The organism is Streptomyces sp. NPDC092370 (assembly GCF_044755265.1).
Taxonomy (GTDB): domain Bacteria; phylum Actinomycetota; class Actinomycetes; order Streptomycetales; family Streptomycetaceae; genus Streptomyces.
Genome location: NZ_JBIVQO010000013.1, coordinates 1 through 57,671 on the forward strand (window position 1 = coordinate 1; position 57,671 = coordinate 57,671).

The window sequence follows — 57,671 nt, forward strand, 5'->3', positions numbered from 1 at the left end:
GCTGCACACCTACAATCACCACCGCGGACACACCGCGCTGAAAGGCCAACCACCCGCCAGCCGCGTCCCCAACCTCACGGGTCAGTACACCTAGCGGACCGCCGTACTCGACCAGAACGCGGTGCCGGCCGGACGGATCGAGCGCGCTGCACCGGCTTCCGGGCCGCGCGCCCTCACTCGAGCGGGTCGGCCGGGAGGGCCTGCTCCGTCCAGATGACCTTGCCGGTCGTCGTGTAGCGGGTCCCCCAGCGCTGGGCGAGCTGGGCCACGATCAGCAGTCCTCGCCCTCCCTCGTCGGTGGTCCGGGCATGGCGCAACCGTGGTGAGGTGCTGGCGCCGTCGGAGACCTCGCAGATCAGGACGCGGTCCCGGATCAGGCGCAGTTCGACCGGTCCGGTCGCGTGACGGATGGCGTTGGTGACCAGTTCGCTGACGATGAGTTCCGAGGTGAAGGTCAGGTCGGGCAGGCCCCACGCGTCCAGTTGCCGGCCGACGAGACCGCGGGCGTGGGCGACTGCGGCCGGATCGCCGGGCAGGTTCCAGGAGACGACCTGGTCCGGGGCCAGGACCCGGGTCCGGGCGAGAAGCAGGGCCACGTCGTCGGAGGGCGGGCCGGTCAGCAGGGCGTCCACCGTGCCCTGGCCGATCTCCTCCAGTGCCGGCCCGCGTGCCCCGAGGGCGTCGCCCAGCCGGTTGAGGCCTACGTCGATGTCCCGGTCGTAGGTCTCGATGAGGCCGTCCGTGTAGAGGGCGAGGAGAGTGCCCTCGGCCAGCTCCACTTCGGTGGACTCGAAGGGGAGGTAGCCGAGCCCCAGGGGTGGTCCGGCGGGCAGCTCGAGAACGCCGGCGGTGCCGTCGCAGCCGACGATCACGGGCGGGAGGTGCCCGGCCCTGGCCAGCGTGCACCGTCTGCTGACCGGGTCGTACACGGCGTACAGGCAGGTGGCCCCGAGGAACGCGGCGCCCGCGCTCTCGTCGCCGGCCGCCGCCGGACCCTTGCCGTCGTACGCGCCCAGATGGCCGATGACGAGATCGTCGAGATGGGCCAGCAGCTCGTCCGGAGGGAGGTCCAGGTCGGCGAGCGTACGCACGGCGGTGCGCAGACGGCCCATGGTCGCCGCCGCGTTCATGCCATGCCCGACAACGTCCCCGACGACCAGGGCGACCCGGGCCCCGGACAGCGGGATCACGTCGAACCAGTCACCGCCCACACCGCTGGGGGCGTCCGCGGGCAGGTACCAGGACGCCACTTCCAGCGCGGAGCCTCCGGCCAGTTCCTGCGGCAGCAGGTAGCGCTGCATGGAGCGGGCCGCGGTGCGTTCGCGGGTGAAGCGGCGTGCGTTGTCGACGGACACGGCGGCCCGGGACACGAGTTCTTCGGCGAGACGCACGTCGTCGTCCTCGAACGGGCCGGTGCGGTCGGTGCGCGCGAACGTCGCCACCCCGAGTGTGACGCCACGCGCCCGTACAGGCACCACCATCACCGAGCGGAAGCCGAAGTCGCGGAAGGTCGAGCCCAGCGACTCGTCCTCGGTCACCCAGGCGCTGGCCGAAAGGTCGAGGATCCGCTCCACCAGGGTCCGGCTCTCTTGCAGGCACCGGGTCACCGGCGACAAGGCAGCACGCCTGACCGTTTCCCCCACGGCCAGGCTCGCCTCCGGACAGCCCTCGCGCACCGACTGCTGGCCCGCGCGCCGGATGGCGGGTGCCATGCCCACCGGGCCCGGCGCCGGCTCCTCGCCCCTCATGACCGAGTCCAGCAGATCGACGGCGACGAACTCGGCGACGGAGGGCACCGCCTCGTCCGCCAGTTCCTGCGCTGTCCGGGTCACCTCCAGTGTGCTGCCGATCCGCGCACCGGCGTCGTTCAGCAGAGCCAGGCGTTCCTGGGCCCGCCACCGCTCGGTGACGTCGACGACCATGTAGGAGACGCCGACGGTGCGGCCTTTGCGGTCCTTCATGCCGAAGAAGGAGGCGGAGCAGGCGCGGATCCGGTCGGGGGCCAGGTGGCTGGGGGCGCGGTACTCGTGGTCGAGCACCGGTTCCCCGGTCTCCAGGACCTTGCGCATGCGTTCCTCGAAGGCTTCGGCCTCCGACTGCGGCAGCACCTCGCTCACCTGACGTCCCAGGCGTCGTTCGAGGGGGACGAGACGCTCCAGTGGTTCGTTCACCCAGACGTAGCGCAGGTCCGCGTCCAGGACGGCCATGCCGATGGGCGCGTCGGTGAGGAACGGCGTCACCATCAGCTGGCTCACGCCTCCGTTCGGCATCCGCCAGAAGGCGCGCTTGGGCGGCCGGCCGACGAAGCTGCCGAAGAGCAGTGCGGCGGCCGTGGCGACCAGGACGCCCGGCACCATCTCGTAGATGCCGGACTCCAGGGGGCCGAGGAGCGGGTTGATCTGGTCCCACCACAGGACCGTGCCCGCGCCCGACACGATTCCGGCCATGGCGCCGGCCCATGTCATGCGCGGCCAGTACAGGGAGAGGAGTACCACCGGGCCGAAGGCGGCTCCGAAGCCCGCCCAGGCCTCGCCGACGATGTCCAGCAGTCCGCCGCGCCTGAGCGCGATCACGTAGGCCACCAGGATCACCAGGACGACGGCGCATCGGCCGACCAGCACCAGTGTCCGATCCCCGGCCCGCCGGTGGAGGAACGCGCGGTAGAAGTCCTCGGTGAGGGCGGTGGACGACACGAGGAGCTGGCTGTCGGCGGTCGACATGATCGCGGCCAGGACGGCGATCAGGATCACGCCGGCGACCCAGGGAGTGAGCAGGGTCCGGGCCAGGGCGATGTACACCGTGTCCGGTGCACCGAGCGGGGCGCCCGGCTGGGCGATGCCGACCAGGCCGACGAGGGTGGCGCCGACGAGCACGACGGCGACCCAGACGGTGCCGATCCGGCGGGCCGCCGGGATCGCACGGGTACTGCGGATGCCCATGAAGCGGGCCAGGATGTGCGGCTGGCCGAAGTAGCCGAGACCCCAGGCGAGCAGCGAGACCGTGGCCACGGCTCCCAGTGACCCGCCAGCCGACCACTGACCGTCCGCGTAGCCGACTCTGGCTCCCATGTCCAGCAGCTCCGGGGTCTTCCGGTCGAGGGCGTCCTCCAGGGCCCCGAACCCGCCGAGCACCGTGATGCCGGTCAGGGGGAGCACGACCAGTGCGAGGAACATCAGGCTCCCCTGCATCACATGCGTCATGCTCACGGCGAGGAAGCCGCCCAGGCAGGCGTAGACGACGATCAGCAGGGCGGTCAGGCTCACCCCGAGGCCGAAGCGGATGTCGAAGACCTGCTCGAAAAGCAGTCCGCCGGCCACCAGACCACTGGCCACGTAGACGGTGAAGAACACCAGGGTGACGGCGGCCGACACCACTCGCAGCATCCGGGTGCGGTCCTCGAACCGCTCCTCCAGATAGGCCGACAGGCTCACGGCGTTCTCGGCACGTTCGGTGTAGGTGCGCAGCCGGGGGGCGACGAAGAGCCAGTTGAGGTAGGTGCCGATCACCAGGCCGACGGCGATCCAGCTGGCACCGAGGCCCGCCGCGTACACCGCTCCGGGCAAGGCGAGGAACAGCCAGCCCGACATGTCGCTGGCGCCCGCGGACAGGGCTGCGACGAAGGCGTTGAGTCTGCGACCGCCGAGGGCGAAGTCCGTGAAGGTGCGCGTGCGGGTGTACGCCCAGACACCGATCCCGATCATGGCGGCCACGTACACCAGGAACGTGGTCAGGATCGGCGCACTCACAGCGAACATGTGGTCCTCGCCCGCGAGGGTCATGGAAGGGGCATGGCCATCGGCACGCCTGGCATTTTGTCCTCCCTTCGGTACAAATGTACAGATCCGCGCTGTGAGGGGCCGCTGGGTGCGTCGGCCGTTCGTGGTCGGTACCGGGGCCGGACGGGGCGAGCGGTCAGGGGCAGGCGTAGGCGAAACGGGTGGTGACCGTGCGCTCGGCCGGGGACAGGATGCGCAGCTCGGCCCGGGCCGTGTGGTGCCCCGGTCCCTGGAAGGTCCACCGCAGATGCAGCCGTGCCCGTTTCTGTCCCCGGACCATCACTTCCTCCAGGACGCCCGAGGCGGTGCCGTCGCTGCGGATCCAGCGGTAGGACAGGGTGCCCGGGCGGCCGTTCGTGGTGACGAGGGCGACGATGGATGCGGTGCCGTCGCAGCCGAGTTCCGCCGGCCGGGCCGCGACCGTGGCCGCGCTGACCGTGAGAGGCGGTCCGAGCCGCTGCCAGGCGAGGAGCGCGAGGACGCAGAGCACGACGAGCACGGGCAGTGCGTGTCTGCGCGGCCGACGCCCGGGTGGGGGAGTCGGGGCGGCGGGAAGCATCCGGTGGGTGCCGTTAGCGACGGTGGCGGTCACGCCCGGGCCGAAGCGAAGCACGGTGCCCTCGACGCGGTCGGGCACCGGCCGATTCCGCGCCGCAGGTTCGACGAGGGTCTCGTCACGTTCGGGGCGCTCGATCCAGTGGCTGGCCAGCACAGTGGCGCTGTATGCGGCGTCGGCCGGGCTCGGCTCGCCCTCGTCACCGCCGGGCTGCTCATCGCCGGCGCGATCGGGGCGGGCGCCCTGCTGCGACAGCGCCGGGCCGCGGCACCGGTCGCTCGGGGCGCGGCTGCCGGCGGGCCGTAGGTCCCGGGTCGTGCCGGGGCCGCGGGTGGCGGCACCCCCTTCGGCTGCTGGTACGAGGACATCCGTTTGCTCGTCCACGGACCGCAGCGTCTGAGGCGGCCGGCGGACGGTGGGCAATACCTCGGTGGGCTCGCCGACGGATCGCGGTGTCTCGGTGGGCTCGCAGGCGGGCCAGGGAGCGTGGTCGTCGTCGTATGCGGTCACCGGAGGTCGCACCGCCTGGTGAGGAGCTGCTGTGAGGCGCCCCCGTCGGCGGCGGCCGGGGTCGTGGTGGCCTGGACCGCCCAGTAACAGTCCAGGGTCTGGAAGGCGTGGTCGACGGTGAGCGTGTACTGGGTGGCGCCGCTGCGTTCGAAGGTCTGGGACGCACCGTCCAAAGTGCCCAGCGGGCCCGCCGTGCGGCTCGTGAACCAGGAGACCGTGACCGAGACCGGGCCGGTGCCGTCCGTGGTGATCCCGATCGTGGCGGTGGCGGTCGTGGGACCTGTCTGCCGGAACGCCGACACCACCACGTCCTTGACGGCGGGTGCGGCAGGCGGGGCGGGGGTGGTGGTCGCAGGTGTCGCCGCGGTGGCCGGACCGCCGGGCGCGGTGGTCTCCTCGTCCCCGGAGGGCGTGGTGGGGGCCGGGGGTTCAGCGGAACCGGTGGCCGTCGGGGCCGAGGGGGACGGGGTGGGTGACGGCGAGGACCCGGCCGGCTCGGTGGGCGTGGTGGACGCCGACGGCGGCAAGGAGTCCGTGGGAGCGGGCGGAGCGGCCGGCCCTCGGCCGGGCTGAGGGCTGGTGGTGGCCAGAGCCTGGGCCGACCGCTGCGCGGCGGTCCCCGGGTCGAACGGGACACCGAGGGTCAGGAGGAGGGTACCGAGAGCCGCGACGGCGGCGGACACGAGCAGTCCCGGGCGTCCGGGCAGCCACGACTGCGCCGGGCCTCGTCCCGGCTGACGGCGCAGGACCGTGCGTGCCGTGTCCGTGGTGCTGCGGGGCCCCTCGCGGAACGAGGGCAGGAGCAGCGGCAGCAGGCATACCAGGGCGGCCAGCCGGCCCCGGCCGCGTTCCTCCCAGTCGGGGCCGTAGGCGGTTGAGGCGGCGGCTTCCAGTTCCGCGACGAGATCCTCGGCGCGGGCGGGCCGTTCCTCGGGGTTCTTGGCCAGACCCCGGCGCACCACGTCCCGCAGCGCCTCGGGGGCCTCATCGGCCGGCACGGGCGCGTCGACGTGCTGGAGCGCGAGCTCGGCCAGGTTGTCGCCCAGGTACGGCTTGTGGCCCGTCAGGCATTCGAAGAAGGTGGCGGTGGCCGCGTACACGTCGGCCGTGGGGGAGGCGGGCGCGCCGGTCCACTGCTCGGGGGCCATGTAGGAAGGGGTTCCGGCCACGCCCGAGCTGGTGCCCGCATCCACCGCGATGCCGAAGTCGACCAGCTTGGAGCATCCATCCGCTGTGACCAGGACGTTCTCCGGCTTGTAGTCGCGGTGGACGACGCCGATCCGGTGCGCGTCGGCCAGCCCGAGCAACGATCCCTTGAGGATGACGAGCGCGGCCTCGGGGTCCAGCGGGCCCTCCCGCTTCAGCAGCGCACGCAGCGAGACCCCGTCGACCAGCTCCATCACGATGGCGGCGCCGTCCGGGCTCTCCACGTACTCGTACAACCCGGCGACGTACGCGCTCTCCAGCCCGGCCAGCAGGCGCGCCTCCGCCCGGAAGTCGTGCACGAAACCCGGCCGGGTGCGCAGGGACTCGCTGAGGTACTTCACCGCGACCGGGATGCCGGTCTCCTCGTGGACGGCCAGGACGACCCGCCCGCTCGCCCCTTCCCCGAGTTCGAGCGACCCGGTGTATCCGGGCACTTCCCACGTGTGCATCGCCATCCCCCCTGGGCCGCCGTTCGGCGGCGGCCGGTCCCGCGCTCGAAGGCATATCTTTCGGCCACTGCGGTTGCGTGGCCAGAAGTATGCGCGAGGCGTACCCGGACCGTGACAGACCCGCCGGGTGAACGGGACGTTTCCCTTCGGGGCCCCTACTGCGCCGCTTCCGGCAGGCCGACGAGGAGCAGTGTCACGTCGTCGTCATGGGTGGCCGTGTCCGGGACGAGGGTTCCGAGCAGCCGGTCCGCGGCACGGTCCAGCGTCTCCGGGTCCGCCGGCACGTCCTTCAGTTCACTGCCGAGGGTGTGGGCGAGGACGTCGATCTGGGCCTCGATGTCGGTACCGGGGCGTTCGACCAGCCCGTCGGTGTAGAGCGCGAGTGTGCTGCCGGGCGGCAGCGGATGGCTGGCGTCCTCGAACGGCAGCGACATGCCGGACGAGTCGTTGACACCCAGCGGCACACCGACCGGGGCTCCCAGTCGGCAGACCGGCCCGCCGGGCGGCAGGGCGATGACGGGAAGGTGTCCTGCCGAGCACAGGGTGACCTCGTTCGCTTCCTGGTCGATCACGAGGTAGACGCACGTGACCAGTTGGTCGGCCAGGTCGCTCACGAACGCGTCCAGCCCGGTCATGAGCACACCGGGCGTGGCGCCCGTGCGGGCCAGGGCGTGGGAGGCGGCGCGCAACTGTCCCATGACGGCCGCGGCCTCCAGGCCCCGGCCCATCACGTCGCCGACGAGGACGCCTGTGCGGCGCCTGGCGAGGGGGATGACGTCGAACCAGTCGCCGCCGACGCCGGGGTCCTGGACGGACGCCAGGTACCGGTGGGCGCTGGGCAGGTACGTGAGGCGGGGCGGCTGTCCCATCAGGCTGTGCTGCAGGGTGTAGGCGATCCGGCGCTGTTGCTCGTAGCGCTCGGCACGTTCGGTCTCCGCCCGTCTGCGCTCGGTGATGTCCCGTACGGTCAGGAAGACGAGGGTCTCCTGCTCGGACTCGACACTGCTGACGCTCACCTCGACAGGGAACTCCGAGCCGTCGTCGCGCAGTCCGTACAGGTCCCGGTCCAGCACCACCGGCCTCGGATCGCGCAGGCGGAGGTAGGCGCCGAGGAGGGCGCCGTGCCGCCGTCGCCGCGCGACGGGCGCCAAGTGGACCACATCGGTGCCTACGAGGTCGCCCGGCGAACGGCCGAAGAGGCGCGTGACCTGCGGGTTGGCCATGACCACGGTGCCGTCGCCGTCCGTGATCAGGGTGGCGTCGGGCGCGGATTCCAGCAGCGCCCGGAACCGCCGGTGGGACCGTTGGGCCTCGCGCTGGGCCGCGACGCGGTCGGTGATGTCGGTGACCACACCGCAGACGGCGTAGGGACTGCCCGAGGTGTCGGTGAGCGGGAAGAGAGTGGAGAGGAACTCCCGCGCGCCGCCCGGCAGGGCGAGCAGTTCCTCGCGCTGCACCGGCTTGCCCTCCGCCAGCATGGCGAGGTCGGCGGCCCGCGCTCGCCGCCCCAGGTCGGACGGCATGACGTCCCGGTCCCGGCGGCCGAGGACCTGCTCCCGACGCAGGCCCAGGCTCTGCTCGAACGTCGTGTTGACCGCCAGGAAGCGCCCGTCGAGATCCTTGATGAACACCACCGCGGGCGTGTGATCCATGAAGGCCTGAAGTAGTTCGTTCTGGCGTACCTGCCACTCCAGCCGGGCGTGAGCCGCTTCCACCCGCCGGCCCACCGCCAGGGTCGTGAAGATCACCGCCGTGAACACGGCCACGTGAGTGCAGACGAGCAGAGCGGTACTCAGCCGTACCCCGAACACGCCCGCGTCCTCACCTGCCAAGACAGCCCAGCCCAGCAGCGGCGGCACCACCACCACCGTGACGAACAGCCACCGTCCCAGCGCGCCCGTCGTACCCGCGTTCCACAGCAGCCCCGCGGGGCCCTCGTCCGGGCGGGCCAGGAAGAGGGCGGCCCCCAGTAGCACCAGCGCGAGAGCGGTGTGCAGGGCCATGCCCGTGTAGGCGCCGAACCGCTCCAGTTCGGGCACCGCGTAGGCGGCCCCGTACAGCCGCAGCATGCCGAGGGCTCCGACGGCCAGGCCCGGGATCTGACTCGCCCAGGCGGGGACCCGCGGCACCCCGGCGCACAGGGTGGCCGCCCCCGCGAGCGTGAGCGCCGCGGCCGTGTTCGGCGCCATGCGTCCCGGCGCCCCCGTTCCCACCGCCGCGGTGGTGTCCTCGTAGAGCAACTCGTCGACGCCCAGGCTCGCCCCGGTCGCGTACTCCACGAGGGTCAGTACGCCGAGCACGGCGGCGAGAACCGCCGCCGCCCGGGCCGCGGCGAGGGTGCGCGGGCGGACCGCACCGCGGACGATCACCCACAGGGAGAAGCCGAGCGCCACGATCGCCACGGCGGTGTTGAACTTCATCGACACCGCGGCACCGGGCAGCACCTTCTTCAGCGCGTCGGTGTCGGAGATCCAACCGGCCAGGCTCACCAGCCCGAGCAGACCGCCCGTCAGGGCAGCGGCCCTGGCCGCGGTACGTACGGCGCCGAGAACAGGAGGGTGGAACGGCAGGCCGTCGACCCGCTCCGCGCGGCGCGCGCCAGACAGCCCCGGCGTCCGCTGCTCCCTCGTCACCGCATTCTCATCCCTGCCGGGAGACTGCCCGACCTTCATGGATCATCCTGAATAGTATTAAAAGGGTATAAGTGTGACGCGTTGCCGACCTTGTGAGGCGAGGCCTTCCCGCCCCCGGACAGCCCGTCCGATGTGCCCCCTGCCACGAACGCGGCGCCGCGGACTTGGATGCCGCCTCGGTTCTTCGTGGAACTCGGTATGGAGCTGGAGGGCAGGCCGGAGATCGAGGGCCCCGTCGCCGGCCAGTGCACCGACTCGACGGCGTCCACGGCGACATCGATGAGACAAACCCGAGAGTCGGAGATCCTTGGAGTCCGTGACGTTCTCGACGCACCAGCTCACGATTGAGTGCCTCAGCCGGCCGTGACCGCACTTCGGAGAGGATTTCGGCCGGTGCATCGGCGGTCCGTACTTGGTCCGAGGCGATCCTTCACGCGACCATGGTCGGGACCGATCGAGTCGTCGGCCGGTCTCCTGAGGCAGAGGGCACGTATGGACGTTCGGCAGCTGGAATACTTCCTCGCGATTGTTGATCGTGGCGGATTCAACCGTGCGGCCTCGGCTCTGTACGTGTCGCAGCCGTCGCTGTCGCAGGCCGTGCGGGCGCTGGAGCGTGATCTCGGCTCCGAGCTGTTCCATCGCATCGGGCGCAGGGCAGTCCTCACGGAGGCCGGAAGGGCCCTGATCGAGCCCGCCCGGGAAGCCGTGCGGAGTCTGGAGACGGCGCGGGCGAGTGTGGCGGCGGTGCGTGACCTGCGTGAGGGGCGTCTGGACGTGGCGTCGATGCCGTCGCAGGCGGTGGAACCGCTGACGACCTTGGTGAGTGCCTTCAGCCACCGGTATCCCGGCGTCTCGGTGGCCATCAACGCGGCGTTCACGTCGCGTGACGTGATCGACATGGTGCGCACGGGTGCCGTGGAGTTGGGGCTTCTGGCGTCCGCCGGTCCGGTCTCCGACAAGGAGGTCGTCTCGCATGCGCTGGGGCGGCAGCGTTTCGTGCTGGTGGTGCCGGCCGACGGCCCGTTCGTCGATCGGACGGCGGTGGAATGCCGGGAGCTCGCGGGACAGCGGCTGATCGTCGGGCAGCCGGGTACAGGGATGCGCGCCTACGTCGACGCGCTGCGGAAGCAGGGCATCGAGTTCACCGTCGCGGCCGAGACGGAGCACCGCGTGTCGCTCATGCCCCTGGTACTGGCCGGGGTCGGGCTCGCGGTGGTCACGGACTCCTGGCGGGACCTCGCCCGGCGACTGGGCACCCGCGTCCTGGACATCGAGCCGGAGACCACCCTGGACATCGCCCTCGTCGCCCGCCGCGGCATCCTGTCGCCCGCGGCCGCCGCATTCGTCGCATACACGACCTCGGCGTCCGACGGCTGATAGGCGCCCCTTATAAGGGAGATCCGTTCTGCGTCTTGGACGCGCCACGGGCCGCCGCGCTGCAATGGTCGGCATGACGACGAACCACCGCATTGCCCTGATCCCCGGCGACGGCATCGGCGCCGAGGTGCTGCCCCCGGCACAGCAGGTGCTCGATGTGCTCGGCCGCCGCCACGGCTTCAGCCTGTCCTACACGCCGTACGACTGGTCATGCGAGCGGTACCTGCGGGAGGGCGCCATGATGCCCGCCGACGGGATCGACCAGCTGCGCGAGGCGGACGCGATCCTGCTGGGCGCGGTGGGATACCCGGGGGTGCCCGACCATGTCTCGCTGTGGGGGCTGCTGATCCCGATCCGGCGCAGCTTCCGCCAGTACGTCAACCTCCGGCCCATCCGTGTCTTCGAGGGCATCGACAGTCCGGTGCGCGGCGCGCGGCCGGGCGAGGTCGATTTCGTCGTCGTGCGCGAGAACATGGAAGGCGAGTACAGCGAGGTCGGCGGCCGGCTCAACAGAGGCTTCCCGGACGAGATCGCCGTGCAGGAGGCCGTCTTCACCCGGGCCGGTGTCACGCGCGTGCTGGACTACGCCTTCGCGCTCGCCTCCCAGCGCGGCGGACGCCTGACCTCCGCGACCAAGTCGAACGGCATCGTGCACACCATGCCGTTCTGGGACCAGCTCGTCGCCGAGCGGGCCGCCTCGTTCCCGCAGGTCGCCTGGGGCCAGGAGCACATCGACGCGCTCGCGGCCAAGTTCGTCCTCGAACCAGGCCGCTTCGACGTCGTCGTCGCCTCCAACCTCTTCGGCGACATCCTCAGCGACCTCGCGGCCGCGGTCGCCGGATCCATCGGTATCGCCCCGGCGGCCAACCTCAACCCCGAACGGGACTTCCCCTCGATGTTCGAGCCGGTGCACGGCTCCGCGCCCGACATCGCGGGCCAGGGCATCGCCAACCCGCTGGGCGCGATCTGGTCCGCAGGCATGATGCTCGACCACCTCGGCCATCCCGCCGCGGCCAGGGACATCACGGACGCGATCGCCTCGGTCCTGGCCAAGACCGATACCCGCACCCGTGACCTGGGCGGAACCGCCACCACCGCCGAGTTCACCGACAAGCTGATCGAACTCCTCTGAGCCGTCTCCCCCTGCCTCAAGGGTGAAGCGAAGTATGGGTTGACCTGCAGGATTCCATGGCCGAAAGTGGCCGCCATTCCAGCGGGACCCGAACTGGAAGAAAGGAGCGAATCATGAGCATCCCGAAGCGCGTCGCCGTGATCGGTGCCGGCAGCATGGGCAGCCAGGTCATGTGGCGACTGGCCGCCCGCGGAGCCGAGGTCATCGGCTACGACAGGTACGCACCGGGTCACGACCGCGGCGCGGCCGGGGGCGAGAGCCGCATCTACCGAGCCGCCCACCTCGGCGAGCCCGGGTATGTTCCGCTGCTGCGGCTCGCGGACCGGATGTGGGAGCAGCTTCAGACGGAGACGGGCCGGTCGCTGAGACGCCGCAGCGGCAGCCTGGTGATGGGCGAGAGCGCCTCGCCGTCCATGCGCCTTCTCCTTTCCATCAGCGCCGTCGAGGGGCTGGATCACGAGGTGCTGGACCGGGAGGAACTCGCCCGCCGCTACCCGCAGCACCGGCTTTCGGACGGACACACCGCCGTCCTCGACCGGTTGGGCGCCGTCATCAGGCCGGAGGCGTCGATCCAGGCCGCCGCCGCCCGTGCCGAGCAGCTGGGCGCCCGGCTGCACCGCTACACCACGGTGCGCGAGCTCGTCCCCGCGACGGGCGGCGGGGTGAAGATCGTCACCGACCAGGGCACGGACCATGTGGACGCCGCCGTGGTGACCGTGGGGCCCTGGATCAACACACTGCTCCCGGACCTGCCACAGACCGTCGACGTCCGCCGGGTGGTCTGCTCCTGGCACCTGCCCACCCGCCACGACTGGTTCGCGGGCGGTGCCCCTCCCTTCGTGCGCGCCACGCCCCACGACTGCTTCGGAATCCCGTCGCCCGACGGCATCTCCGTCAAGCTCGGTCTCTCCTTCAAATACCACGCGGCGGTGCCCGAGCCCGAACGGCTCGACCGTACGGTCCGCCCCGAAGAAATCGGCATCTTCCGCGAGCTCATCGGTGAACTCATGCCGGATCTGAACCCCGACCCCATCAGGATGTCGGCCTACATGGAGGGCTACACCGAGTCCGGAAACCCGCTCGTCGGTCATCTCCCCGGCGAGGACGACATCATCGTCATGGCCGGTTTCTCCGGCAGCGGCTTCAAGCTCTCGCCCGCGATGGGCGAGATCGCCGCCGACCTGGCGCTCGACGGCACCACGGAGCACCCCGTCGACTTCCTCGCTCCGGCAGGAGTCGGCGCCACCTGACCCGGGGCGAGTGTCGACGACATCACCCCGCACCCCCACACCCCGCACCCCACTCCGACATCTCTGTCATGGGCATGTCCGATATCGGAGTTGCCCGCAGCCAGTTCCCCGCAGCAAGAAAGTGAGCACTCCCATGCCCATTCCCTCGTTCCAGTGGCGCCCCAAGTACGTCTCGTTCGACTGCTACGGCACGTTGATCGACTGGCCGATGAACCCCATCACGCGTGAGCTCGTCGGCGACCAGATCCCGGCCGAGCACTGGGACCAGTTCGTCAAGGAGTTCCGCGGCTACCGCTACGACTCGGTCTGCGGCGAGTACAAGCCCTACGAGCAGACACTGCAGGACGCCTTCGAGGGCGTCTGCCGCAAGTGGGGCATCAAGGCCGCCCCGGACGCCGGCAAGCGGCTCGGCGACGGCGTCCGCAGCTGGGGCCCGCGCGCCGATGTGCCGGAACCGCTGAAGAAGATGGGCGAGAACTACAAGCTGGTCATCCTGTCCAACGCGGACGACTCCTTCCTTCAGGAGAGCGTGCCCCGGCTCGGGGCGGACTTCCACGCGGTCCTCACCGCGGAGCAGGCCGGCTGCTACAAGCCCCGCTACGCCGCCTTCGAGTACATGCTCGACCAGCTCGACGCGTCCCCCGAGGACTTCGTGCACGTCTCCTCGCACACCCGCTACGACCTGCTGCCGATGCACGACATGGGCTTTCGCAACCTCGTCCTCCTGGACCGCGGCAGCGACCCGGTCACCCACGGCTACGACTACATCACCGTGAAGTCCCTGAACGAGCTCAACACCATGCTCGGCATCTGACGCCGACGCACAGCGTCCCGCACGGACAGTCCCGAGGACCTCCCACCCCACACCCCGGCGTTTTCCGTTCCCCCGGAGGGCACACGCACCTGGAGTGCGTGTGCCCGACCCCGGCCGAGCGGCGCGTCGCGGGAATCACGGCCGGCACCGAGGCGCTGCGGGCGGCGCTGGAGAACTCGATCCGGCCCGGTCACCGCCTCCACCCCGCACATCGGCTTCGAGGCGGTGACCGGCATCGCCAGGAGGCTCTCACCACCGGACGCGGGGCCCCGAACTCGCCCTGGAGTAGGGCCCCGCCGGTACGCTCGCCGGGCTGCTCCGTCCCGATGTCGTCGCGGGACCCGGGCATGGCCTGGTGTGACGTGATCAAGCGCGGCCTCGACTGACGCGCCCGCTCACTACTCGTAACAGGTCAGGAATTCGCCATGTCTCTACCCTCCCCTGCCCAGGCGCGGCCCGTCCCCGAGGCCGCAGTGCTGGAAGGGCTGCCTCCGGTACGCGAGGTGAGCGCCGCGGAAGTGGCCGCCCGCATATCCGGCGGCCCCCGTCTCGTCGTCCTCGACGACGACCCGACCGGCACCCAAACGGTCGCCGACGTGCCCGTCCTGACTTCCTGGACGGTGGATGACCTGCGCTGGGCGCTGCGCCAGGACAGCGCCGTCTTCTTCGTGCTCACCAACACCCGCAGTCTGTCCCCTGAGGAGGCGGCAGCCCGCAACCGCGAGGTGGTCCGCGCCCTGCGCGTGGCGGCGGCGGCCGAGGGCACCGGCTACGTCCTGGCCAGCCGGGGGGACTCGACACTGCGCGGCCACTACCCGCTGGAGACCGATGTCCTCGCCGAAGAACTGACCGAGCTGGACGGCGGAGCTCCGGACGGAGTGGTACTGGTCCCCGCCTACATCGAGGCGGGGCGGCTGACCGTCGGCTCACGCCATTGGATGCGGACGGCCGACGGGCTGCTGCCGGTCGGCGAGAGCGAGTTCGCCCGTGACGCGACCTTCGGTTACCGCAGCTCGTCGCTGCCCGAGTGGGTCGAGGAGAAGACGGGCGGGCGCGTGCCCGCGGACGAGGTCCTGCGCGTCACCCTCGACGACCTGCGCGGAGGCGGCCCGACGCACACCGCGCGGCTGCTGTCCTCGCTGCGCGGCGGACGCCCGGCCGTGGTCGACGCGATGTGCGACGACGACCTGCGGGTGCTCGCCCTGGCCCTCGCGGAGGCGGAGGAGAACGGCACGCGGCTGCTGTACCGGGTCGGGCCGTCCTTCGTCAGGGCCCGCGCCGGACAGGCGGCGCGAGCACCGCTCACACGGGCCGAACTGCGCCCGCTGCGCGGGGACGCACCGCACGGTCTCATCGTCGCAGGGTCCCATGTCGCGCTTACCACACGGCAGTTGGACCGGCTGCGGGAGCGAGGCGGGATCGCCGAGTACGAGCTGGACGTGACCCTCCTGCTCGACGAGGAGCGGCGTGACGCCCACATCGCCGAGGTCGCGGCCGCGGCAGCCGGCGCACTGGACTCGGCGGACGCCGTGATCCGCACCTCCCGCGTGCTGGTGACGGGTGCCGACGCGGACGACAGCCTGGCGATCTCCCGCCGGGTCTCCGCCGCGCTCGTGGAGGCCGTGCGCCAGATCAACGCCACCCGGCGGCCCGCTTTCGTCGTCGCCAAGGGCGGTATCACCTCCAGCGACACCGCCACCCACGGCCTTCAGATCCGCCGTGCCTGGGCCCGGGGCACGCTACTGCCGGGCATCGTCTCGCTCTGGGAGCCCGCGGACGGCCCCGCCGCCGGCATCCCCTACATCGTCTTCGCCGGGAACGTCGGGAGCACCGACGCGCTCGCCGACGCCCTCGACCTGCTGAGGATCGTCTGATGCTGCTGCACGGAACCGATGCCCTGAAACAGGCAGCGGCCGCCGGTCACGCCCTGCCCGGGTTCGTCGCCTACAACCTGGAGACGGTCCAGGGCATCACGGCCGCCGCCGAGGAAGCCGGACGGCCGGTCATCATCCAGGCGGGCTCCAGCCCTTTCAAGCACGCCGGGCGCGACGCCCTGATGCGGCTGGCCCTGGACGCGGCCGAACACTCCGCCGCCCGCCTCGGTGTGCACCTCGATCACAGCCGGGACCTGGACGAGATCATCGCCTGCCTGGAGGCGGGCTACACCTCCGTCATGGTCGACGGCTCCCATCTGCCGTTCGCCGAGAACATCGCATTGACGAAGGAGGCGGTCCGGCGGGCTCGTGACCACGGTGCCTGGGTGGAGGCCGAGCTCGGTGCCCTGCCGGGCGACGAGGACGTCTCCACCGACGCCGTCGCGCAGGCCGCGGCGATGACCGATCCACAGCAAGCGGCCGAATTCGTGGCCGCGACGGGTGTGGACGCACTCGCCGTCGCCGTCGGCAACGTCCACGGCTTCACCAAGCACCCGGTCCGCCTGGACCTGCAGCGGCTGGCCGCGATCCACGAGTCCGTACCGGTCCCGCTCGTCCTGCACGGCGCCAGCGGTCTGCCCGTCGAGGAACTGCACTGCGCCCTCGCCCGAGGCGTCGCCAAGGTCAACGTCAACGCCGAACTGCGCCGCGCCTGTCTGGAGGCCGTCCGCGTGACCCTCCCGTCCGCGCTGCCCGGCTCCGACGTCGTCTCCCTGTGGGCGGCGGGCCGCGACGCGGTCCGGAACGCCGCCCTGGAGGTCATCGGCCGCTTGAGCCCCATTGCCGAGGGGGAAAACGCGTGACCTGAACCCAGCCCGCTGGCCCCGACCCGCACACCACACCGACGGACACACGACCGCCTTACGCCCCCCGGCCGTGCGCGTTGCGCGCGGTTCGCACCGCTCCGTCTCGGACCGTGTGCCCTCCTCGGCACGCGGTCCGAGACCGCACCCTGTTGGAGACTCCATGTCCACCACTGCCTCGATCGCCGTTTTGCACACCAGCCTGCTGTTCGTCGACCCCGATTCGGTCATCAACGAGTACCTCACGGAACTCGCGCCGGACGCCAAGGTCCTGCACTTCGTCGACAGCGACGTGCTCGCAGCAGTGGTGCGCGACGGTGAGGTCTCATGTGCCAGCACGCAGCGCGTGGTGCACCTGGCCCAGGCCGCGGAGGCCGCGGGGGCCGACGTCATCTTCTCCGCCTGCTCCTCGGTCGGTCCGGCCATCGACGTGGCCCGACGCCTGGTCTCCGTCCCGATCGTCAAGATCGACGACGCGATGACCGCGTCAGCGGTCGAGACCGCGGACGCCGTCGGCGTCCTGGCGACGGTCCCCACGACGCTGCCGCCGACCCGTGCCCTCGTCGAGGAGAAGGCCCGGGCGGCCGGTCGCGACATCACCGTTCACGAGCGGCTCTGCGAGGGCGCCTTCTCGGTGCTGATGTCCGGTGACCGCGACCGTCACGACGCGATGGTGTTGGACGGGGCACGGGCGCTGGTCACCGAGGTCGACGCGATCGTGCTGGCGCAGGCGTCCATGGCACGGCTGGCTCCCGCGATCGCCGAAGCCGTCGGCAAGCCCGTGCTCTCCAGCCCGCGCAGCGGAGCGGAGGACGCGGTGCGTGTACTGCACGAGCAGACGGCCGAACCTGTACATGCCACAGAGACGGCCTAGGCGGACCTCATGACCGAGGACCTTCGGTCCGGGGCCCGGCGGGGTCTCGCGGGCCACCTGTGATCGGCGCGCTCGTAGGACGTCACCGGCTCGGCGATGATCCCGGTGCAGTCGCGGCGCTCGCCACGCAGAAGCACGTCATCAACCACTGACCCTGGCCGTCCCGGCCGGGAACACAGGAGCCGGCATGCCGAGGTTCGCAGCGAACCTGTCCATGATGTACACCGAGCACGATTTCCTCGACCGCTTCGCCGCGGCCTCGGCCGACGGCTTCCAGGCCGTCGAGTACCTCTTCCCCTACGCGTACGACGCCAGCGAGCTGCGCCGCCGGCTCGACGACCACGGCCTCAGACAGGTTCTCTTCAACGCGCCTGCCGGAGCGTGGGAGGCCGGAGAGCGCGGGATGGCGGCGCTGCCCGGACGGGAGGCGGAGATGCGTTCCGGGGTCGACCGGGCGCTGGAGTACGCGGCGGCGCTGGGCTGCCCGCGGGTGCACCTGATGGCGGGGCTGGTCCGGCCGGATGCGACACCGGTCGAGCGGGCCGGGCACCGCGACACCTACCTGACCAACCTGGCCTGGGCGGCGGAGCGGGCCACCGCGGTGAACGTCGACATCCTGATCGAGCCGATCAACGGCCGCGACATGCCCGGATACTTCCTGAGCGCCCAGGCCGAGGCCCACGCCGTGGTGCAGGAGGTGGGAGCAGCGAACCTCAAGGTGCAGCTCGACCTCTACCACTGCCAGATCGTCGAGGGCGACCTCACCACGGCCCTGCGCCGCGACCTGCCGTCCGGCCGGGTCGGTCATCTGCAGATAGCGGGCGTGCCCGACCGCAACGAACCCGACCGGGGTGAGCTCAACGTCCGCCACCTGTTCGACGCGGTCGACGAGCTGGGCTTCGACGGGTGGATCGGCTGCGAGTACAACCCCCGTGCCGGCACGAGCGCAGGCCTCCGCTGGCTGAGCGACTACCGGAGGCACCGACGGGACGGCGCATGAGGATCGTCATCGAGCGGACCCTGTTCTTGCGTCCCCCCCCCCGGGCCCGGCGGGCTCCTGGCGTTGCACGCGCCTGCTGCCGCGTCTTGGTCGGCGACCAGCCCGTCCACGGCATCCGGGCGGCCGCTCTCGACGGCACCGGCCCCCGCGCCGGACGTCGCCGCCGTGGTCACCCCACTACGTCGACCCAATGCGCCAGGTGCAGCCACACTGGCCGTACCGGCTGCTGGGCTGGTCTTACGGTGGCTTCGTCACCCACGCCCTGGCCCGCGCGCTCCGACGCGACGGCGAGCACGTCGAAGTCCCGCCATGCTCGACGCACCCCCAGCCGCACGGCACCGCCCACGACGCCGACGCGGCCCACGCCCGTGAGGCACGGGAGGTCACCCGGCTGATCGACCAGGGCATCATCGACCCTGTCCCGGACTTTCGATCTCGAGGAGATCGGCCTCGCCCACCAGCTCATCCATGACAGCCAGCACCCGGCCGGGAACATGGCCGCACGCGTGGGCGACCGCGGGTGATTCACACCCGGCCTGAGGGGTACCCACGGCGAGGAACAACGCACGTGCACTCCCGGGAGGTATCCATGGGCAAGCTGGGCGACATGATGAACAAGGCCAAGCAGATGGCCAAGGGCCACCCCGATCAGGCCGACAAGGGCGTCACGAGCGCCGAGCGCATGGTCGACGAGCGGACGGGCAACAAGTACGACGCCAAGACCGACAAGGCCGGGGACGCGGTGCGGCGTTCCTACCGGGACGGCGGTACGCCCGAACGCTGATCCGCCACCGTTTCCCGTCCCCGGCCCGCCGGGGACGGGAAACGCCTGTTCAGAGGCGGTCTCCGGCCCAGGGCGCAGCTGAACCCTCTCGCCCCGACAGGTCAGCGCGCGTGGGCGGGCTCCGTACGCAGACGCACCAGCAGGTCGTTCCCACAGGGGAACGCCCGCAGGTCCAGACTCCCCACCGGACCGGACCGGCCAGGCCTCCACCCTCCTCAACGCGTGAGCGCCTTCCACGCGGCTTCCTGCGCTGAGAACGGCCTCGTCACCGACCAGGAACCGCGCCCGCGCCGAGCGGGTCGCCTCGTCGTCGAGCAGTGCCTCCTCGTCCGCCCGCATCACCATGTGCGGTGCGGGGGAGGGGCCGCAGCTCCAGGTCCCAGCCGAGCGGCAGGTTCAGGCCGGGCACGCGGTCCCCGGCGACGGCGATCCCGGCAGGGTGCGAGGTCGACGCCGTCGGCCCGGCGGGAACTCCGGAATCGTCCCGACCCGGGAGCTTCCCGCAGGCCGACCTCACCTCGCGCCGGGCCCGCCGGGCGGCCCGCCGTCCCGCCCTGACCGGGCCGTCCACGACGCAGGCACCACCCGTGCCGTGGGACCTGCGCCACGCGGCCTCTCGACGCCTGTGCCCTGCCCCTCGACGTCGGCGCCCCCGCGGACCACGGCGTCATCGCCGACATGCGCGCGCCCGACCTGCTGCTTCGGCGTCAGCGCCCTCCGCACCAGCCACCGGGACCTGCTCACCGGCGCGCTGCATCTGCGGGACCTTACCCGGTCCGCCACCTACCACCCCGCGTTCCCGGCCACGCGGCCGCGACCTCAAGGCCGGCACCGCGTCTGCGCGCCCGGGGCAAGGGACGCAACGAGCCGCGCACGGCCACGAGCCCTCCGAGTCCGACGCCGACGGTGAGCGGTCGGACTGAACCACGCTGCCGCTGTCGCGTGATGCCCCTCTCCGTCACGGGCTCCCTCACGCCCGGCGGGGCGGGCATCGCCGGACCAAGGGTGAGCCGTCGCCCTATGGCGCGTCCGGTGCCTTGCCGGCCACGTAGACGGTGTTGGCCGAGGTGCCTCCGCGCAGGGGATTGTCGAAGTCGACGACATGGGCCGTCGCGTGTGCGAAGACCTCCGTGAGCGCGGTGGTGAACTCCTTGTCGGGCGGGTCGTTCGACCACAGGGCGAAAACCCCGCCGGGGCGGAGGTGGCCGGCCAGGGCGCGAAGCCCGGCGGGCTGGTAGAGCGCCGCGTGCCGGGGGTGGAGCACATGGCGCGGTGAGTGGTCGACGTCGAGCAGGATGACGTGGAAGCGGCGGCCCGGCTCCTCCGGGTCCAGACCACCGGGGTCGGCGGCCAGCGCGAAGAAGTCACCGTGTACCAGGCGGCAGCGGGCGTCCGACGTCAGCCGGCCCGCCACGGGCACCAGGTGCCGCCGGTGCCAGTCGATGACTTCGGCGAGCGCGTCGATCACGGTCAGTGAACGCACCCGGCGGTCGTCCAGTGCGGCCTGGGCGGTGTAGCCGAGCCCCAGGCCGCCGACGGCGACATCCAGTTCGGTGTCCGGCAGCTCGGCCAGTGCGAGTTCCGCGAGGGCGGTCTCACCGGTGGTGAAGAGGCTGGACATCAGGAACTCGTCGCCGAGCTTCACCTCGTACACGTCGTCGCCCGACACCGGGTCGCGGCGTCGGCGCAGACTGATCTCACCGATCGGTGTCGGTTGCCAGTCGATCTCCTCGAAGCGCGCGCTCATTCGTGCTCCTCGTCCGCGCCGGGTCGGGGTCGGCGACTCTCGTGATGGCGTCCGGCTCAGGCGTCGATGATGACCGGGATGACCATTGGCCTGCGGCGGTGGGTGCGGAACGCCCAGTTGGCCACGGCTCGGGCGATGAGCTGTTCGAGCTGGTGGGCGTCACCGACGCCCTCTTGGGCGGCGTTGGCCAACGTCTTCTCGATGACGGGGATGACCGGCTCGAAGGTGGTCTCGTCGTGGACGAAGCCGCGGGCCAGGAAGTCGGGAGCCTCGGCCAGCGCGCCGGTGTCGGCGTCGACGATGGCCACGACGGTGACGACGCCTTCCTCGGCCAGCGTGAGACGGTCCTTGAGGGAGGCCTCCGTCGCGCCCCCGACCTCCATCCCGTCCACGTAGACGTTGCCCGCGGGCACCTTGCCCGTGATGGAGGCGCGACCGTCGACGAGGTCGACGACGACACCGTCCTCGGCGACGACGACCCGCTCGGGATCCACGCCGGTCCGGATGGCGAGGTCGGCGTTGGCCCGCAGGTGACGGAACTCGCCGTGGACGGGCATGACGTTACGGGGGCGGACGATGTTGTAGCAGTAGACGAGCTCCCCGGCGCTGGCGTGGCCGGAGACGTGCACCTTGGCGTTGCCCTTGTGGACGACGTTGGCGCCCCACCGGGTCAGGCCGTTGATCACCCGGTAGATGGCGTTCTCGTTGCCGGGGATGAGGGAACTGGCGAGCAGGACGGTGTCGCCCTTGCCGATGCGGATCGAGTGGTCGCGGTTGGCCATCCGCGACAGTGCCGCCATGGGTTCGCCCTGGGAGCCCGTACACACCAGGGTGATCCGGTGGTCCGGCAGCTTCTCCAGCTCCTTGGCGTTCACGACCAGGCCGGACGGAACCTTGAGATAGCCCAGGTCGCGGGCGATGCCCATGTTGCGGACCATCGAGCGGCCCACGAAGGCCACCTTGCGGCCGTGTGCGTGGGCGGCGTCCAGGACCTGCTGGATGCGGTGTACGTGGCTGGCGAAACTGGAGACGATCACTCGCCGCGGTGCCGTGCGCATCACCTGCTCGATCGCGGGGTTCAGCTCGCGTTCGGAGGTGGTGAAGCCGGGGACCTCGGCGTTGGTGGAGTCGGTGAGGAACAGGTCCACTCCCTCCTCGCCGAGCCGGGCGAAGGCACGCAGGTCGGTGATCCGGTCGTCCAGCGGGAACTGGTCCATCTTGAAGTCACCGGTGTGCAGCACCAGCCCGGCCGAGGTACGCAGGGCCACCGCGAGGCTGTCCGGGATGGAGTGGTTGACGGCCACGAACTCGCAGTCGAAGGGACCAAAACCACGCCGGTCGCCCTCGCGTACACGCACCGACCGGGGCCTGATCCCGTGCTCCTTGAGCTTGGCCTCCAGGAAGGCCAGGGTGAGCTTCGAGCCGACGACGGGAATGTCCGACCGCTCCCGCAGCAGGTAGGGCACGCCGCCGATGTGGTCTTCGTGGCCGTGGGTGAGGACGATGGCGACGATGTCGTCGAGGCGGTCCCTGATCGAGGTGAAGTCCGGCAGGATCACGTCCACGCCGGGCTGGTTCTCCTCCGGGAACAGCACCCCGCAGTCCACGATCAACAGTTTGCCGGCGTGCTCGAAGACGGTCATGTTGCGACCGATCTCGCCGAGGCCGCCGAGGGCGACGACGCGCAGGCCTCCGGTCGGCAGAGGAGGGGCGGCCTTCAAATTGGGGTGCGGATGACTCATACCCCGACGCTACCGGAGGGCCCGCTGGAATGATCCACTGCCTGCCCCGTGACACGGGCTACCCGGTGAACCGCATGGGCTCTGTCTCCCGTCCTGCGGAGGTGCCGTGCCGGCCTGGCGATCTGGTCGGCGGTGGCCGTGATCGTCGCGCGGCCCAGGCCTCCGCCTTGGGAGGGGCCGGGCCCGGGGCCTCCGCATGCCTGGAATAGCCGCGCGGACACGGCTCGTTGATCATTGAGGCGCCGGTCTGACGCCGGAGCCGAAGAGCAGCATCGAGGAGAAGGGAGCATCCGGCGTGGACGTCTTCATCATCGGCATCACCGGCGGTATCGGTGGTCTGCTGACGCAGAGGCTGCGCTCCCGGGGGGACGCCGTCCACGGGCTGGTTCGGCGGGAGGACCAGCATGCGGAACTCGCAACGCGAGGTGTGAACGCACGAGTCGGCGATCTTTCCGGCATGACCGTGGACCAACTCGCGGCGGCCTTCGGTGACGTCGACGTAATCGTGTTCAGCGCCGGATCGAATGGCGGCAGCAGGGAAGTCACGACGGCGATCGACGGCGATGGGGTCGTCAAGGCGATCAAAGCTGCCCGCGTCGCCGGTGTGGAGCGCTTCGTGCTGGTGTCGGTGCTTCCGGAAGCATGGCGGGAACGCGACCTGGGCGAAGAGGTCGAGTACTACTTCGCCGTGAAGAAGGGCGCAGACGTAGCGGTCAGCCGCAGCGATCTGAATTGGCTGATCCTCCGTCCGTCACTCCTTCTCGACGGTCCGGGAACCGGCAGCGTGTCCCTCGGCCCGGCAGAGCTCCATGGTGAGATCACTCGCGACGATGTCGCCGCCACCCTCGTGGAACTGCTCCACGAGCCCCGGATCGGCCGGCAGATCCTCGAACTCAACGAGGGGCCGACGCCCATCCAGGAGGCGGTCCGAGCGAACATCCGCTCTTGACCCGGCCGGCTGTCCTCACGCAGGTCACCCTCTCGCTCGCTGGCATGCCGTTCTGCGCAGCAATGGCGGCCGGAAGCTCAGACGATCTTGACAGTGGTGCCGTTGTTCTCGAGTGCGGTGGTTTCGGCGGCGGGTGCGGTGGTGTCGGTGACGAGGATGTGCACCAGGGCGGAGGGCCCGACGTAGGCGTGAGCGGTGCGGCCCAGCTTGCTGCCGTCGGCTGCGGCGATGATGCGGCGCGCCGAGGTGATGACGGCCTTCTTCACCGCTGCTTCGTCGAGGTCGTAGGCGGTCATGCCGTCGCCGGCGGTCAAGCCGCAGCAGCCGAGGACGGCGGTGTCGAAACGCAGGGCCGAAAGGGAGGCGAGGGTGAGAGGACCGATGAGGGCTCCTTCGCCGGGGCGGGGCCGGCCTCCGGGGACCAGGAGCGAGGTCGGCTCGGGGGCGTCGTCGAGAGTGTGGATCGCCTGAAGCGACAGGGGCATGACGGTCACCTGGCGGCCGTGCAGCAGGCGCGCGACTTCCAGACAGGTCGTGCCGCTGTCGAGCAGGACGGTTTCGCCGTCGGTGATGAGTGACGCCACCTCCGCCGCGATCCGGCGCTTGGCATCGAGGGCTTCGTGGGCGCGCAGCGCGAAGGGGGGTTCGTCGCCCCGGAGCAGGAGGGTACGAGCACCGCCACGGAACCGTTCGAGGACGCCTTGCTGGGCCAAGTGGTCCAGATCGCGACGGATGGTCATCTCCGATGCGCCCGTCAGGTCGGCGAGATCGGCGACGGTGGCCGTCCCCGCCTTCTGGACAGCCTCGGCGATCAGTCGGTGACGTTCCACGCTGCTCATACCGTGATTCAACACCACTCCTGTCGAACAGTGAAGATGTTTGAAATAGGTCCTTTCAAACAGATCAGGTGTTCGTTACGGTGGACTGCATGGAAAGAGCGCTGCGCGCATCTCGCGTTGTGACATTTGTCTATTTCGTACTCAATGGCACGTTGCTGGGTATGTGGGTGGTGCAGATCCCGGCCATCGAGGAACGCGTGGGCATCAGCCACGCGGCCCTGGGCGGGTTCCTCGTACTGTTGGGCGCCGGTGCCTTCGCCGGGATGCAGGCCGGCGGGCGTCTGTCCGACCGGCTCGGCACACGGACCGTCGTTCCTCTGGCCGGAGTGCTGTGCAGCGCGACCCTGGTCCTGCCCGGTCTCGCCCGGGAACCGTGGACCCTCGGAGCAGCCCTCCTGCTCTTCGGATTCGGAAACGGCACCCTCGACGTCAGTATGAACGCGCACGCCGTGCAGGTGGAGAAGGCGTACGAACGGCCTGTCATGTCGGCTTTCCACGCCACTTTCTCCGTCGGTGGTGTCCTGGCAGCGCTCGCCGGTGCCGCGGCCCTCGACATCGGCTGGGACCCGGCCATGACACTGGGCACCGCTGCCGCCGTCGGCGTGATCATCGCCCTGGTGCCGGCTCGTGGTCTCCTGCCCGCCCCGTCGATCGCCGAAGTGGACGATGCGGAGAGCGGACCCCGGATGAAGAAGCGTGCCGTTCCCTCCCGGATCTGGCTCCTGGCGGTCCTGGCTCTGCTGATCATGCTCTGCGAGGGAGCCGCCAACGACTGGAGCGTCCTGCACCTGAAGGATGTCCTGGATGCGCCGGAGAGCACCGCCGCCTTCGCCTACGGCACCTACGCGGCCACCATGACCGCCGGCAGGCTCATGGCGGACCGGATATCCGCCCGATTCGGGCCGGTCGCCGTCCTGCGGTACGGCGCGGCTCTGGCCGCCGTCGGCATCACGGCAGTGGCCCTCTCGCCCTGGATCTGGGCGGCGCTGACCGGCTGGGCGCTGTTCGGCCTGGGCCTGTCCGGTTGCATCCCGCAACTGTTCAGCGCCGCCGGACACACGGACCCCGCCGCCGCGGGCACCAACGTCTCCCGGGTCGCCGGACTGGGGTACATCGGCATGCTGGCAGGCCCCGCCGTCATCGGCTGGATGACCCATCTCATGGCCCTCAACCACACCTTTCTGCTGCTCACCCTGTTCTGCGCGACCGCCACCGTCGCGGCCGGCGTCCTGCGTCCCTCACCGGACCGCTCGCCTGCCGTCGAGCTGAGCTCCTGACCGCCTGCGCGACACGGCCTGACCACGCCTCGCGCGGCTTCCTGCCTCACCTGCACCGGCGGCGCCGCGACCGCCGGTGCAGCCGGCACCGTCACCACGACCATGCGTCACGCTCGTGGCGGATCAGAACGGAAACCGCCCCGCGTGCGCCGGCACACGGCATGACGGCAGCGACCACCCGGATCACACGGGCGCAGAGTTCTCCTCTGGCATCGCGGCAGCGTGACGGCCAGGGGGCGGGCCGGCGCCTCCGGCCTGCTCACAACCGCGACGGTCGCGCCGAGCTGACCGTGCTGCCTGGGCCGCGGGCCGCCTCCACTTTCTGCCCGGCACCCCTACGGGACCCACCGGCACAGGCTCCGCCCTGCTGTCCGTCGGGGAACTGGGACGGGGAAATCGGTCCTCCTTCGGTGCCGGACCGGCCGACTGATCTGCCGCTGTCGCCGGTGACAGCAACCGAGACGCCGCCGCCGACGACACGGCTCCGGTCATCGTGCGCGACCTGGACGGGATCCGGCAGGTCCGGGCAGTCCACGCCAGAGGCGCTGATGGGCCGGGGTGGCGGTCTCTCGGCAAGCCGGCAGCTGTCGTCCGGGTGAACCATGATCGGCTTCCGCGATCGACGGCCGTGTCGCCAGCAGCTTCCGACCGAGCGGTGTAGCGTCGAATTCAGCAGTCGTGGTTCCGAAGTCCCGTGCGCCCGTGATCACGATCATGGGCGTTCTTGCTGTTCAGCGCCGCTCCGGACCAAGGCGATCACCTCCCGGGCCCGCAGGGTGCGAGCCCGGTCTTCCTCGAAGGAGCAGGCCATGGCCAAGGGCACCGTCAAGTGGTTCAACAGCGAGAAGGGATTCGGCTTCATCGAGCAGGAAGGCGGCGGACCTGACGTCTTCGCCCACTACTCCAACATCGCCGCTCAGGGATTCCGCGAGCTGCAGGAGGGGCAGAAAGTCGAGTTCGACGTCACGCAGGGCCAGAAGGGGCCGCAGGCGGAGAACATCCGACCGGCATGACACAGGGCCCGGCGGGGGCCCAGGAGACCCCCGCCGGGACACCTACCAGGTGAGCACCACCTCGGATCAGCGTCGCCACTCTCCAACGCCCGACCCTAACCGACCCTCTTCCTGCTCTCGGCGCTCCAACGCCCTCCGGATCAGCAAGAAGGTCGCGATGGCGACCAGAACCATCCCCACGAGGATCAAGGCTGCCCCGATCACGAGCAGCATCGTCCCCGGCAGCATCAAGATCGTTCCGATGTGACGAGAAGAAAGATCGCCAGGACGGTCGCAGCTCCCTCCCGTCCCCCCTTCCGACGGGTGCCGCCGGCCGGCGCCTTGAACGAGACATTCCACTGCTGCCGAGCCGATGGGCGGCGTACGTACACCTCGGCTGGGGGAGGGCAGGAAGACGCCCGTCAGATTGTCGTCGCCAGAGCCCCGGACGTGGAGCGTGTTCGAGTCCACCCGGTCTTCCGACCCGATGGGCATGCTCCGGACTCCAGCAACCGAATGAAGTCCGGCGGAGATCCCTCGCGTTGTGTCCGGCCGACGCACGTCCCGGAAAGAGCGCGGATGCGGACGTAGACTCGGCGGATGGCTGTGAGTTGGGATCAGTTGATCGTCGATGCGGCGGACCACACGGGGCTGGGGCGATGGTGGGCTCGGGCCCTCGGCTGGGTGGTGGTCGTCGACACCGGGGAGGAGTTCGAGATCAGGCAGGATCCACGCCGTTTCCCGGGCATTCTCTTCACCCCGGTGGGGGACGGGAAGATCGTGAAGAACCGGCTCCACCTGGACCTGCGGCCGGATGACCAGGCCAGTGAGGTCACTCGCCTGGTGGCCTTGGGCGCGCGGCACGTCGACATCGGCCAGCGCGATGAGCCCTGGGTCGTTCTGGCCGACCCGGAGGGCAACGAGTTCTGCGTGCTCGGATCCCGGAAGAACTGACAGGGGCCTCGGTTCTTCCGGGCCGGACGGGCCACCGGCCCGCAGGCCGTCCTGCGAATCCGGCCGAAGGCAGCCGCGCGGCCCGACCCGCACGCAGCCCGGCACGGCTCATACCGCCAACCGTTGTTCGCGCAGCTTCATGTAGTACGGCAGATGGAAGCGGTGGAACTCGCCCAGCACCGGGTCGTCCGCGACGCCGGCACCGGTGTCCTCCGTCGAACGGCGTGTAAAGGTACTGCTCTTGCTCGCGTCGCGATGCCACTTTTCGGTGCGCTGCCACTGCGGGGGGACCCCGGGCTCCCAGTGCAGGGCCGCGGCCTGGAACGGTATGCCGACCCTTTCGCAGTAGGCGCGGACCGTCGCCTCCGGACGGTCCAGCAGATCGTCGGAGTCGATGACGACCGGCTCGGTACCCGTCGCCGCCACGACCGCGTTGTAGATCTCGTACAACCGGGAGAAGCCGATCTCATCGCGGGTCAGCCGGGGGTTGAGGGCCGCGTGCGAGGCGATCACCTCGGCTGGATCACGAATGATGAAGGTGTGCGTCGCGCTCGTCAGGAAGTCCGTGTCGGCGAGCAGCGCAGGGTAGTGGAAATCCGTCGTGTCCTTGAAGAACACGCGCCCGGGGACGGCCCGCAGCGCCTCGATCAGTTCCGTCTCCGACGCGACCGTGCGCCCCGCCACTTCGGCGGACCCGAAGTCGGCGACGTGCGAGAACGGTTCGTGTACGACATCGAAGTCCCCGCGTTCCATCATCATCCGCTCGAAGGCGGTGGACCTGCTGCGCGGTGCGCTCCACAGAGCGAGCAGCAGATGATCGGGGCCGCCGTCGGCTCGGAACTCCTTCATGGCGTTTCCTCTCGGTAGCGGGGCGGGCTGGCCACCGTACCCAGTGCGGGGATGCGTATTCATACTGCCGGAGGGGGTTCAGCACTGCGCTTACACGCGTCCACACAGGAGCGAGAAAGGGCGGTGTCCCCCGCACGGCTCGTACGTCCGGCGGGTATCGGGAATCAGCGCGACAGGGAGTCGGCGCAAGGACCTCCCGGGCTTCAATGCAAAGGTGCGAAACATTGATCTGTCACCGCATCTCGACAATGTCGGCACGTCGACGGTCACCGCCACCGCGGCCGGCCGGTTCAACGTGTGGGGCAACTCCTTCGCAGCGGAGGACCTGCCCGCACCGGGAACCGCCGTCCTGGTCGACGCCGTGCCCTTCACCATGCCTCCGGTCGGAACCTCCGAACCGGACAACGTGCGCTGCGCGGGCCAGTACATCGAGGTCGGTGCGCAGCCAGGACTGATCGATTGGATCCATCTGCTGGCTGCGGGGGAGCGGCGGGTCGAGGACGAGTTCGCGCTGCACTTCGCGGACGGCACGGTCGATTTCGAGTGCGTCAGGGTTTCCGACTTCTGGGCGGCCCCGCCGGCCTTCGGTGAGGTCCGAGCCTTCGAGACCCTGATGCACTATCCGATCCACACACAGTTCGGCGTTCCGGCGACATTGTGGTCGCAACGGGTCCCGGTCTCCCGGCGCGCTCCCCTCGCCGGGATCGGTCTGCCCCGCAACGTGGCCCTGCACGTCTTCGCCATCACGCTGCAACCCGCGGTGCCGGTGGCCACCTCGACGACGAGGGAGGCACGATGACCGCGACGACGCCCGAGGTGGCGGCCGCCATGCTCCCGAGCCAGGCGGCCCGTCAGCCGCCGACGTTCTACCGGGATCCGATCAGTTGCCTGCAGTCGGTGTTCGGTGCGCTGCTCACCCATGCCGGACACGACCCGGTAGCCGCCCTCGGCGCCCGCTGGGAGTTCCGGCACATCCCGGGTGACGTACGGCCGGAGGAGTTCTACTACCCCGAGCGCTCACCCGGTGACGTGGCGGCGACCATGATGCCGTACCACCCGGTGTGCTCATCCTGGTCCGTGCCCACCACGGCGGACCCGTTGGGCGAACTCGCCGCACTGATCGACGGCGGTGTGCTGCCGGTCGCGGCCGTCGACAACTACCACCTTCCGTTCCGGCCGGCGTTCCACGACGTGCACGCCGCGCATCTGGTGCTGGTGTTCGGTGTGGACCGGACCCGCGGGCTCGTTCTCGTCTCCGACACCATGCCCCCCGCGTTCTCCGGCGCGATCCGCGCGGAGGACTTCTTGGCTGCCTGGGGTTCGTCCAACCCCGCCGACGACCAAGACGCCTTCTTCAGCGACGCCCGCATCGGGCGGCGATACCTGACCCTCGACATCGGGGCGCCGTGGCCGGGCGACGACCCGGCCACGCTCATGGCGGCGCTGCGCGCCAACGACACGGACCTGCACGCCGAACGCTCGCCCCACAGCGGCCACTGGACCGGCCTCGCCGGTCTGCGCCGCTACGTCGAGCATGTCGTCGAGGCGTCCCGTGCCGGGGACAGCGACGTGCTCAAGTCCGTCTACACCTTCGGCTGGGGGCAGCAGGCGATGTGCAGCCTGCACGGTGAACTGCTGCGCGCCCGAGGACACGCGTGGGCCGTACCGGCCCTGCGCGAAGCGGGCCGGCAGGTCGAGACCGCCGCGCACACCTGGAGCGGACTGCGCCTGACCGCGGCGCACGGCTGGCCGGACCCGGTCGCCGCCGCGGATGACCTGCACCGGCACGGCACCCGGCTGTGTCGCCGCTACGAGGCCGCGGCCACCGCGGTGGCCAGGGCGGTCACCGCCCTGGCCCAGCCGCCGGGCTGATCACTCTCACGCTCAGAGGAGGACCGACGTGGACAAGCTCGCCATCCTGGGCGGCAGAGCAGCTGTGCCGCGTGATCGTCGCGCTGTCACCTGGCCCATCGTCACCGAGGAGGACCGCAAGGCGGTGCTGGCCGTCCTGGACAGCGGCGAGCTGGTGTCCAACAGCGACACGCCCACCGCCGTCGACGACCTGGAGTCCCGGTTCGCCGAACGCGTCGGGGTGGATCGTTGCGTGGGAGTCTCCAACGGCACGGTCGCCCTGCAGATCGCCCTGGCAGCATTGGAGATCGGCCCCGGCGACGAGGTCATCGTGCCGGCTCTGAGTTTCATAGCCTCTGGTCTGGCGCCGTTGCACCAGATGGCCGTGCCGGTCTTCGCCGACATCGACCCGGTCACCTTCACCCTCGACCCAGCGGACGTCGAACGCAAGATCACCTCACGTACCGTCGCGCTGATCCCGGTGCATCTGCACGGCATGCCCGCGGAGATGGGCCCGCTGCGGGAACTGGCGGACCGGCACGGTCTGGCCGTGATCGAGGACGCAGCCCAGGCCCATGGCGCCCACTACGAAGGGCGACAGGTCGGGTCGCTGGGTGACGCCGCCGCGTTCAGCCTCCAGGTCACCAAGAACCTGCCCACCTGCGGCGAGGGCGGACTGCTGACCACCGCGGACGCGAGGCTCGCCGACAAGGCACGGATGATCCGTCAGTTCGGCGAGGTCATCGAAGCCGGCAAGTCACGCGACTACCTCTCCTACCGGCTCGGTTGGAACGCCAAGATGAACCCGGTCCAGGCCGCGTTCGCCACCAGTCAGCTCAGCCGGTTCGACGCGTACGAGCGGGCCCGTCAGGCCAATGTGACCGCCTTCCTGGAGCGGTTGCGCCCCTTGCCGGGCATCCAGGTGCCTGCCGAGCGACCCGGCTCGACCCACGCCTGGCACATCCTGCGCTTCCGTTTCGACGCCGAGGCGCTGGGGGTTCCCGGGGTGTCACCGACCGCTCTGCGCGGCGCGCTGCGGCGCGTCTTGCGCGCCGAGGGTGTGCCGATGTCGCAGTACCAGCTGCGCACGCTGCCTCAGCAGAAAGTCTTCGTCGAGCGGACTGGCTTCGGAGCCGGTTACCCGTGGGCTGCGGCCGCCACTCCCCGGGCGCCCGACGGCAGTCATCCGGTCTCCGAGGCGGTCATCGCCGACTCGCTGACGCTGCAGAGGCGGCACCTGAACCCTGGCAGCGGGGAATTGTTACAGCGTTACGCGGACGCGTTCGAGAAGGTCTGGGCGCACCGTGACACGCTCGCGACGATCGCGAGGGCCGACGCATGACCCTGACCACCGACCCCACCACCCTCGACGAGCTGCACACGCGTGCGTCGAACATCCGTCGACGCATCGTCGACATCTGCGCCAACCCGCAGGGCGGCCACCTGGGCGGCTCACTGTCACTGGTCGAGGTGCTGACAGCGCTGTACTTCGACGTCATGCGCGTCGACCCGGCGCTGCCCGCAGACCCTGATCGCGACATCTTTCTGCTCAGCAAGGGCCATGCCGCGATCGGCCTGTACTGCACGCTCGCCGAACGCGGTTACTTCGACGCGGAAGAGCTGGCGCACTACGCCGAAACCGGTAGCCGCCTGATGGGGCACCCCACCAGGGACGTGCCGGGCGTCGAGATGCCGACCGGATCACTCGGACACGGCCCGGCGCTCGCTCTCGGCTTCGCTCTCGCGGCGAAGCTCAGCGGCAGCCCGCGGAAGACCTATGTGGCGCTCGGGGACGGCGAGATGCAGGAAGGCAGCGTCTGGGAGGCCGCGATGGGCGCGGTCGGGCTGCGGCTCGACAATCTCGTCGCGGTCGTCGACCGCAATGGTCTGCAACTCACCGGGGACACCGAGGAGATCTGCCCTGTGGAGCCGGTCGCCGCGCGCTGGCGCAGCTTCGGCTGGGCCGTGCGCGAGGTCCCGGGACAGGACGTGGCGCGGGTCCGCGAGGCGCTGGCGAGCGCGCCGTGGGAACCGGGCTGCCCCAGCGTGCTCGTCGCGCGGACGACGAAGGGGGCAGGAGTGCCCTTCGTCGCCGGCAAACCGAACAGCCACTACGTGGCCTTCGGCGAGCGCCAGCATGCAAGGGCGCTGTCCGCGCTGCGTCGCGCCGCCGAGCAGGGCAGGGCCCCACGGCGCACGGACGCCGCAGGAGGCGGTGCGGATGACTGACTCCCTACCCGCCCGCACCGCGTACCGCGACCGCCTGGCCGCGGTGCTTCCCGCGCACGAGCGGACCATCTGCCTCGACACCGATACCGGCCTGTTCACCGGCACCGACTTCGGCACCGCCGCCGGACGGTACGTCAACATCGGCATCGCCGAACACAATGCGATGGGCATGGCCGCGGGCCTCGCCGCCAGTGGCTGGATGCCGTTCGTCAACACCATGGCCGCGTTCGCCACGTCACGCGCGGTGGAAGCCATCAAGATCGACATCGCGTACAACGCGGTACCGGTACGCATCATGGCCACCCACGGCGGTCTGTCCTCCGGCCACCTCGGCCCCACGCACCAGTGTCTGGAAGACCTCGCCGTCATGCGCGCGTTGCCGAACATGACGGTGGTGGTACCGGCCGACGCCGCGGCCACCGAGGCGGTGGTGGACGCCGCACTCGACCTGCCTGGGCCGCTCTACGTCCGCATGGGCCGCAAAGCCACCCCGGCAGTGCCGGGCAACCCCGAGCCGCCACGCATCGGGAAGGCCCAACGGCTGCGTGCGGGCGCCGACGTCCTGCTCGTAGGATGCGGGCCGTACCCGGTGCTGGCCGCCCTGGAGGCCGCCGAGATCCTGGCCGGACAGGGTATCGACGCCGGCGTGCTGAACATGCACACCCTCAAGCCATTCGACGTGCCCGGACTGCTCGCGGCCGCTGCGGGCAGGCGACTCGTCGTCACCGTCGAAGAGCACTGGCGCTCAGGCGGACTGGGCGCGGTGGTCACGGAGACCCTGGCCGAGCACGACCCGATGCGGGTCCTGCGCATCGGCATGCCCGACAGCTTCGCCGGCTTCGTCGGCTCTCACGAAGACCTGCTGCGGCACTACGGCATCACCGCCGAGGCCGTCGTCGCCGCGGTCACACAGCACAGCAGCCCACCGCACCCCTCCCGGAAAGGGATCAAACATGATCACCGCCTGCCCCGAATGTGAACACAAGATCGACCTGCCCGACGGCACGCGGCTCAGCGAGATCATCGAGTGTCCCGACTGCCGCTGCGAGCTCGAAGTGGTCTCCGTGGACCCGGTCCTGCTGGTCATCGCACCCGAGGCCGAAGAGGACTGGGGCGAGTGAAGGGCACCGTCGGCCTGCTCGCTTCCCGGATCCGGCTGGAGGAGAAACGCCTCCTGTCGGCCTTCGCCGCACGCGCCGTGCGGGTCGAGCACGTGGACCCGCGGAAGCTTCGTTTCCAGTTGACCGGCGCCGCTCCCTGGCCGGTGGTGCTCAACCGGGAGATCTCCGGGACCCGGGCCCGCTACGCCGCGCTGAGCCTGGAGGCCGCCGGCGCCGTGACGCTCAACCCGGCCCGGGCCATCGAGGTGTGCGGCGACAAGTGGGCGACCTCGCTGGCCCTCACGAGGGCGGGAGTGCCCACGCCGCGCGCGACGCTCGCCCTGACCCCCGATGCCGCGCTGGAGGAGATCGAGGCCATCGGCTACCCCGTGGTGCTGAAACCCCTCAGTTCGTCCTGGGGCAGAAGGGTCTCGCTCCTTCGCGACCCGGACGCGGCACAGGCGGTGCTCGAACACTGCGCGGCACTGCCGGCCCCACAGGCCCATGTGATCTACCTCCAGGCGTACGTGGAGAAACCCGGGCGCGACATCAGGGTGGTCGTCGTCGGCGACGAGGTCGTCGGGGCCGTCTACCGCACTGCCGACGAGTGGCGCACCAATGTCGCACGAGGCGCCCTCACCACCCCCTGCGACCCGCAGGGAGAACTGGCCGACACGGCGATCCGTGCCGCCCGGGCGGTCGGTGCGCAGATCGCCGGTGTGGACCTCGTCGAGGACACCGACGGACGGCTCATGGTGATCGAGGTGAACAGCGGCGTGGAGTTCGCCGGGCTGCAACAGGCTCTCGGCGAGACCTGTGACGTGCCCGGCGCCATTGCGGACCTGACACGGGAGCGGCTCGATGTCGTCCTGGGCGGCGCCGCCCTCGCGGGAGCGGCCTCGTGATCACCGCGGCCCTGGTCGGCGGGGCGGGCTACATCGGCGGGGAACTGCTGCGGCTGCTGCTCGGGCACCCCCGGGTGGAGCCGGTCGCGGTGGTGTCCAGCCGACTGGGCGGCAAGAGGGTCGACGGTGTGCACCCGAATCTGCGTGGCATCACCGATCTGACCTTCTGCGCCCAGTCCGAACTGAGCCGGTACGACGTGCTGTTCCTCGCCTCGGCGCACGGGTCGGCGATGTCTCTGCTGCCTGAACTGGCCGACCGCGCCAAGACGGTGATCGACCTCTCCGGTGACTTCCGGCTCACCGACCCGGCGGTGTACGCGACGCACTACGGCGCCGAGCACAGATCCCCCGGACTCCTCGGCGACTTCGTGTCCGGTGCGCCGGAGCTCGCCCGCGGCGAACTGCGGGGCGCCGACCGGATCACCGTGCCCGGCTGCATGGCCACCGCGGCGATCCTGGCCCTGCGCCCGCTCGCGGCCGAGGGGCTGATCGAGCCGGACGTCATGATCGACGCACGGACCGGCTCCAGCGGCTCCGGCGCCAGCGCCGGGGAGATGAACCTGCACGCAGAACGCAGTGGGGCAATGCGGGTGTTCGCCCCCGCCGGCCACCGACACGAGGCGGAGATCGCCCAGGCCTGCGGGGTGCGGCCCAGCATGACCGCGACCGGGGTGGAGGCGGTGCGCGGCGTACAGGTGCTCTGTCGCGCCACGGTGCGTGACGCCGTGGACGAACGGGACGTGCGCCGCGCCTACCGCAAGCACTACGCCGACGAACCCTTCGTCCGCATCGTCGCGCAGCGCAGGGGCGCCTACCGACTGCCCGAACCCAAGATCCTGCTCGGTTCCAACTTCTGCGACGTCGGCTTCGCGCTCCGCGCCGAAGCGCGGCAGGTACTGGCGGTCGCCGCCCTGGACAACCTCGTCAAGGGCGGGGCGGGCAACGCGGTGCAGTCGCTCAACATTCGGATGGGCTGGCCGGAGCGACTCGGATTGGAGTTCCCGGGCCTGCATCCCGCCTGATCCGGACGTCCCCCCGCAACGCACGAAGAAGGCCTACTCATGCGCACCGAAGACGAGAACCAGTCGACCACCGTGGTCAAGATCGGTGGCAACGCCGGCGTCGACACCGAAGCGATCGTCGACGACATCGCCGAACTGGTCGACGCGGGACGCCGTGTAGTGGTGGTGCACGGCGGCTCCGCCGAGATCGAACGCCTCGCGGACGAGATGGGAGTGCCGCAGGCCCGCCAGGTCGCACCGGATGGTGTCACCTCCCGGCACACCGACGCCAAGACCCTGGAGGTGGTGACGCTCGCCCTGGCCGGTTCGGTCAAACCCCGGCTGGTCCAGGCACTGGCCCGCCGCAGTGTCCGGGCACTGGGAATGACCGGCCTTGACGGTCGGCTGATCCTGGCGCGCCGCAAGGGGGCCCAGCGAGCCCTGGTCGACGGCCGCATCATGCTGGTCCGCGACAACCTGGCCGGCACGGTGGAGCACGTCGAGACGGAGATGCTGAACCACGCGCTGGACCAGGGTCTCGTGCCGGTCGTCTCGCCGCCCGCGATCACCATGGAGGGCGAGGCGGTCAACGTCGACGCGGACAGAGCGGCTGCCGCTATCGCCTCCGCGATCGAGGCCGACGAGTTGGTCCTGCTCACCGGCGCGGCGGGCGTCCAGTCGGACGCTGCCGATCCGCGGTCGGTGCTGTCGGAGGTCGTGATCGAGCCGAAGGGGCCACCCCCGCGCTGGGCGAAGGGCGGCATGGCGATGAAGCTGGTCGCCGCCCGGGAAGCACTGCTCGGCGGCGTGGGTTACGTCGTCATCGCCGACGGCCGCAGGCCCGGGCCGGTCCGCGGGGCCCTGGATGGCGGAGGCACATGGGTCACGATCAGCAGCCACCGGAGGAAGTCGTCGTGAACGGCCGGGAGGCCGTGGAGCTGCTGCACCGGATGGTCGCCATCGCCTCACCATCGGGGGAAGAGGGCGATCTGGCCGACTTCCTGGCCGGCCGGATGAGCGAGTTCGGTATGCGCTCGCGTATAGACGAGGCCGGAAACGTCATCGGTGAGATCGGCAGCGGAGCCGGACCGACCATCGCCATGGTCGGTCATCTGGACACGGTCGACGACCCGATCGCGACCCGGCTGACGGACACCCGCCTCTACGGCCGCGGCGCGGTTGACGCCAAGGGCCCGCTCGCCGCCATGCTGGCCTCCGCGGTGAAGGCCGGGCCCTCGTTCCCCGGCACGCTGATCGTCGCGGGGGTGGTGGAGGAAGAGACACCGGGCTCACGCGGTGCCATGCACGTCAGGCGTTCGTGGCCCCGGCCGGACGCGCTGATCGTCGGCGAGCCGAGTGGCTGGGACAGCGTCGTCCTGGGGTACAAGGGCAAGATCGACATCGCCTACCGCGTGCGCCGGCCCGCCACCCACCCCAGCAACCCGGTGGAGAAGGCGGTCGAGGCGGCAACCGCCTTCTGGGCCGCGGCGCTGGAAGCCGCCGGCCCCGAACGCAGCCACGCCGCGTTCCGACTGCCCGGCGTCACCCTGTGCGAGCTGGTCGGAGACATGGTCGAGGCACGTCTCGAACTCAGCTACCGGACCCCGCCGGGCTATGACGGCGACGCCCTCGTCGCACGGCTGCGCCATCTCGCGGGCGACGGCAGCGTCGAGGTGCTCAACGCCGTGCGGGCGGTCAGCGTCGGCCGGCGCGACCCGGTCGTCCGGTCACTGACCGCGGGGATCCGCCGGGTCGGTGGAACGCCGCACCCGAAGCTCAAGACCGCCACCTCGGACATGAACACCCTGGCCGAGGTGTGGGACATCCCGATGGCCACCTACGGCCCGGGCGACAGCTCGTTGGACCACTCCGAGAGCGAGCACATCGTGATCGACGAGTTCCTCAGAGGCATCGACGTGCTCGGCGCGGCCGTCGACGAGCTTCGTCTGGTCGCGGACGACAACCTGGCAGACGCCGCGCCGCCCGTTCCGACACCGAAGGGGGTGCACCCGTGATCACGACGATGCGCCTTGATCATCTACGGGCGCTGGAGGCCGAAGCCCTCCACATCATCCGCGAGGTGGCGGCCGAGGCAGAACAGCCGGCCCTGTTGTTCTCCGGCGGCAAGGATTCGATCCTGCTTCTGCACCTGGCGAAGCTGGCCTTCGCACCGGCCCGGATCCCGTTCCCGGTCGTGCACATCGACACCGGGCACAATTTCCCCGAAGTCCTCGACTTCCGCGACCGCTACGTCGAACTGATGGGAGTCCGGCTGATCGTGGGCTCAGTGCCCGACGCGATCGCGGCCGGCACGGTGGCCGAACCGGTCGGCGCCGTCTCGCGCAACGTCCTGCAGACACCGGTTCTCCTCGACACGGTGCACAAGTACGGCTTCGACGCGCTGTTCGGCGGCGCTCGGCGCGACGAGGAGAAGGCACGGGCCAAGGAGAGGGTGTTCTCCGTCCGTGACGAATTCGGTCAGTGGGACCCGAAGGACCAGCGGCCGGAGCTGTGGAACCTCTACAACGGAATGCTCCCACAGGGCTCTTCCCTGCGGGTGTTCCCGCTGTCGAACTGGACCGAGCTGGATGTGTGGCAGTACATCGCCGACGCCGACCTGCCACTGCCCTCGCTGTACTACGCGCACGAGCGCCCGGTGCTCGAGCGCGACGACATGTTCTTCGCCGCCAGTGACGTGCTGCCGCGGCGCGACGGGGAGCGGCCACGCACGATAAGGGTGCGCTTCCGCACGGTCGGGGACATGACGTGCACCGGGGCGGTACGCTCCAGCGCCGTCACGAACGCCGAGGTGCTCGCCGAGATCATCTCCAGCCGGCTCACCGAGCGCGGCGCCACGCGGGCGGATGACCGGGTCAATGAGACCGCCATGGAGGACCGGAAGCGGGAGGGGTACTTCTGATGGAGATTCTGCGCCTGGCGACGGCCGGCTCGGTGGACGACGGCAAGAGCACTTTGATCGGCCGTCTGCTGTACGACACACGGACCGCGATGCAGGACCAACTCGATGCGGTGCGCCGCGCCACCCGCCGCATGGGCGGGGACGACCTCAACCTGGCCCTGCTCACCGACGGCCTCAAAGCGGAACGCGAGCAGGGCATCACCATCGACGTCGCGTACCGCTACTTCGCCACCGACCGGCGCAAGTTCGTCATCGCCGACACCCCGGGCCACATCCAGTACACCCGCAACATGGTCACCGGCGCGTCCACGGCCGACCTCGCGGTGGTGCTGGTGGACGCCCGCCACGGGATGACCGAACAAAGCCGCCGGCACGCCCTGCTGTGCTCCTTGCTCGGGGTCCCCCGCCTGGTCCTGGCAGTCAACAAAATGGACCTGGTCGGCTACGACCAAGCGGCGTTCCGGCGCGTCGAGAGGGAGTTCGCCCGCTTCTCCACCCGGCTGCGCACACCCGATCTCGACATCATCCCGATGTCGGCACTGCACGGCGACAACGTCGTCGAACGCACTGAGCGCATGCCCTGGTACAACGGTCCCTCGCTGCTGCGCCACTTGGAACAGGTGCGGGTGCCGGTCGATGTGGCCCCGGACGACCTGCGCTTCCCCGTGCAGTACGTGATCCGCCCGCACACCGACGAGTACCACGACTACCGGGGCTACGCCGGGCAGATCGCCGCCGGGGTGGTTCGTGTGGGCGACGAAGTAGTCGCGCTGCCCAGCGGTATGACGAGCCGCGTCAGTGCCATCGACAGCCCCGCGGGGGAGGTGTCGGAGGCATATGCCCCCATGTCCGTCAGTCTCCGGCTCGCCGACGACATCGACCTGTCCCGGGGTGATCTGCTGGCCCGCGTCGGTCGTCAACCGCGGACCACCCAGGAGGTCGACGCGATGCTCTGCTGGATGACGCGGGAGCCGATGCGCGCCGGGATGCGGGTGCTCGTGAAGCACACCACGCGCACCGTGCCGGCACTGGTCCGGGACGTGCGGTACCGCATGGACGTCAACACCCTGCGGCACAGCGAGACAGACACGCTGGGGTTCAACGAGATCGGGCGGGTCAGCCTCCGCACGACCCGACCGGTCATGTGCGACGCCTACCGGCGGAATCGGCGGACCGGGAGTTTCGTCGTCATCGACCCGGCGACGAAGCGGACCCTCGCCGGAGGCATGATCGAGGCCGCATAAGCGATCTCCACGTCTACCCTGATGAGCGCCTCCCAACCTGAACGTCCGCATTACCCCGCCGAAGGCCGGGGGTAAGCAAGGCGCTTAAGCCTGCGTATGGTCATGCTCCCCACGCCTCGGTAGCGTCACAGGGGTGTCCGCAACGAAACGGGGGACGGTGCCGTGCCGCTTCGAGTGCTCTTGTGTGACGAACGACCGCTGGTGCTCGATGGGCTCTGTTCCCTGCTGCGCCACGAAGACGACATCGAGGTCGTCGACACCGCGTGCAGCGCGATGGAGACCGTGATGCACGTACGGACCCACGTGCCGCAGGTGGTGGTGATAGGACTGCACCCGGAGGAGACCTCAATCCTGGATCTCGTCCGCCAGTTACTCGGGGAGCCACTCGACCCGGTGCCGCGGATCATCGTCTTCGCCATGAGCGACCTCGACGAGAGCCTCGCCGACGTGCTGCACGCAGGGGTCAGCGGCCTGCTCACCGACGACGCCAGCCGCGAGGAACTCGCCATGGCCATAAGGGCGGTGGCCCGAGGGCAGGCCATGCTGGGACCGCGTATCGCCCAGCGGCTGATGGAGTGGTTCAGGGACAGCACGCCGAAATCCCCGAGCAAGGCGGGCATGCCGTTCGGCGCCGTTCTGACGCCGCGAGAGAAGGAGGTCCTCACCCTGGCCGCCCGCGGGCTGTCGACCGAGGACATCGCCGTGACCTTGTTCATCGGTACCGCGACGGTGCGAACCCATCTCTACCGGTTGCAGACCAAACTGCGCCTGAAGGACCGTGCCCAGCTCGTGTCGTTCGCTTTCCGCGCGGGCATCGTCGACCCGGCCTGACCGCCCGCCCCGGTGGCAGCCGTCGTGCCTGCCCCACAGTCGGCGCTCGGCTGGTCGTTTTCCCCCATCGGTGCCTGGCCTGGGCTGATGGCGGGCATCGAACCGAGGCGTTTGCGCGGAAAGTCCCCTGCTCGCCGACTTCGGCTGGACCGGAGCGTCGTCGAGGCTCGAAGCAGACCGGACGCCGAGTTGCGGAGCGGGCGGACGTGAGGCTCACCGTGGTCACGGACGTGACCTGTGCATCGAGACCGTTCGACGCACTGCCGGTCCACGACGCTCGACCCCGGGTCGACGGCTGCCGCGACCGCGCGGAGAAGGGCCGCCGATGGTCATGGGGATCGACACCCCGCCCCTTCGCGGCCGCCCGGCGACTCGACACCGCGTTGCCGTCGTCCTCCCGCCGCAGTTGCCGCCCTACGGGACGGGGCAGCGTAGGCACCGCTGTTCGCAGGTCCAACGTGACGTCTGTCGTCGCGCCGAAATCACTTTGGGAGCACCTCATGCCTGACCACATCCCCGCCACGGGCACCGTGCACTGGATCGGCGCCGGCCGGTCCACCGGCAGTGGCCTCCAAGAGCTCTGCGACCGGGCGGACCGCGTGCGTCTGTGGCACCGCGATGTCGCACACGCCGAGCGGCGGCTGGCCGAGCTCGGACTGACGGACCGGGCCGAGGGAGGGGCCTTCACCACCGAGGCGCTGGACGCCGAACTCTCCCCGGGCGACGTGGTGGTGTCCATGCTGCCGCCGGCCTGGCACGCCGAGCTGCTGCGGCTTGCCGTCGCCCGTGGCGCGCACTTCGCCTGCTCCAGCTATGCCTCGGAGGAACTCGTCGCCGGAGCGCGGAAGGCGGCCGAAGCCGGCGTGGTCGCACTCACGGAGGCCGGTCTCGACCCGGGCATCGACCACCTCTTCGCCCACAAGCTCGTGCGTGAAGCCCGGGAGGAACTCGGAGACACCTCGGCCGACGTCACCTTTGTCTCCTACTGCGGCGGTGTGCCCGCGGTGCCGAACGAGTTCCGCTACCGCTTCAGCTGGGCGCCGCGCGGTGTGCTGAACGCTCTGCGCTCACCGAGCCGCTACTGGCGCGGGGGACGGCTGCGCACCACGGAACAGCCGTGGGAGGACACCGTCCCGTACACGATCGGCGATGAGCCCTTCGAGGCGTACCCCAACCGCGACAGCGTCGACTACCTCACCGCTTACACGATCCCCGCGGCCTGGCGGCCACAGACCTTCGTCCGCGGGACGCTGCGACTGCCCGGATGGCGTGAGGCGTGGACACCGGTCTTCGCCACATTGCGCGACGGCGACCAGCGGCGTATCGACGCGCTGGCCGACGAGTTGGCCGTCCGCTACCCGGCCACTGCCGACGATCACGACCGAGTGGTGCTCGCGGTGGCTCTGGAGGTGCGCGCGGACGACGGCGCCGCATGGTCGGGCGACTATCTGCTCGACGTGCTCGGTGATGACCGGCAGAGCGCGATGGCCCGCTGCGTGTCTGTGCCGCTGGCCTGCGGGGTGAGCGACATTCTCGCCGGCCGTACGCCGCCCGGCCTGCACCGGGCGGCCAGGGAACCCGACGCGGTGGAGCGCTGGCTGGCTTTCCTCGACCGACTGGGCATCAGTGGTGTCCGTGACGGGGGGCGCCGCTCCCCGGACGCGTCCGCAGAAGCGTGAACCCGTCCCGCCGTGGCGTCAGTCCGCCGCGTCGTCACCGGATTCCTGCATGAGGCCTCTCTGGTAGACGAAGGCGACCAGCGCGGCACGATCGCGCAGCTCCAATTTGCTCTTGACGCGATACAGATGCGTACGCACGGTGGCGACGCCGATGAACAGCTCTTCGGCGATTTCGTCGATCGACATGCCCTGCGCCGTGAGCGTCAGTACCTGACGTTCCCGGGAGGTGAGCGACGTCGCGAGCGGCCCCGGCTCAGCGACGGCGGGGTGCTCCGACTGGCGGAACCAGCTGAGCAGGCGGTGCGCGATCGACGGACCGAGCATGGCCCCGCCCTGAGCCACCGCCTTGATGGCCAGAACCAGTTCCTCCCGGCCGGCGTCATCCGCGCACAGCCCGTCCACACCGGCCTGCAGCGCCTCGTCCAGGCCCGATTCCGTGTCCGGTACCCCGTAGAGCACGAGTGGCGGTTTGGAGTCGGTGGCCGCGTCACGCAGCTGCACCGCGAGATCCGTCCCGCTCATGCCGCCGAGCCTGGGGCCGCTGACCACCACGTCGGGGTGGTGCGAGCGCATCAGGATCATGGCGTGAACGCCGCTGTCGGCTACGCCGACGATCTCCAGATCGGGTTCCTCCGCGAGCATCTGCTGTAACGCACCGCTTATCAGAGGGCGTTCGTCGCAAATCAAGACTTTCAGCATCTCGTCCCCCGTTCGCCCGGCATCGCCCTGAAGTCACCACGTCACCGACTCCGCCGAATCCTCCGTCACCATCAGGGCGTCGTGGAGAGAAGGACGGATGAACGAAGGCGGTCGTCCCGCTGCACGTCAGGTCATCAGGCCGGCCTGGTAGGCGTAGGTCACCAGATGTGCCCGGTCGCGCAACCGCAGTTTGCACCGCACACGGTAGAGGTGGGTGCGCACCGTCGCGAGCCGGATGACCATGCGCTGTGCCACCTCTTCAGCGGACAGACCGGTCGCGGTCAGGGTCAGCACCTCGCGCTCCCGGGGCGTGAGTTCGTCGATCGCCGGGTGTCCGCAGGTGGCGTCCTCGGCGTTCGATCCACTCTTGGCGCGATACCAGTCCACCAGCCTGCGGGCCACGGCAGGGCTCAGCATGGCCTGTTCCCGGGCGACCGCGCGGATCGCCATCAGGAGCTCTTCTCGTCCGGCGCCGGCCGCCAGGAGTCCCGCGGCTCCGGCCCGCAGGATGTCATCGACACGGTCGTCCGGTTTCGTCCCCGGGGTGTAGACCACGAGCGCGGCGTTCCAGTCGTCGCTGCTCATCACCCGCCGGACGAAGTCGAGGCCGATGGTTCCACCGTGGCGCATGCCGGCGAGCAGGACGTCGGGGGAGGTCGTCCTCAACAGATTCAGCGTCTGCGGTTCGGTGTCGGCGCAGCCGACGACCTGCATGTCCGGTTCGGTTCTGAGGAGGTCCGTCAACCCGCCGCCGACTAAAGGACGTTCGTCACAGATCAATACGCGCAGGGACACGCTTCCTCCCCCGTGCCGGCGGACGACCGAGACACACCACGTCGGTGCGGGCTCCCTGCCGTTTCGCCGGTGATGCCAATGGGACGAAAGGCAAGTTCCCCTGGCAGGCTCGCGGAACCGGCTAGTTTCGGACGCAACCAATAGTCCGGCAGAACGGGGCGAAGACGCGGCGCGGTACTCCTGCCGCTTACCGGCGGCCTCCATGCCTGCACCTCAGGACTAGGCCCCGGCCACCGATCCACTGACAGGTAGCGCTCCGACTTCCACATCACCGCTGATGTCCGGCTCCGTGCATCTTCCTACCGTGGTTCGAGTCAGTTCCGACGAAGGGGCAATGATGCTGACTCCCGAAAACCACGCGCTGTGGCACGCCGGTATGTCGATGCACCGGTTCTTCCTCGACGCGGACGACGATCGGTTCTTCGTCGAGGGGCACGGCGCCAAAGTGCGGGACCAAGCCGGCCGTTGGTACCTGGACGCCCGCTCGTCGCTGTGGAACGTGACGCTGGGGTTCGACCACCCCGGGCTACTGCGCGCGCTGCACGGGCAGCTCGATGTGCTCCCGTCCATGCAGACCATCCGCTACGACCGGGCCAGCGCGGTTGCCGCCGAGTACGCCAACCGGCTCTGCGCCCGGCTGCCGGAGAACCTGACTCACGTGCGCTTCGGCAACACCGGTTCGCAGGTCACCTCCGCGGCCGTCCTGCTGTCCAAGTACATCCGCAAGATCCAGGGCGAACCGGAGCGGACCGGCGTCGTGGCGCTGGAGAGCAGCTGGCACGGCACGGGCGGACTGGCGACGGCACTGACTGGTGAACCGGACATGCACGATCTCCAGGCCCCGCTGGTTCCGGGCGTCCACCACATCCCGCCGCCGCATTGCCCGACCTGCCCCGACGGCGCCTCACCGGACGTCTGCGCCGAGCACAGCGCAGCCCACCTCGGTCAACTGCTCGACCGGGTCGGAGCGGAGCGGATCACCGCGCTCATCGTGGAGCCCATGATGGGCACCCGCGTCGTCGAGGGTGCGCCCGGCTACCTGCGGCGGCTCGAACAGATCTGCCGGGACAACGGGGTGCACTTCATCATCGACGAGGTGACCACCGGTTTCGGCCGCTGCGGTGACCTCACCCTGAGCGGCTCCCTCGGGGTCCGGGCCGACATGCTGCTGCTCGGCAAGGGAATCAGCGGAGGCTATGTGCCGTCCGCGGCGCTCGCCGTCGACGAGGAGATCTACCGCGCCGTCTTCGACGTCGACCCGGCGAAGATCTTCCCGCACGGCTCGACGACGGACGGGCACCCGCTGGCGATGGCCGCCGGCCTGGCGGTGCTGGACGCCCTCGCCGAGGAAGACCTCCTGGCGCAGGTCCGTTCCCGCGGTGAGCATCTGCGCGAAGCCCTCGGTGAACTGGCGACCCGGCAGCCGGTGATCACCGACGTCCGCGGCCGCGGCCTGCTGATCGGCCTCGAACTGACCGGCCCCGACGGCACACCCATGGGACCGGCGTTCCTGGAGGCCGTCCGGCGCGCATGCGAGCAGCGCGGCGTACTGCTCAACTACACCGGAAACTGCATCACCCTCGTGCCGCCGTTCGTCATCACCCGACGCGAGTGTGACCAGATCGTGGACACCATCGACGCAGTCCTGCAGGAGCTGGTGAGCCAGCTCGAATCCTGGGGTGACGACTCCGCCGGCCAATGGACCTGGGACCGCAGGCCGGGCGCCGCCGCGGCGAGCCACGCCTGACCCGGCACCACCGAGACCCCCAGGGGTAGACCATGGACTTCGCCTTCGACGACCGGGTACGGCTCATCCGCCGGGAGACGCGCGATCTGCTGGCCACCGCTGACATCCGGGCGGCGCTCGAGCGCTACCACCGGCATGCCGATGTGGACGAGGATGCCCGCCCGCTCTACCGCATGCTGGGCCGGCACGGCATCCTCGCGGTGGACTGGGCCACCGAGTACGGCGGCCGCGACGCCGGCCTGTCCACCGCGGCGGCCGTCGCCGAGGAGCTCATGGCGGCCGGCGTGCCCGACACACTGCATGTCAACTCGATCCAGATCGTCGGGCTGTTCCTGCTGCTGTCCGGCAGCGCGGAGCAGAAGTCCAGATACCTGCCGCGGCTGGCTCGGGCCGAGGCGTTCGCCGGGGTGCTCTACACCGAGCCGCAAGCCGGTTCGGACCTGAGCGGCATCACCACCGAGGCGCGCCGGGTACCCGGCGGCTACCGGCTGAGCGGCACCAAGGTGTTCAGCCTCAAGAGCCATCTGGTCGACCTCACCCTCTGCGCGGCGCGCACCGGCGGCGGAACGAGCCGCTACGAAGGCATCACGGTATTCATCCTCGACATGCGCGCGCCCGGCATCCGGGTGCAACCGCTGCCCGCGATCAGCGACGAGCGGTTCAACGAGGTGACGCTCGACGACGTTTTCATCGGCGACGAGGACGTGCTCGGCCGGCCCGGGGAAGGGTTCGCGCTGTTGCTGCGCGGACTCACGATCGAGCGCACCGGCCTCGATTACACGACCAAGGCACGCCGTTGGTATGAGCATGCGCTCCGGGCGCTGCGGAGCACCGAGGGTGAAACCGCCGCCACAGGCGTCCGCGACGGCCTCGACGCGGGCGCGGGACGGACCGAGACGGGTGACGCACTGGTCGAGGCGGGTCGCCACGGTGCCGACTTGGTCAAGAGCCGGCTGCTGAGCTGGCAGGTGATCAGCCGCCTCGGCGAGGGCCGCGTCGACGAGGTCGCCGCCGCGATGGCGAAGTGGTACAGCGGGGAACTGGCCGAGCGTATCCCCCAATGGGCGGCCCTCGAAGTGTGCCCGGGGACCCAAGGCGACCCGCTCGCCACTCGTGTCCTGGAGGCCGGCTACCGGGACGCACCCGGTCAGACCATCTCGGCCGGCACCTCCGAAGTGATGTTGCAGGTAGTGGCGAGCGCCCGCCTGGCGGCGGGCTGAGGGCGGGCGGGGATCATGGACTTCACGATCGACGCGTTCCAACGCGAACTGAAGACCGGCATCCGTAAACAGCTCGGCGTGCTGGGCCACCCGGCCGAGGAGGACCCCCAGGCGCTCTGGTGCGCACTGAGTGAACTGGCATTGCCGGCCCTGGAGGCACCCGCGGGCTCCGGCGGCCTCGAACTCGGCCTGTCGAACTCCGTGGTCGCCTGGGAGGAACTGGGCGCCGCGACCGTTTGCGGACCGCTCTGGTCGTCGGTGTTCGCGATCGACTGTGCGGTCGGTGCCGATCCGGACGGCCCGCTCGGAGGCGCCCTGCCCGGCCTCCTGTCGGGCGAGTCACGAGCGGACGTCACCGGGCTCGGCGCGGTGACACCGGCCGTCGACGGCGTGCTGGTCCGGATCGACAGCACGGGGCCGTTCGCGCTGTCCGGCAGCGGGCTCACGTCGGCCGGCCTGGGCACGGCGGTCAGCCGGGCCCGGATCCGCCAGGCCGCCTTCCTGGTGGGTATGGCCCGTGAGGCGCTGGACATCGCTGCCGCGCATGTCAGGGAGCGCGAACAGTTCGGGCACAAACTCGTCGACTTCGAGGCGGTCTCCTTCCCGCTGGCCGCCCTGCTCATCGATCTGGAGGCGAGCCGGCTGGCTGTCCACCGCGCCGCCTGGCTCGCGGATACAGGCAAAACCGCCGAACTCGCCGCCACCGAGGTGCTGGCGGGCGCCGGTGATCTCCTTGCCACCGCAGCACGCACCGCTATTCATGTGCACGGCACCCGCGGCTTGCTGCGCACCAACCGGGTGTCCCGGATCTACCTCCGGGCCCGGGACGAGATCCCCCGCCTGGGCAGCCCCCGCGCGCTGTGGCGCCGGGCCGGCCTGCTGCGGCTCACCGGTGGCATCGATCCGGACGACCGGGCCGCCATCTGCTGACCAGAGACAACGACCGAGGGAGACATCGGTGGCAACGCTGAGCGACCGGCTGTCCAGCCTGGACGAAGACCAACGCCGCGCCCTACGGGAACGATTCCGTACCGAGCGGCTCGACCTGAGCGACTTCACAGCGCTGTACGCGGCGGAGAACGCGGCCACCGAGCTGCCCTCACCGGCCCAGGAGCGCCTCTGGTTCATGCAGCAACTGGCGCCGGACAGCCCCTTTTACAACCTGCCGGCCGGCTATCGCATCCGCGGGCCACTCGACGTCACGGCACTGCGCCGGGCGCTGGACACGGTCATGGCTCAGCAACCAGAACTGCGGAGCAACCTCGTCGACCGGGGCGGCACCCCGTACGTCGAGGTGCACACGGACCGCGGCATGCCCCTGCTGTTCAAGGACCTGAGCGGCATGCCGGCCGGCGAACGCGAGCGGACCACCGGGGAACTGATGGCCCGGGAGGAGAGTGAACCCTTCGATCTGGCCAAGGACGCGCTGATCCGCGGCAGACTGCTGCGGCTCGGCCCGGAAGACCATCTGCTGCTGGTGACGATCCATCACGCGGTCGCCGACGGCTGGTCCTTGCTCGTCTTCATCCGTGATCTGGTGACCGCGTACGACGCGGCCCGGGACCCGACGCGCCAAACCCTGGACCCCCCTTCGGTGCGGTACTGCGACTTCAAGGCGTGGCAACGGCGTGAACTCGCCGGTCCGCGGCTGGCGGATCGGCTCGCATACTGGGAGTCCGCCCTGCAGGACGTGCCCACGGTGCTCGAACTGCCCACCGACCGGCCGCGCCCCGCCGAGCAGGCCTTCCACGGCGCCGTGCACCGGTTCCGGGTGCCCCAGGACACCCTGGCCGCCGTGCGCCGGCTGGCCGGCGAGGAGAACGCCACCCTTTTCATGATCACACTGGCCGCGTTCCAGACCGTACTGGGTCGCTACGCGCGCGTCGAAGACCTGGTGGTCGGTACGCCCGACGCCGGACGGCGGCACGAAGAACTCGAGCGCGTCATCGGGTTCTTCGTCAACACGCTGGTCCTGCGGGCCGACCTGTCCGGCGACCCGAGCTTCCGCCACCTGATCCGCAGGGCCCGGGCCACCGCGCTGTCCGCCTACGAGAACGCCGAGGTCCCCTTCGACCGCCTGGTCGACCTCGTCAGCGCCCGGCGGGACCTCTCCCATTCGCCGCTGGTACAGGTGATGTTCCAGTTGGTGACCAACGAAGAGCGGCACTGGCGGACGACCGGCGCCCACCCGGTGGAGTTCGAACTGGTCGATCTGCCGCCGACGGTGACCCGCTTCGACATCGAGTTCTACCTCAGCGAGTGCGAGGACGGGCAATTCGAGGGCTGGATCGCCTACAGCTCCGACCTGTTCGACGAGGGGACGATCGCAGGCTTCGCGGAGCACTTCCTCGAACTGCTGGCGGACGGCGCCCGCCGACCGGACAGCAGGATCTCCGAACTGCGCTGGCTGACCGACGCCGAACTGGCGCGGGTGCGTGAGTGGGGCAAGGGCCCGCGGACCGGTGACGCGACCGTCCCTGTCACCCGGCTGATCGCCGACCGGGCGGCCGAGCATCCCGACGCCACAGCGATCGAGGGCGGCACCCGCAGCTGCACGTACGCGGAGCTCCAGCGCCGCGCGGACAACCTGGCGCACTGGCTGCGCGCGAGCGGCGTCGGCCCCGGCGATGTGGTGGCGGTACGCCTGGCCCGGCAGGTGGACCTCGCCGCGGCGTGGCTCGGCGTACTCCGCTCCGGCGCCGCCTACCTGCCGCTGGATCCCGACTATCCGCGCGAACGCCAGCGCTACATCGCGGCCGACAGTCGTGCCGCCGTGATGCTCACCGACGGCGCGGACGTGAGCGATCTGCTGCCGCCCGGCGTGCTCGCCCGCCCCCTGGACGAGGTGCCGGCGGTCGACGCGGTGGGCACGCTGCCCGACCCGGACCCCGAAGCAGGCGCGTACGTCATCTACACCTCCGGTTCCACCGGGCGCCCCAAGGGCGTTCTCGTACCGCACCGGGCCCTGCAGAACTTCTGCGCCTGGCATCTGCGGGCCCACGAGATCGACCGCACGGACCGGGCGAGCATGCTGGCCGCGCTCGGCTTCGACGCGGCTGCCTGGGAGTTGTGGGCGCACCTGGTGGCGGGCGCGAGCGTGCACCTCGTGCCCGACGACATCCGGCTGGACCCCGACGCTCTGCTGGACTGGTTCGACCGCACGGAGATCTCCTCGGCGTTCCTGCCCACCGCGCTGGCCGAGAGCGTCCTGACGGCCGGCGAGGCATCAGGAGTGCAGCCACGCGCGTTGCGCGTCATCTTCACCGGCGGGGACCGGCTGCGCCGCGGCAAACCGGCGGGCGTGCGCTACCGCTTCACCAACAACTACGGACCCACCGAGAACACCATCATCTCCGTCTGGACGGATGTGACCGCCGACGACCGGCAGCCGCCCATCGGCACACCGGTCGACAACACCCGGGTCTACGTCCTGGACGGAGCCGGCCACGACGTACCGGTCGGGGTACCGGGCGAGCTGTACCTGGCAGGCCCGCAGGTCGCTCTCGGGTACCTGCACCGCCCGGAACTCACCGGGGAGCGTTTCGTGCGCGACCCGTTCGACGACGACCCCAAGGCGCGGATGTACGCCACCGGCGACCTGGTGCGCTGGCGCCCGGACGGCCGGATCGACTTCCTCGGCCGGATCGACGACCAGGTGCAGATCCGCGGGTTCCGGGTTGAACCCGGAGAGATCCAGACGGTGTTGTCGGAGCACGAGGACGTCCGCGACTGCGTGGTCCTCGCCCACCAGGAACACGACACCGTCGTGCTGTCGGCGTTTGTCGTGGGTCCGCAGGACGAGTCGGCCGCGCCGCGCCTGCGGCAGCACCTGCTGAAGACACTGCCCGCGTACATGGTGCCGAGCTCGTTCACGTTCCTGGCCGAGTTGCCCGCCACCGACAACGGCAAGCTGGATCGGGCGGCGCTCCTGGAGCGCTCCCGCACCGCCGCCCCGACCGAACTGACCCCCGCACAACGGCCACGCGGAGACGCCGAGCAGGCGGTCGCCGAGATCATGGCCGAGGTCCTCGGTGGATTCAGGCTCGGACGCACCGACGACTTCTTCAGCCACGGTGGTTCGTCGCTGCTCGCGACGCGGGTGCTCGCCCGGGTGGGGGAGCGGCTCGGAGTACGGCCCAGCCTCAGGACGTTCTTCGAGGCGCCCACGATCAGCGGCATCGCGGCCGCGGCGGGCGGGTGATCCGGCCATGAGCGCACCACTGCCGCTGGTGACCAGCCAAGCCGGACTCTGGCTGGTGGAGCAATGGGCACCGGATCGACCGGTCTACAACATTCCCACCGTGCTGCGCCTGACCGGCCGGCTCGACCCGGACGCCCTGGTCGCCGCCCTCCGCGAACTGGGGTCCCGGCACGAGGCACTGCACGCGCGTTTCGAGCTGCACGACGGTGAACCGGTGCAGCGGCTCGGCGCGCGTGCTCCCGCGCCGGTCCGCCACGAGACGCTGAGCGTGCCGTCCGGCGGGGACCGGGACGTCACACTCAGGGCGCGGATCGACGAGGAGGCCGGACGCCGGTTCGATCTTGCCGGTGGGTGCCTGCTGCGCGCCCTCCTGCTCGACGTCGGGCCGCGGGAATGGGTGCTGGTGCTCACCGTGCACCACATCGTCGCCGACGGCTGGTCGGTCGGTCTGCTCCTGGAGGACCTCAGCGCGCTGTACGCGACGCGCACCGGCGGCTCCGGGACACTGCCGCAGCCGGGGGACTATCGCACCGCCGTCGAGGAGACCGTGGCCGCCGCAGGCGCCGCGGATGCCCACCTCGACTTCTGGCGGGGTGAACTCGCGGGCCTGGAGCCCCTGGACCTGCCGATCGCCGCGCCCCCCGGCCCCGGCGCCGAGTACGAGGGCGCAACCGTCGTCCACTCGGTGCCGCTGGCCGGCCGGCTCACGGAGCTGGCTCGCACGCGGGGATGCACTCCCTACCTGCTCACCATGGCCGGCTTCGTGGCACTGCTGCACAGACTGAGCGGCCAGCAGTCCTTCGCCCTCGGCACCGCGATCAACAGCCGGCCGAGCAGCGAAGCGGAGCGCGTGGTCGGCCTGTTCGTCACGATGGTGGCGCTGCGCTGCGACATCGACGGCGAGATGTCCTTCATGGATCTGGTGCGCCGGCTGAGGGGCAGCGTGGCCGATGCCGTGGACCACGCGGCGGTGCCGTTCGACCGGGTGGTCCAGCACGTCGGCGCCGGCCGGGAGAGCGGCCGCAACCCGCTGTTCCAGACCGCCTTCAACTATCAGGAGGAGGTCGGCGACGCCCTGCGGCTGGCCCATGTCCAGGTCGCACCCATGGAGACCGAACTCGGCATCGCGCGCTTCGACCTGAACGTGGTGGCGGTGGCGGCCGGCGAGAGCCTGCGTGTCGAGGCCGAGTACGCGAGCGCCCGCTTCGATGCCGGTACGGTCGAGCGGCTGCTCGGCCAGTACGCCACGCTCCTGACCGCGGCACTGGCCGAACCGGACCGTCCGCTGGCGTCGTTGCCGTTGCTGCCCGAGCCGGAACGGACCATCGTGCACGGCTGGAGCCGCCCGGACCGCACCTTCGACGTGCGGGGCACCCTGCACGGCCTGGTGGCCGAGCAGGCCCGGCGGCGCCCGGACGCCCCCGCCGTCAGCGGCGAGGACGACGGCCCGCGCCCGATGACCTACCGAGAGCTGGACGAGCGGGCGAACCATCTCGCTGCACGGCTGAAGGCGGTGGGTGTGCTCCCCGGAGACCGAGTGGCGGTGTGCGTGCCGCGTGAGCCGGTGCTCGTCGTCGCCATGCTCGCCGCGCTGAAAGCGGGCGCGGCGTATCTGCCGCTGGACCCGAACTACCCCGTCGAGCGGCTGCGTCTGCTCTGCGAGGACGCCCGGCCGACGGCGGTGCTGACCACCGACGGGTTGCGTACGCGACTGCCGGCGGACCTGACGGCCGTCGAGGTGCACGACACCGACCGCGCGCCCGAGCCGCCGCCGGAACCCGCCTCGACCGCGGACACCGCGTACGTCATCTACACCTCCGGCTCGACCGGGCGCCCCAAGGGCGTGCGCGTGAGCCACGCCAACGTCGTCCGGTTGTTCACCGCCACCGACGACTGGTTCTCGTTCGCGGCCGACGACGTCTGGACCTGTTACCACTCCGCCGCTTTCGACTTCTCGGTGTGGGAGATCTGGGGCGCTCTGCTGTCGGGAGCGCAGGTGGTCCTGGTCTCCGAGGACCTGGCGCGCGATCCTGCCGCCTTCCGTGACCTGCTGGCCCGGCGTCGGGTCACGGTGCTCAGCCAGACACCGGCGGCCTTCCGCCAACTGAGCCAGGTGGAAGCCGCCCGAGCCGACGCCCCGGACCTGTCCCTGCGCACGGTCGTCTTCGGCGGCGAGGCGCTGGACTACGGTTCGCTGCGGCCTTGGTTCGACCGGTACGGGGACGACCGGCCCGTGCTGGTCAACATGTACGGCATCACCGAGACGACGGTCCACGTCACCTACCGGCGTGTCCGGTCGTCGGACGCCCGCGAGCCGGGCGGACACAGCCCGATCGGGGTGCCGCTTCCCGACCTGTCGGTGCGGGTGGTCGACCGGTACGGGAACGACCAGCCCATCGGCGTGGCCGGTGAGATGCTCGTCGGCGGGGCCGGCGTCGCCGACGGCTATCTGAACCGCCCCGAACTGACCGCCCAGCGCTTCGGAACCCACCCGGAGACCGGAGAGCGCTTCTACCGCAGCGGTGACCTGGCGGCCCGTCTGCCGTCCGGTGAGCTGGACTACCGAGGCCGCGCCGACCAGCAGGTGAAGGTGCGCGGGTATCGCATCGAGCCAGGCGAGATACAGGCCGCGATCGGCGAGTTCCCCGGCGTACACGAGTCCTTCGTGACCGTCAGGGACGACGACGGCGACCGCCGGCTGGTGGCCTACGTGGTGGCCCGCCCGGAACCGGACGCCGACGGCCTCCGCGGGCACCTGGCCGGACGGCTCCCCGCGCACCTGGTTCCTCAGTTGCTCATCTTCCTGCCTCGGCTGCCACTGACCGGGAACGGCAAGGTCGACCGCACACGGCTGCCCGGCCCGGGAGAGCAGGGAGCCGTCGCGAGTACGTCGTCGCCGCCGCGCAACGACCTGGAACGCCTGGTGGCGGAGGTCGTGGCCGACGTGGTGCCTCACCCCGTAGGAGTGCACGACGACTTCTTCGCCCTCGGCGGGACCTCCCTCGGCATGACCCGGGTGCTGGCCACGCTACGGCAGCGGACGGGCGTGCGACTGGGCGTCCGGGAGTTCTTCGGGCAACCGACCGTGGCGGGACTCGCAACGGCGATCGCCCCCCGGGCACGCACGTCGGGAACCGGCCGCCGCCGCTCCGCACGGCGGGCCGATCTCGTGCCGTTGCGCGCCGGCACCGGCGAGCCGATGTTCTGCATCCACCCCAGCGGCGGTACGGCCCTGTGCTACCTGACCCTGGCCGCGGTGCTGCCCGGCACCTTCCCGATGGTCGGCGTGCAGGCGGTCGGTCTCGACGGGGACACCGCTCCGCTCGACACGGTCGAGGAGATGGCGGCGCACTACCGGGACCGGATCGTCCACGAGTGCCCGGCCGGGCCCGTGGACCTGCTCGGCTGGTCGTACGGCGGCGTCGTCGCGTTCGAGACGGCCCGGCTGCTGCGCGAACAGGACCGCCCCACCCGGGTCGTACTGCTCGACGCCCCCGCACCCGATCCCGAACCGGAACCGGATCGGGCGGACCTCCTGACACGGTTCGCCGCCGACATCGCCGCGATGACGGGCACCACCCTTCCGGCGGACCTGGACATGCGGACGCTGGCCCCCCTCGGGCCACGCGAACAACTGGTCACGGTGCACCAGGCGCTGTGCCGGTGCGGTGCCCTGACCCCCGAAACCGATGTCGATCAGCTTGCGGCGCGGGCCGAGGTGTTCGTGGCCAACCTGCGCGCGCTGGCCCGCTACCGGCCGACCGGCACCTACGACGATCCGCTGATGCTGGTGCGCGCCGCCGACTCCCCGGACCTCTCCTGGGCGTGGAGCGCGTACTCGGCAGCAGCATTCGCCGACGTGGTCGTGCCCGGTGACCACTACAGCCTGGTCGACCAGGAGATCGGCGTCACCGCCGCGCACATCGACGCGTGGCTCTCCGGCCAACTTCAGACGAGGTGAGACATGTTTACCGTCGGTCAAGAGGATCGTACGCGTCCGGCCGAGGTGCTCGGCGGGCCGCACGGCGATCCCGAGCTGCTCCGTCGGCTCTTCACCACCATGTGCCGGATCCGCGCCTTCGAGGAGGAGGCCCTGGCTCTGCGCACCTCGGGCGAGATCCCCGGCGTCATCCATCCGTACATCGGACACGAGGCGATCGCCACGGGAATGTGTTCCGTGCTCGGTGAGGACGACTGGGTCGGCAGCTACTACCGCTCGCACGGTCACGCCCTCGCACACGGTTGCGCGCAGGACGTGATGATGGCCGAACTGTTCGGCAAGGACACCGGCTCCTGCCGTGGCAAGGGCGGCTCCATGCATCTGATGGACCTCGGCCGGCGGTTCCTCGGCGGCACCTCCATCGTGGCGGCGGGCATTCCGCACGCCGCCGGAGCGGCCCTGGCCGCCCAGATGGAGGGGCGCGGCGTCGTCCTGTCGTTCTTCGGTGAGGGCGCCACCGGCTCGGGAATCTTCCACGAGACGATGAACATCGCCAGCGCCCAGTCGCTGCCCGTGGTCTTCGTCTGCGAGAACAACATGTACCAGGATCACACCCGCACCGACCAGGTGGCCCCGTCCACCGACTTCGAGCGCTTCGGCCTGGGTCACCTGATGGAGTCACAGACCGTCGACGGCAATGACGTCCTGGCCGTGCACAGGGCCGCGGCCGAGGCCGTGGATCACGCCCGGTCCGGCGCCGGCCCGGTCTTCATCCAGGCCATGACCTACCTGACCTATTACCACAGCCAACTCGGTACACCCCCGCTGGAGTACCGGCCGGCCGACGAGGTCGCCCACTGGGCTGCCCGGGACCCGATCCTGCTGGCCCGCCACGAGCTCGTCGCCGCCGGTGTGCCGGCCGCCGAACTGGACCGCGTCGAGGACCGGGCCGTCCAGGAGACGGCTGCGGCCGTCGAGTTCGCCCGCCGTTCCCCCGAGCCCGACCGTCAGGAGGCGACCACCGATGTCTACGTCGACTGAACCCATGTCTGCCGAGGCCCCCTACGCCGTACCGATGTCGGTGCAGTCGAGCATCGACGTCGTCGTGCGCGAGCAGCTCCTGCGCGACCCCAAGGCGATCCTGATGGGCTGTCACCCGCTGGAGGACTGGGTCGACGAATTCGGACCGCACCGCGTGCGCACCTGCGCCATCTCCGAACCGGCGATGGTCGGCATGGCCGTCGGCGCGGCCGTTCGCGGCTGGCACCCGATCGTCGACCTGGTGCGCTCCTCGTTCGCCTTCGTCGCCGCCGATCAGATCATCAACCAGGCGGCGAAGCTGCGCTACATCTCCGGCGGCCAGTACCGTCTGCAGCTCACCCTGCGGGCCTCCACCCGGACGGAACTCGGCCTCGCCGCACAGCACGAGCAGACACCGTTCGGTGTGTTCATGCAGAGTCCGGGCCTCAAGGTGGTCGTACCCGGCACCACCGACGACTCCGGTGCGCTGCTGCGCGCGTCGTTCGACGACCCCAACCCCGTGATCTTCTTCGAATCACCGCAGCTCGCCGCCGGGCCCGCCGACGCCGATCCGGTCGGTGACAACCCGGTCATCGGCACCGCCAGGCGACTGCGCGCCGGAACCCAGGTCACTGTGGTCGGCATCGGCGCGGGCGTCACCGTGGCGCTCGGTGCCCTCGACGGGCTGACTGCCGCGGGCATAGACGCCGAGGTGATCGACCTGCGCTCCCTGGTCCCCCTGGACGCCGACGCGGTACGCGAGTCGGTCCGCCGCACCGGACGGCTGCTGGTGGTCGAGGAGGGTCCGGCCGGATCCGCCGCCGCGGCCGAGGTCATCGCCCGGGTCTGCGCCGACCAGGAGACCTTCGGACGACTGCGGGCCCCCGCCGCCCGTGTGACCGCGGCGGCTGTCCCCATGCCGTTCAACCCCGGACTCGAACGCGCCGCGCTGCCCGACACCGACGCGGTGCTGGCCGCCGCCGTCGACCTGCTCGGCTGACCCGACGACACGGAGGAGACATTCCATGACCGAGATCAGTCAGCGGTCCGTACAGAGCCAGGTGGATCGCCGTCGGCAGTTCCTGGAGCGTCTGCGGGCCGAGAAGCCTACCGTCGCACCGGCCGGTGAGCCGCTGAGTGGCCAGCAGGAACACGCCTGGGTGCTGAGCCGCGCCGCCCGGGACCGGTCGGCCGGACGGTTCGCCGCCGACCTTCTGCTCGCCGGTCCGGTGGACCGGCTCAGGCTGCGGGCCGCGCTCGAACGCCTCGTCAACGCCGTACCGCTGCTCCGGACCGTCTTCGTGGAGGAGGGCGACGCCGTACGCCAGCAGCTGTCGAGTGACCCGGGCGACGTGGTCGTCGAACTACCCGACGGCGCGGGGCCGCGGCTCGCCGAAGCCGCGGACGGGCCACCGGTGCGGTTCTCGATGTGGCGTGACCCTGCCGGCGAGCACATCACGGTCGTATCGTCGGCGCTCGTGCTCGACCGTGCCTCGCTGCGCCCGCTGAGCGATCAGCTGGCCGCCCTGTACCAGGCGCAGGACCCGAGCACCGCCGAGCTGCGGGGTGCCGGCGACTACACGGCGTACGCGCACCAGCGCAGCACCTGGCTGACCGGCCCGGAAGGCCAGGAGGCGCTGGCCACCCTGACCAAGGAACTGACCGGCGTCGAGCCGGCCGAACTGCCGGTCGACCGGCCCTATCCCTCCCATCTGCCGGTGGCTTCGGACCAGGCCCGTCTTCGCCTGCCGGCCGGACTGCTCGCCCGTCTCGACGAGATCGCCGAGGGACTCGGTGCGCTGCCCGAGAGCATCCTGCTCGCCGGATACGCGTTGCTGCTCT

The 57,671-nt window shown here is 70.6% G+C and carries 46 protein-coding genes (1 of these 46 running past the window's edge); 36 read left to right on the plus strand and 10 right to left on the minus strand.

The genetic code is table 11. The features are described 5' to 3' along the window. Positions 1–173 precede the first annotated feature (173 nt). The 4 genes from putP to ACIQHQ_RS30935 form a co-directional block, all read right to left on the minus strand. Positions 174–3,755, minus strand: a complete 3,582-nt coding sequence (gene putP / locus ACIQHQ_RS30920; protein WP_402618561.1) for a sodium/proline symporter PutP — start codon at positions 3,753–3,755, stop codon at positions 174–176. 157 nt (positions 3,756–3,912) lie between these two features. Beyond that, complete coding sequence (locus tag ACIQHQ_RS30925; RefSeq protein ID WP_402618093.1) at positions 3,913–4,716, minus strand: hypothetical protein; 804 nt, start codon at positions 4,714–4,716, stop codon at positions 3,913–3,915. 122 nt (positions 4,717–4,838) lie between these two features. After that, a complete protein-coding gene (locus ACIQHQ_RS30930; protein ID WP_402618096.1) occupies positions 4,839–6,497 on the minus strand; it encodes a serine/threonine-protein kinase in 1,659 nt (552 codons plus the stop codon). Between the two features lie 155 nt (positions 6,498–6,652). Beyond that, complete coding sequence (locus ACIQHQ_RS30935; protein ID WP_402618099.1) at positions 6,653–9,130, minus strand: PAS domain S-box protein; 2,478 nt, start codon at positions 9,128–9,130, stop codon at positions 6,653–6,655. 492 nt (positions 9,131–9,622) lie between these two features. On the opposite strand from ACIQHQ_RS30935, the gene ACIQHQ_RS30940 reads away from it, so the two are divergent. From ACIQHQ_RS30940 to ACIQHQ_RS30985, 10 genes are all read left to right on the plus strand, one after another. Beyond that, on the plus strand, positions 9,623–10,507 hold the full coding sequence (locus ACIQHQ_RS30940) for a LysR family transcriptional regulator (RefSeq protein ID WP_402618102.1): 885 nt from the start codon (positions 9,623–9,625) through the stop codon (positions 10,505–10,507). Between the two features lie 73 nt (positions 10,508–10,580). Beyond that, positions 10,581–11,639, plus strand: coding sequence for a tartrate dehydrogenase (locus ACIQHQ_RS30945; RefSeq protein WP_402618105.1), 1,059 nt, complete (start codon positions 10,581–10,583; stop codon positions 11,637–11,639). A 113-nt stretch (positions 11,640–11,752) separates the two neighbouring features. Then, positions 11,753–12,889, plus strand: coding sequence for an N-methyl-L-tryptophan oxidase (gene solA / locus ACIQHQ_RS30950; protein WP_402618108.1), 1,137 nt, complete (start codon positions 11,753–11,755; stop codon positions 12,887–12,889). A 133-nt stretch (positions 12,890–13,022) separates the two neighbouring features. Further along, entirely contained in the window at positions 13,023–13,703 is a 681-nt protein-coding gene (locus ACIQHQ_RS30955; RefSeq protein WP_402618112.1) for a haloacid dehalogenase type II, read from the plus strand. A 425-nt stretch (positions 13,704–14,128) separates the two neighbouring features. Beyond that, positions 14,129–15,577: a four-carbon acid sugar kinase family protein gene (locus tag ACIQHQ_RS30960; RefSeq protein ID WP_402618115.1), complete on the plus strand. Its 1,449-nt coding sequence runs from the start codon at positions 14,129–14,131 to the stop codon at positions 15,575–15,577. Further along, complete coding sequence (locus ACIQHQ_RS30965; protein WP_402618118.1) at positions 15,577–16,440, plus strand: ketose-bisphosphate aldolase; 864 nt, start codon at positions 15,577–15,579, stop codon at positions 16,438–16,440. Before ACIQHQ_RS30960 ends, ACIQHQ_RS30965 begins: the two co-directional genes overlap by 1 nt. Positions 16,441–16,603: 163 nt before the next feature. After that, positions 16,604–17,314 carry an aspartate/glutamate racemase family protein gene (locus tag ACIQHQ_RS30970; protein WP_402618120.1) on the plus strand — a complete coding sequence of 237 codons (711 nt, stop codon included), beginning with the start codon at positions 16,604–16,606 and terminating at the stop codon, positions 17,312–17,314. Between the two features lie 187 nt (positions 17,315–17,501). Beyond that, complete coding sequence (gene otnI, locus ACIQHQ_RS30975) at positions 17,502–18,314, plus strand: 2-oxo-tetronate isomerase (RefSeq protein ID WP_402618123.1); 813 nt, start codon at positions 17,502–17,504, stop codon at positions 18,312–18,314. Positions 18,315–18,504: 190 nt separating this feature from the next. Continuing rightward, positions 18,505–18,786: a thioesterase domain-containing protein gene (locus tag ACIQHQ_RS30980; protein WP_402618125.1), complete on the plus strand. Its 282-nt coding sequence runs from the start codon at positions 18,505–18,507 to the stop codon at positions 18,784–18,786. Between the two features lie 117 nt (positions 18,787–18,903). After that, positions 18,904–19,098 (plus strand): antitoxin, encoded by a 195-nt coding sequence (locus ACIQHQ_RS30985; RefSeq protein ID WP_402618128.1) that lies wholly within the window; start codon positions 18,904–18,906, stop codon positions 19,096–19,098. A gap of 1,018 nt (positions 19,099–20,116) precedes the next feature. On the opposite strand, the gene ACIQHQ_RS30990 is transcribed toward ACIQHQ_RS30985, so the two are convergent. Together ACIQHQ_RS30990 and ACIQHQ_RS30995 are read right to left on the minus strand one after the other, a co-directional pair. After that, positions 20,117–20,845 carry a spermidine synthase gene (locus ACIQHQ_RS30990; RefSeq protein WP_402618131.1) on the minus strand — a complete coding sequence of 243 codons (729 nt, stop codon included), beginning with the start codon at positions 20,843–20,845 and terminating at the stop codon, positions 20,117–20,119. A gap of 56 nt (positions 20,846–20,901) precedes the next feature. Next, positions 20,902–22,587, minus strand: coding sequence for a ribonuclease J (locus tag ACIQHQ_RS30995; protein ID WP_402618134.1), 1,686 nt, complete (start codon positions 22,585–22,587; stop codon positions 20,902–20,904). Between the two features lie 295 nt (positions 22,588–22,882). Between ACIQHQ_RS30995 and ACIQHQ_RS31000 the strand changes: the two genes are divergently transcribed. Continuing rightward, positions 22,883–23,536 carry an NAD(P)H-binding protein gene (locus ACIQHQ_RS31000; RefSeq protein WP_402618137.1) on the plus strand — a complete coding sequence of 218 codons (654 nt, stop codon included), beginning with the start codon at positions 22,883–22,885 and terminating at the stop codon, positions 23,534–23,536. Positions 23,537–23,613: 77 nt separating this feature from the next. Here ACIQHQ_RS31000 and ACIQHQ_RS31005 read toward each other — a convergent pair whose 3' ends face one another. Further along, positions 23,614–24,375: a DeoR/GlpR family DNA-binding transcription regulator gene (locus ACIQHQ_RS31005; protein WP_402618140.1), complete on the minus strand. Its 762-nt coding sequence runs from the start codon at positions 24,373–24,375 to the stop codon at positions 23,614–23,616. Positions 24,376–24,464: 89 nt separating this feature from the next. Here ACIQHQ_RS31005 and ACIQHQ_RS31010 point away from each other — a divergent pair, with 89 nt between their 5' ends. From ACIQHQ_RS31010 to ACIQHQ_RS31020, 3 genes are all read left to right on the plus strand, one after another. Next, the gene (locus ACIQHQ_RS31010) at positions 24,465–25,652 is read left to right on the plus strand and encodes an MFS transporter (protein ID WP_402618143.1); all 1,188 of its coding nucleotides are present in this window, start codon (positions 24,465–24,467) and stop codon (positions 25,650–25,652) included. An 809-nt stretch (positions 25,653–26,461) separates the two neighbouring features. Beyond that, the gene (locus ACIQHQ_RS31015) at positions 26,462–26,665 is read left to right on the plus strand and encodes a cold-shock protein (RefSeq protein WP_007379522.1); all 204 of its coding nucleotides are present in this window, start codon (positions 26,462–26,464) and stop codon (positions 26,663–26,665) included. Between the two features lie 579 nt (positions 26,666–27,244). After that, on the plus strand, positions 27,245–27,598 hold the full coding sequence (locus ACIQHQ_RS31020) for a VOC family protein (protein WP_402618146.1): 354 nt from the start codon (positions 27,245–27,247) through the stop codon (positions 27,596–27,598). Between the two features lie 108 nt (positions 27,599–27,706). On the opposite strand, the gene ACIQHQ_RS31025 is transcribed toward ACIQHQ_RS31020, so the two are convergent. Beyond that, positions 27,707–28,447, minus strand: coding sequence for a sulfotransferase family protein (locus ACIQHQ_RS31025; RefSeq protein WP_402618149.1), 741 nt, complete (start codon positions 28,445–28,447; stop codon positions 27,707–27,709). Positions 28,448–28,661: 214 nt separating this feature from the next. Here ACIQHQ_RS31025 and ACIQHQ_RS31030 point away from each other — a divergent pair, with 214 nt between their 5' ends. The 14 genes from ACIQHQ_RS31030 to ACIQHQ_RS31095 all read left to right on the plus strand — a co-directional run bounded on the left by ACIQHQ_RS31030 (position 28,662) and on the right by ACIQHQ_RS31095 (position 42,207). Then, on the plus strand, positions 28,662–29,246 hold the full coding sequence (locus ACIQHQ_RS31030) for a hypothetical protein (RefSeq protein ID WP_402618151.1): 585 nt from the start codon (positions 28,662–28,664) through the stop codon (positions 29,244–29,246). Then, positions 29,243–30,319: a BtrH N-terminal domain-containing protein gene (locus ACIQHQ_RS31035; RefSeq protein WP_402618154.1), complete on the plus strand. Its 1,077-nt coding sequence runs from the start codon at positions 29,243–29,245 to the stop codon at positions 30,317–30,319. Before ACIQHQ_RS31030 ends, ACIQHQ_RS31035 begins: the two co-directional genes overlap by 4 nt. A 28-nt stretch (positions 30,320–30,347) precedes the next feature. Further along, a complete protein-coding gene (locus ACIQHQ_RS31040) occupies positions 30,348–31,640 on the plus strand; it encodes a DegT/DnrJ/EryC1/StrS family aminotransferase (protein WP_402618157.1) in 1,293 nt (430 codons plus the stop codon). Beyond that, entirely contained in the window at positions 31,637–32,527 is an 891-nt protein-coding gene (locus ACIQHQ_RS31045; protein ID WP_402618160.1) for a transketolase, read from the plus strand. Before ACIQHQ_RS31040 ends, ACIQHQ_RS31045 begins: the two co-directional genes overlap by 4 nt. Beyond that, the gene (locus ACIQHQ_RS31050; protein WP_402618164.1) at positions 32,520–33,506 is read left to right on the plus strand and encodes a transketolase family protein; all 987 of its coding nucleotides are present in this window, start codon (positions 32,520–32,522) and stop codon (positions 33,504–33,506) included. The genes ACIQHQ_RS31045 and ACIQHQ_RS31050 overlap by 8 nt, the downstream gene beginning before the upstream one ends. Then, complete coding sequence (lysW, locus tag ACIQHQ_RS31055; RefSeq protein WP_402618167.1) at positions 33,481–33,648, plus strand: lysine biosynthesis protein LysW; 168 nt, start codon at positions 33,481–33,483, stop codon at positions 33,646–33,648. The genes ACIQHQ_RS31050 and lysW overlap by 26 nt, the downstream gene beginning before the upstream one ends. Beyond that, entirely contained in the window at positions 33,645–34,532 is an 888-nt protein-coding gene (locus ACIQHQ_RS31060; protein ID WP_402618169.1) for a RimK family alpha-L-glutamate ligase, read from the plus strand. The genes lysW and ACIQHQ_RS31060 overlap by 4 nt, the downstream gene beginning before the upstream one ends. Further along, the gene (gene argC, locus ACIQHQ_RS31065; RefSeq protein ID WP_402618171.1) at positions 34,529–35,554 is read left to right on the plus strand and encodes an N-acetyl-gamma-glutamyl-phosphate reductase; all 1,026 of its coding nucleotides are present in this window, start codon (positions 34,529–34,531) and stop codon (positions 35,552–35,554) included. The genes ACIQHQ_RS31060 and argC overlap by 4 nt, the downstream gene beginning before the upstream one ends. 39 nt (positions 35,555–35,593) lie before the next feature. Beyond that, entirely contained in the window at positions 35,594–36,451 is an 858-nt protein-coding gene (locus tag ACIQHQ_RS31070; protein WP_402618174.1) for a [LysW]-aminoadipate kinase, read from the plus strand. Beyond that, a complete protein-coding gene (locus ACIQHQ_RS31075; RefSeq protein WP_402618177.1) occupies positions 36,448–37,548 on the plus strand; it encodes a M20/M25/M40 family metallo-hydrolase in 1,101 nt (366 codons plus the stop codon). The genes ACIQHQ_RS31070 and ACIQHQ_RS31075 overlap by 4 nt, the downstream gene beginning before the upstream one ends. An 8-nt stretch (positions 37,549–37,556) precedes the next feature. Continuing rightward, positions 37,557–38,453 carry a sulfate adenylyltransferase subunit CysD gene (gene cysD, locus ACIQHQ_RS31080; RefSeq protein ID WP_402618564.1) on the plus strand — a complete coding sequence of 299 codons (897 nt, stop codon included), beginning with the start codon at positions 37,557–37,559 and terminating at the stop codon, positions 38,451–38,453. Then, positions 38,453–39,697 (plus strand): sulfate adenylyltransferase subunit 1, encoded by a 1,245-nt coding sequence (locus ACIQHQ_RS31085; protein ID WP_402618181.1) that lies wholly within the window; start codon positions 38,453–38,455, stop codon positions 39,695–39,697. Before cysD ends, ACIQHQ_RS31085 begins: the two co-directional genes overlap by 1 nt. Before the next feature lie 174 nt (positions 39,698–39,871). Next, the gene (locus ACIQHQ_RS31090) at positions 39,872–40,528 is read left to right on the plus strand and encodes a LuxR C-terminal-related transcriptional regulator (RefSeq protein WP_402618567.1); all 657 of its coding nucleotides are present in this window, start codon (positions 39,872–39,874) and stop codon (positions 40,526–40,528) included. Between the two features lie 500 nt (positions 40,529–41,028). Continuing rightward, on the plus strand, positions 41,029–42,207 hold the full coding sequence (locus tag ACIQHQ_RS31095) for a saccharopine dehydrogenase family protein (RefSeq protein ID WP_402618184.1): 1,179 nt from the start codon (positions 41,029–41,031) through the stop codon (positions 42,205–42,207). Between the two features lie 18 nt (positions 42,208–42,225). Here the strand turns inward: ACIQHQ_RS31095 and ACIQHQ_RS31100 are convergent, their stop codons facing one another. Together ACIQHQ_RS31100 and ACIQHQ_RS31105 are read right to left on the minus strand one after the other, a co-directional pair. Further along, complete coding sequence (locus ACIQHQ_RS31100) at positions 42,226–42,906, minus strand: LuxR C-terminal-related transcriptional regulator (RefSeq protein ID WP_402618187.1); 681 nt, start codon at positions 42,904–42,906, stop codon at positions 42,226–42,228. A gap of 126 nt (positions 42,907–43,032) precedes the next feature. Next, positions 43,033–43,701: a response regulator transcription factor gene (locus ACIQHQ_RS31105; RefSeq protein WP_402618190.1), complete on the minus strand. Its 669-nt coding sequence runs from the start codon at positions 43,699–43,701 to the stop codon at positions 43,033–43,035. A 337-nt stretch (positions 43,702–44,038) separates the two neighbouring features. Here ACIQHQ_RS31105 and ACIQHQ_RS31110 point away from each other — a divergent pair, with 337 nt between their 5' ends. The 8 genes in view from ACIQHQ_RS31110 to ACIQHQ_RS31145 are tightly spaced (at most 32 nt apart) and all read left to right on the plus strand, a layout consistent with a single transcriptional unit that may run on beyond the window. Next, positions 44,039–45,448, plus strand: a complete 1,410-nt coding sequence (locus ACIQHQ_RS31110) for an aspartate aminotransferase family protein (RefSeq protein WP_402618193.1) — start codon at positions 44,039–44,041, stop codon at positions 45,446–45,448. 32 nt (positions 45,449–45,480) lie between these two features. Then, on the plus strand, positions 45,481–46,668 hold the full coding sequence (locus ACIQHQ_RS31115) for an acyl-CoA dehydrogenase family protein (protein WP_402618196.1): 1,188 nt from the start codon (positions 45,481–45,483) through the stop codon (positions 46,666–46,668). A gap of 15 nt (positions 46,669–46,683) precedes the next feature. Continuing rightward, positions 46,684–47,598, plus strand: coding sequence for an acyl-CoA dehydrogenase family protein (locus ACIQHQ_RS31120; protein ID WP_402618199.1), 915 nt, complete (start codon positions 46,684–46,686; stop codon positions 47,596–47,598). Positions 47,599–47,626: 28 nt separating this feature from the next. Beyond that, on the plus strand, positions 47,627–50,869 hold the full coding sequence (locus ACIQHQ_RS31125; RefSeq protein WP_402618202.1) for an amino acid adenylation domain-containing protein: 3,243 nt from the start codon (positions 47,627–47,629) through the stop codon (positions 50,867–50,869). A gap of 7 nt (positions 50,870–50,876) precedes the next feature. Beyond that, positions 50,877–54,830: an amino acid adenylation domain-containing protein gene (locus ACIQHQ_RS31130; protein WP_402618205.1), complete on the plus strand. Its 3,954-nt coding sequence runs from the start codon at positions 50,877–50,879 to the stop codon at positions 54,828–54,830. Between the two features lie 3 nt (positions 54,831–54,833). Further along, positions 54,834–55,850, plus strand: coding sequence for a thiamine pyrophosphate-dependent dehydrogenase E1 component subunit alpha (locus ACIQHQ_RS31135; RefSeq protein WP_402618208.1), 1,017 nt, complete (start codon positions 54,834–54,836; stop codon positions 55,848–55,850). Between the two features lie 4 nt (positions 55,851–55,854). Further along, positions 55,855–56,829 (plus strand): alpha-ketoacid dehydrogenase subunit beta, encoded by a 975-nt coding sequence (locus tag ACIQHQ_RS31140; RefSeq protein ID WP_402618210.1) that lies wholly within the window; start codon positions 55,855–55,857, stop codon positions 56,827–56,829. Positions 56,830–56,854: 25 nt separating this feature from the next. Then, positions 56,855–57,671, plus strand: the 5' portion of a protein-coding gene (locus tag ACIQHQ_RS31145; RefSeq protein ID WP_402618213.1) for an amino acid adenylation domain-containing protein. 2,405 nt of this gene lie beyond the right edge of the window; 817 of the gene's 3,222 nt are visible here — the first part of the coding sequence; it begins with the start codon at positions 56,855–56,857; its stop codon lies off the right edge, out of view.

Bases quoted from the DNA above. Each gene is read 5' to 3' on its own strand.
- ACIQHQ_RS31025 (WP_402618149.1), bottom strand. From the start codon at position 28,447: ATGAAGGAGTTCCGAGCCGACGGCGGCCCCGATCATCTGCTGCTCGCT.
- ACIQHQ_RS30985 (WP_402618128.1), top strand. From the start codon at position 18,904: ATGGGCAAGCTGGGCGACATGATGAACAAGGCCAAGCAGATGGCCAAG.
- ACIQHQ_RS30995 (WP_402618134.1), bottom strand. From the start codon at position 22,587: ATGAGTCATCCGCACCCCAATTTGAAGGCCGCCCCTCCTCTGCCGACC.
- ACIQHQ_RS31085 (WP_402618181.1), top strand. From the start codon at position 38,453: ATGGAGATTCTGCGCCTGGCGACGGCCGGCTCGGTGGACGACGGCAAG.
- ACIQHQ_RS31020 (WP_402618146.1), top strand. From the start codon at position 27,245: ATGGCTGTGAGTTGGGATCAGTTGATCGTCGATGCGGCGGACCACACG.
- ACIQHQ_RS31120 (WP_402618199.1), top strand. From the start codon at position 46,684: ATGGACTTCACGATCGACGCGTTCCAACGCGAACTGAAGACCGGCATC.
- ACIQHQ_RS31110 (WP_402618193.1), top strand. From the start codon at position 44,039: ATGCTGACTCCCGAAAACCACGCGCTGTGGCACGCCGGTATGTCGATG.
- lysW (WP_402618167.1), top strand. From the start codon at position 33,481: ATGATCACCGCCTGCCCCGAATGTGAACACAAGATCGACCTGCCCGAC.
- ACIQHQ_RS31050 (WP_402618164.1), top strand. From the start codon at position 32,520: ATGACTGACTCCCTACCCGCCCGCACCGCGTACCGCGACCGCCTGGCC.
- ACIQHQ_RS31010 (WP_402618143.1), top strand. From the start codon at position 24,465: ATGGAAAGAGCGCTGCGCGCATCTCGCGTTGTGACATTTGTCTATTTC.
- ACIQHQ_RS31045 (WP_402618160.1), top strand. From the start codon at position 31,637: ATGACCCTGACCACCGACCCCACCACCCTCGACGAGCTGCACACGCGT.
- ACIQHQ_RS30945 (WP_402618105.1), top strand. From the start codon at position 10,581: ATGACGACGAACCACCGCATTGCCCTGATCCCCGGCGACGGCATCGGC.
- ACIQHQ_RS30940 (WP_402618102.1), top strand. From the start codon at position 9,623: ATGGACGTTCGGCAGCTGGAATACTTCCTCGCGATTGTTGATCGTGGC.
- ACIQHQ_RS31100 (WP_402618187.1), bottom strand. From the start codon at position 42,906: ATGCTGAAAGTCTTGATTTGCGACGAACGCCCTCTGATAAGCGGTGCG.
- putP (WP_402618561.1), bottom strand. From the start codon at position 3,755: ATGTTCGCTGTGAGTGCGCCGATCCTGACCACGTTCCTGGTGTACGTG.
- ACIQHQ_RS30965 (WP_402618118.1), top strand. From the start codon at position 15,577: ATGCTGCTGCACGGAACCGATGCCCTGAAACAGGCAGCGGCCGCCGGT.
- ACIQHQ_RS31005 (WP_402618140.1), bottom strand. From the start codon at position 24,375: ATGAGCAGCGTGGAACGTCACCGACTGATCGCCGAGGCTGTCCAGAAG.
- ACIQHQ_RS30970 (WP_402618120.1), top strand. From the start codon at position 16,604: ATGTCCACCACTGCCTCGATCGCCGTTTTGCACACCAGCCTGCTGTTC.
- ACIQHQ_RS31130 (WP_402618205.1), top strand. From the start codon at position 50,877: ATGAGCGCACCACTGCCGCTGGTGACCAGCCAAGCCGGACTCTGGCTG.
- ACIQHQ_RS31015 (WP_007379522.1), top strand. From the start codon at position 26,462: ATGGCCAAGGGCACCGTCAAGTGGTTCAACAGCGAGAAGGGATTCGGC.
- ACIQHQ_RS31115 (WP_402618196.1), top strand. From the start codon at position 45,481: ATGGACTTCGCCTTCGACGACCGGGTACGGCTCATCCGCCGGGAGACG.
- ACIQHQ_RS30960 (WP_402618115.1), top strand. From the start codon at position 14,129: ATGTCTCTACCCTCCCCTGCCCAGGCGCGGCCCGTCCCCGAGGCCGCA.
- ACIQHQ_RS31140 (WP_402618210.1), top strand. From the start codon at position 55,855: ATGTCTGCCGAGGCCCCCTACGCCGTACCGATGTCGGTGCAGTCGAGC.
- ACIQHQ_RS30980 (WP_402618125.1), top strand. From the start codon at position 18,505: ATGCGCCAGGTGCAGCCACACTGGCCGTACCGGCTGCTGGGCTGGTCT.
- solA (WP_402618108.1), top strand. From the start codon at position 11,753: ATGAGCATCCCGAAGCGCGTCGCCGTGATCGGTGCCGGCAGCATGGGC.
- otnI (WP_402618123.1), top strand. From the start codon at position 17,502: ATGCCGAGGTTCGCAGCGAACCTGTCCATGATGTACACCGAGCACGAT.
- ACIQHQ_RS31095 (WP_402618184.1), top strand. From the start codon at position 41,029: ATGCCTGACCACATCCCCGCCACGGGCACCGTGCACTGGATCGGCGCC.
- ACIQHQ_RS30930 (WP_402618096.1), bottom strand. From the start codon at position 6,497: ATGCACACGTGGGAAGTGCCCGGATACACCGGGTCGCTCGAACTCGGG.
- ACIQHQ_RS31070 (WP_402618174.1), top strand. From the start codon at position 35,594: ATGCGCACCGAAGACGAGAACCAGTCGACCACCGTGGTCAAGATCGGT.
- ACIQHQ_RS30955 (WP_402618112.1), top strand. From the start codon at position 13,023: ATGCCCATTCCCTCGTTCCAGTGGCGCCCCAAGTACGTCTCGTTCGAC.
- ACIQHQ_RS30990 (WP_402618131.1), bottom strand. From the start codon at position 20,845: ATGAGCGCGCGCTTCGAGGAGATCGACTGGCAACCGACACCGATCGGT.
- ACIQHQ_RS31035 (WP_402618154.1), top strand. From the start codon at position 29,243: ATGACCGCGACGACGCCCGAGGTGGCGGCCGCCATGCTCCCGAGCCAG.
- cysD (WP_402618564.1), top strand. From the start codon at position 37,557: ATGCGCCTTGATCATCTACGGGCGCTGGAGGCCGAAGCCCTCCACATC.
- ACIQHQ_RS31135 (WP_402618208.1), top strand. From the start codon at position 54,834: ATGTTTACCGTCGGTCAAGAGGATCGTACGCGTCCGGCCGAGGTGCTC.